54 protein-coding genes (2 of these 54 running past the window's edge) are annotated in these 56,749 nt (G+C 64.5%); 32 read left to right on the top strand and 22 right to left on the bottom strand.

The annotated features are described in order from the left end of the window. Window positions 1-1,387, top strand: the 3' portion of a protein-coding gene (locus E0473_RS09960; protein WP_137680692.1) for a GMC oxidoreductase. 50 nt of this gene lie to the left of the window's left edge; the window shows 1,387 of its 1,437 coding nt (coding positions 51-1,437); the start codon falls outside the window, past its left edge; its stop codon occupies window positions 1,385-1,387. On the opposite strand, the gene E0473_RS09955 is transcribed toward E0473_RS09960, so the two are convergent. Beyond that, a complete protein-coding gene (locus E0473_RS09955) occupies window positions 1,384-2,601 on the bottom strand; it encodes a glycosyltransferase family 2 protein (protein WP_161981566.1) in 1,218 nt (405 codons plus the stop codon). The two genes, E0473_RS09960 and E0473_RS09955, sit on opposite strands and share 4 nt — an antisense overlap. After that, on the bottom strand, window positions 2,598-3,353 hold the full coding sequence (locus E0473_RS15405) for a glycosyltransferase family A protein (RefSeq protein WP_161981565.1): 756 nt from the start codon (window positions 3,351-3,353) through the stop codon (window positions 2,598-2,600). Before E0473_RS15405 ends, E0473_RS09955 begins: the two co-directional genes overlap by 4 nt. Window positions 3,354-3,643: 290 nt before the next feature. Between E0473_RS15405 and E0473_RS09950 the strand changes: the two genes are divergently transcribed. From E0473_RS09950 to E0473_RS15465, 6 genes are all read left to right on the top strand, one after another. Beyond that, window positions 3,644-4,486, top strand: a complete 843-nt coding sequence (locus E0473_RS09950; RefSeq protein ID WP_137680690.1) for a glycosyltransferase family protein — start codon at window positions 3,644-3,646, stop codon at window positions 4,484-4,486. Window positions 4,487-4,926: 440 nt separating this feature from the next. After that, complete coding sequence (locus tag E0473_RS09945; protein WP_137680689.1) at window positions 4,927-7,083, top strand: GumC family protein; 2,157 nt, start codon at window positions 4,927-4,929, stop codon at window positions 7,081-7,083. Between the two features lie 29 nt (window positions 7,084-7,112). Beyond that, complete coding sequence (locus E0473_RS09940; protein WP_137680688.1) at window positions 7,113-8,423, top strand: outer membrane beta-barrel protein; 1,311 nt, start codon at window positions 7,113-7,115, stop codon at window positions 8,421-8,423. Between the two features lie 82 nt (window positions 8,424-8,505). Further along, a complete protein-coding gene (locus tag E0473_RS09935) occupies window positions 8,506-8,694 on the top strand; it encodes a hypothetical protein (RefSeq protein ID WP_137680687.1) in 189 nt (62 codons plus the stop codon). A gap of 139 nt (window positions 8,695-8,833) precedes the next feature. Beyond that, window positions 8,834-9,520 carry a sugar transferase gene (locus tag E0473_RS09930; protein ID WP_241657437.1) on the top strand — a complete coding sequence of 229 codons (687 nt, stop codon included), beginning with the start codon at window positions 8,834-8,836 and terminating at the stop codon, window positions 9,518-9,520. 84 nt (window positions 9,521-9,604) lie between these two features. Further along, window positions 9,605-10,312, top strand: coding sequence for a hypothetical protein (locus E0473_RS15465; protein WP_137680686.1), 708 nt, complete (start codon window positions 9,605-9,607; stop codon window positions 10,310-10,312). 47 nt (window positions 10,313-10,359) lie between these two features. Here E0473_RS15465 and E0473_RS09920 read toward each other — a convergent pair whose 3' ends face one another. The 3 genes from E0473_RS09920 to E0473_RS09910 all read right to left on the bottom strand — a co-directional run bounded on the left by E0473_RS09920 (window position 10,360) and on the right by E0473_RS09910 (window position 12,592). Continuing rightward, on the bottom strand, window positions 10,360-10,872 hold the full coding sequence (locus E0473_RS09920) for a retropepsin-like aspartic protease family protein (protein ID WP_137680685.1): 513 nt from the start codon (window positions 10,870-10,872) through the stop codon (window positions 10,360-10,362). 102 nt (window positions 10,873-10,974) lie between these two features. Then, window positions 10,975-11,778 (bottom strand): hypothetical protein, encoded by an 804-nt coding sequence (locus E0473_RS09915; protein WP_137680684.1) that lies wholly within the window; start codon window positions 11,776-11,778, stop codon window positions 10,975-10,977. A gap of 109 nt (window positions 11,779-11,887) precedes the next feature. After that, a complete protein-coding gene (locus tag E0473_RS09910; RefSeq protein ID WP_137680683.1) occupies window positions 11,888-12,592 on the bottom strand; it encodes a hypothetical protein in 705 nt (234 codons plus the stop codon). A 63-nt stretch (window positions 12,593-12,655) separates the two neighbouring features. Between E0473_RS09910 and E0473_RS09905 the strand changes: the two genes are divergently transcribed. Next, window positions 12,656-12,898: an XrtV sorting system accessory protein gene (locus E0473_RS09905; protein ID WP_137680682.1), complete on the top strand. Its 243-nt coding sequence runs from the start codon at window positions 12,656-12,658 to the stop codon at window positions 12,896-12,898. Here E0473_RS09905 and E0473_RS09900 read toward each other — a convergent pair. From E0473_RS09900 to cysD, 4 genes are read right to left on the bottom strand one after another with little or no spacing between them, the layout of a single operon-like run. After that, the gene (locus E0473_RS09900; RefSeq protein ID WP_137680681.1) at window positions 12,895-13,554 is read right to left on the bottom strand and encodes an exosortase C-terminal domain/associated protein EpsI; all 660 of its coding nucleotides are present in this window, start codon (window positions 13,552-13,554) and stop codon (window positions 12,895-12,897) included. The genes E0473_RS09905 and E0473_RS09900 overlap by 4 nt on opposite strands. After that, a complete protein-coding gene (locus tag E0473_RS09895) occupies window positions 13,547-14,413 on the bottom strand; it encodes an exosortase/archaeosortase family protein (RefSeq protein WP_137680680.1) in 867 nt (288 codons plus the stop codon). The genes E0473_RS09900 and E0473_RS09895 overlap by 8 nt, the downstream gene beginning before the upstream one ends. A gap of 3 nt (window positions 14,414-14,416) precedes the next feature. Beyond that, a complete protein-coding gene (cysN, locus tag E0473_RS09890) occupies window positions 14,417-16,327 on the bottom strand; it encodes a sulfate adenylyltransferase subunit CysN (protein WP_137680679.1) in 1,911 nt (636 codons plus the stop codon). Then, window positions 16,327-17,265 (bottom strand): sulfate adenylyltransferase subunit CysD, encoded by a 939-nt coding sequence (gene cysD / locus E0473_RS09885; RefSeq protein WP_421721784.1) that lies wholly within the window; start codon window positions 17,263-17,265, stop codon window positions 16,327-16,329. The genes cysN and cysD overlap by 1 nt, the downstream gene beginning before the upstream one ends. Window positions 17,266-17,500: 235 nt before the next feature. Here cysD and E0473_RS09880 point away from each other — a divergent pair, with 235 nt between their 5' ends. The 5 genes from E0473_RS09880 (at window position 17,501) to E0473_RS09860 (ending at window position 22,679) form a co-directional block, all read left to right on the top strand. Next, the gene (locus E0473_RS09880) at window positions 17,501-19,309 is read left to right on the top strand and encodes an aminopeptidase P family protein (protein WP_137680677.1); all 1,809 of its coding nucleotides are present in this window, start codon (window positions 17,501-17,503) and stop codon (window positions 19,307-19,309) included. After that, window positions 19,306-19,713 (top strand): cupin domain-containing protein, encoded by a 408-nt coding sequence (locus tag E0473_RS09875; RefSeq protein ID WP_137680676.1) that lies wholly within the window; start codon window positions 19,306-19,308, stop codon window positions 19,711-19,713. Before E0473_RS09880 ends, E0473_RS09875 begins: the two co-directional genes overlap by 4 nt. Window positions 19,714-19,924: 211 nt before the next feature. Then, a complete protein-coding gene (locus E0473_RS09870; RefSeq protein WP_137680675.1) occupies window positions 19,925-20,533 on the top strand; it encodes an EF-hand domain-containing protein in 609 nt (202 codons plus the stop codon). Next, a complete protein-coding gene (locus E0473_RS09865; RefSeq protein WP_137680674.1) occupies window positions 20,530-21,270 on the top strand; it encodes a response regulator in 741 nt (246 codons plus the stop codon). Before E0473_RS09870 ends, E0473_RS09865 begins: the two co-directional genes overlap by 4 nt. 17 nt (window positions 21,271-21,287) lie before the next feature. Beyond that, on the top strand, window positions 21,288-22,679 hold the full coding sequence (locus E0473_RS09860) for an ATP-binding protein (protein ID WP_137680673.1): 1,392 nt from the start codon (window positions 21,288-21,290) through the stop codon (window positions 22,677-22,679). Here the strand turns inward: E0473_RS09860 and E0473_RS09855 are convergent. Further along, window positions 22,676-24,250: a helicase HerA-like domain-containing protein gene (locus tag E0473_RS09855; RefSeq protein ID WP_137680672.1), complete on the bottom strand. Its 1,575-nt coding sequence runs from the start codon at window positions 24,248-24,250 to the stop codon at window positions 22,676-22,678. The two genes, E0473_RS09860 and E0473_RS09855, sit on opposite strands and share 4 nt — an antisense overlap. 103 nt (window positions 24,251-24,353) lie before the next feature. On the opposite strand from E0473_RS09855, the gene pabB reads away from it, so the two are divergent. The 9 genes from pabB (at window position 24,354) to E0473_RS09810 (ending at window position 32,143) form a co-directional block, all read left to right on the top strand. Beyond that, window positions 24,354-26,153, top strand: coding sequence for an aminodeoxychorismate synthase component I (pabB, locus tag E0473_RS09850; protein ID WP_137680671.1), 1,800 nt, complete (start codon window positions 24,354-24,356; stop codon window positions 26,151-26,153). Continuing rightward, window positions 26,150-27,328: a pyridoxal phosphate-dependent aminotransferase gene (locus tag E0473_RS09845; protein ID WP_241657436.1), complete on the top strand. Its 1,179-nt coding sequence runs from the start codon at window positions 26,150-26,152 to the stop codon at window positions 27,326-27,328. The genes pabB and E0473_RS09845 overlap by 4 nt, the downstream gene beginning before the upstream one ends. Window positions 27,329-27,400: 72 nt before the next feature. Further along, a complete protein-coding gene (locus E0473_RS09840) occupies window positions 27,401-28,051 on the top strand; it encodes an RluA family pseudouridine synthase (RefSeq protein ID WP_137680670.1) in 651 nt (216 codons plus the stop codon). Window positions 28,052-28,055: 4 nt separating this feature from the next. Next, a complete protein-coding gene (gene arfB, locus E0473_RS09835; protein ID WP_137680669.1) occupies window positions 28,056-28,460 on the top strand; it encodes an alternative ribosome rescue aminoacyl-tRNA hydrolase ArfB in 405 nt (134 codons plus the stop codon). Between the two features lie 124 nt (window positions 28,461-28,584). Beyond that, on the top strand, window positions 28,585-28,752 hold the full coding sequence (gene rpmG / locus E0473_RS09830; protein ID WP_119593273.1) for a 50S ribosomal protein L33: 168 nt from the start codon (window positions 28,585-28,587) through the stop codon (window positions 28,750-28,752). A 78-nt stretch (window positions 28,753-28,830) separates the two neighbouring features. Beyond that, the gene (locus E0473_RS09825) at window positions 28,831-29,499 is read left to right on the top strand and encodes a LolA family protein (protein ID WP_137680668.1); all 669 of its coding nucleotides are present in this window, start codon (window positions 28,831-28,833) and stop codon (window positions 29,497-29,499) included. A gap of 285 nt (window positions 29,500-29,784) precedes the next feature. Beyond that, on the top strand, window positions 29,785-30,588 hold the full coding sequence (locus tag E0473_RS09820) for an exodeoxyribonuclease III (protein ID WP_137680667.1): 804 nt from the start codon (window positions 29,785-29,787) through the stop codon (window positions 30,586-30,588). Then, entirely contained in the window at window positions 30,585-31,649 is a 1,065-nt protein-coding gene (ribA, locus tag E0473_RS09815; protein ID WP_137680924.1) for a GTP cyclohydrolase II, read from the top strand. The genes E0473_RS09820 and ribA overlap by 4 nt, the downstream gene beginning before the upstream one ends. Next, window positions 31,646-32,143 (top strand): GNAT family N-acetyltransferase, encoded by a 498-nt coding sequence (locus E0473_RS09810; protein WP_137680666.1) that lies wholly within the window; start codon window positions 31,646-31,648, stop codon window positions 32,141-32,143. Before ribA ends, E0473_RS09810 begins: the two co-directional genes overlap by 4 nt. Before the next feature lie 9 nt (window positions 32,144-32,152). Here E0473_RS09810 and E0473_RS09805 read toward each other — a convergent pair whose 3' ends face one another. The 6 genes from E0473_RS09805 to recQ all read right to left on the bottom strand — a co-directional run bounded on the left by E0473_RS09805 (window position 32,153) and on the right by recQ (window position 36,807). Continuing rightward, window positions 32,153-32,416, bottom strand: coding sequence for a DksA/TraR family C4-type zinc finger protein (locus E0473_RS09805; RefSeq protein WP_137680665.1), 264 nt, complete (start codon window positions 32,414-32,416; stop codon window positions 32,153-32,155). Window positions 32,417-32,481: 65 nt separating this feature from the next. Continuing rightward, on the bottom strand, window positions 32,482-33,429 hold the full coding sequence (locus tag E0473_RS09800; RefSeq protein ID WP_241657435.1) for a right-handed parallel beta-helix repeat-containing protein: 948 nt from the start codon (window positions 33,427-33,429) through the stop codon (window positions 32,482-32,484). An 89-nt stretch (window positions 33,430-33,518) separates the two neighbouring features. Then, window positions 33,519-33,833, bottom strand: coding sequence for a hypothetical protein (locus E0473_RS09795; protein ID WP_137680664.1), 315 nt, complete (start codon window positions 33,831-33,833; stop codon window positions 33,519-33,521). 3 nt (window positions 33,834-33,836) lie between these two features. After that, window positions 33,837-34,031: a type II toxin-antitoxin system antitoxin gene (locus E0473_RS09790; RefSeq protein WP_137680663.1), complete on the bottom strand. Its 195-nt coding sequence runs from the start codon at window positions 34,029-34,031 to the stop codon at window positions 33,837-33,839. A gap of 4 nt (window positions 34,032-34,035) precedes the next feature. Then, a complete protein-coding gene (locus E0473_RS09785) occupies window positions 34,036-34,941 on the bottom strand; it encodes an SPFH domain-containing protein (protein WP_137680662.1) in 906 nt (301 codons plus the stop codon). Between the two features lie 75 nt (window positions 34,942-35,016). Then, entirely contained in the window at window positions 35,017-36,807 is a 1,791-nt protein-coding gene (recQ, locus tag E0473_RS09780) for a DNA helicase RecQ (protein ID WP_137680661.1), read from the bottom strand. A gap of 119 nt (window positions 36,808-36,926) precedes the next feature. On the opposite strand from recQ, the gene E0473_RS09775 reads away from it, so the two are divergent. Both E0473_RS09775 and E0473_RS09770 read left to right on the top strand, forming a co-directional pair. Then, complete coding sequence (locus E0473_RS09775; RefSeq protein ID WP_137680660.1) at window positions 36,927-37,241, top strand: hypothetical protein; 315 nt, start codon at window positions 36,927-36,929, stop codon at window positions 37,239-37,241. Continuing rightward, a complete protein-coding gene (locus E0473_RS09770; protein WP_137680659.1) occupies window positions 37,241-37,480 on the top strand; it encodes a hypothetical protein in 240 nt (79 codons plus the stop codon). The genes E0473_RS09775 and E0473_RS09770 overlap by 1 nt, the downstream gene beginning before the upstream one ends. Here E0473_RS09770 and E0473_RS09765 read toward each other — a convergent pair. The 3 genes from E0473_RS09765 to E0473_RS09755 form a co-directional block, all read right to left on the bottom strand. Continuing rightward, window positions 37,438-38,283, bottom strand: a complete 846-nt coding sequence (locus E0473_RS09765) for an undecaprenyl-diphosphate phosphatase (RefSeq protein WP_137680658.1) — start codon at window positions 38,281-38,283, stop codon at window positions 37,438-37,440. The two genes, E0473_RS09770 and E0473_RS09765, sit on opposite strands and share 43 nt — an antisense overlap. Window positions 38,284-38,396: 113 nt before the next feature. Then, complete coding sequence (locus tag E0473_RS09760; protein WP_137680657.1) at window positions 38,397-40,511, bottom strand: M13 family metallopeptidase; 2,115 nt, start codon at window positions 40,509-40,511, stop codon at window positions 38,397-38,399. 123 nt (window positions 40,512-40,634) lie between these two features. Further along, window positions 40,635-42,437 carry an ABC transporter transmembrane domain-containing protein gene (locus E0473_RS09755; protein ID WP_137680656.1) on the bottom strand — a complete coding sequence of 601 codons (1,803 nt, stop codon included), beginning with the start codon at window positions 42,435-42,437 and terminating at the stop codon, window positions 40,635-40,637. A 179-nt stretch (window positions 42,438-42,616) separates the two neighbouring features. Here E0473_RS09755 and E0473_RS09750 point away from each other — a divergent pair, with 179 nt between their 5' ends. Then, window positions 42,617-43,846: a polyhydroxyalkanoate depolymerase gene (locus E0473_RS09750; protein WP_137680655.1), complete on the top strand. Its 1,230-nt coding sequence runs from the start codon at window positions 42,617-42,619 to the stop codon at window positions 43,844-43,846. Between the two features lie 34 nt (window positions 43,847-43,880). On the opposite strand, the gene E0473_RS09745 is transcribed toward E0473_RS09750, so the two are convergent. Both E0473_RS09745 and E0473_RS09740 read right to left on the bottom strand, forming a co-directional pair. Then, window positions 43,881-45,239: a putative O-glycosylation ligase, exosortase A system-associated gene (locus tag E0473_RS09745; protein WP_241657434.1), complete on the bottom strand. Its 1,359-nt coding sequence runs from the start codon at window positions 45,237-45,239 to the stop codon at window positions 43,881-43,883. Beyond that, window positions 45,232-45,435, bottom strand: a complete 204-nt coding sequence (locus E0473_RS09740; RefSeq protein WP_241657433.1) for a hypothetical protein — start codon at window positions 45,433-45,435, stop codon at window positions 45,232-45,234. The genes E0473_RS09745 and E0473_RS09740 overlap by 8 nt, the downstream gene beginning before the upstream one ends. A 47-nt stretch (window positions 45,436-45,482) precedes the next feature. Here E0473_RS09740 and E0473_RS09735 point away from each other — a divergent pair, with 47 nt between their 5' ends. The 5 genes from E0473_RS09735 (at window position 45,483) to E0473_RS15400 (ending at window position 55,122) form a co-directional block, all read left to right on the top strand. Next, window positions 45,483-46,751 carry a TIGR04063 family PEP-CTERM/XrtA system glycosyltransferase gene (locus E0473_RS09735; RefSeq protein ID WP_241657432.1) on the top strand — a complete coding sequence of 423 codons (1,269 nt, stop codon included), beginning with the start codon at window positions 45,483-45,485 and terminating at the stop codon, window positions 46,749-46,751. A gap of 48 nt (window positions 46,752-46,799) precedes the next feature. Then, window positions 46,800-48,455 (top strand): hypothetical protein, encoded by a 1,656-nt coding sequence (locus E0473_RS09730; protein WP_137680653.1) that lies wholly within the window; start codon window positions 46,800-46,802, stop codon window positions 48,453-48,455. Window positions 48,456-48,639: 184 nt separating this feature from the next. Then, window positions 48,640-53,301, top strand: coding sequence for a glutamate synthase large subunit (gene gltB / locus E0473_RS09725; protein WP_241657431.1), 4,662 nt, complete (start codon window positions 48,640-48,642; stop codon window positions 53,299-53,301). Window positions 53,302-53,314: 13 nt separating this feature from the next. Further along, on the top strand, window positions 53,315-54,751 hold the full coding sequence (locus E0473_RS09720; protein ID WP_137680652.1) for a glutamate synthase subunit beta: 1,437 nt from the start codon (window positions 53,315-53,317) through the stop codon (window positions 54,749-54,751). A gap of 203 nt (window positions 54,752-54,954) precedes the next feature. After that, window positions 54,955-55,122 carry a hypothetical protein gene (locus tag E0473_RS15400; protein ID WP_161981564.1) on the top strand — a complete coding sequence of 56 codons (168 nt, stop codon included), beginning with the start codon at window positions 54,955-54,957 and terminating at the stop codon, window positions 55,120-55,122. 93 nt (window positions 55,123-55,215) lie between these two features. On the opposite strand, the gene ung is transcribed toward E0473_RS15400, so the two are convergent. Further along, window positions 55,216-55,908 (bottom strand): uracil-DNA glycosylase, encoded by a 693-nt coding sequence (gene ung / locus E0473_RS09715; RefSeq protein ID WP_137680651.1) that lies wholly within the window; start codon window positions 55,906-55,908, stop codon window positions 55,216-55,218. A gap of 79 nt (window positions 55,909-55,987) precedes the next feature. On the opposite strand from ung, the gene E0473_RS09710 reads away from it, so the two are divergent. After that, the gene (locus tag E0473_RS09710) at window positions 55,988-56,617 is read left to right on the top strand and encodes a ribonuclease D (RefSeq protein ID WP_137680650.1); all 630 of its coding nucleotides are present in this window, start codon (window positions 55,988-55,990) and stop codon (window positions 56,615-56,617) included. A 20-nt stretch (window positions 56,618-56,637) separates the two neighbouring features. Continuing rightward, a protein-coding gene (locus E0473_RS09705) for an LPS export ABC transporter periplasmic protein LptC (RefSeq protein WP_137680649.1) crosses the window boundary here: on the top strand, window positions 56,638-56,749 show its start. Its footprint extends 545 nt past the window's final position; only the first 112 of its 657 coding nucleotides appear in the window; the start codon lies at window positions 56,638-56,640; its stop codon lies beyond the right edge, outside the window.

Raw genomic sequence — 56,749 nt, 5'->3', positions numbered from 1 at the left:
CAACAGCGATTGCGTGGTGATCGAAAGCGGGCATTGGGACCTGGATCTCAAAAACCATCGTGAATTTCATTCCATCAACTCCGGAGAACCGACAGATATCGATTCGGTCAGATTGCGCGGCGTTGGCGGCGCATCGCTGCGCTGGTCCGGCCGTTGTATCGCGCTCGACGACTACGACTTCGAGGATCGCGAATGGATCGCCGAGGCCGGCTGGCCGATCGCCCGGCATGATCTGGATGACCACTACGCAGAAGCGCTGCGGCTGCTTGGCATAGACGAGACCGAAAACCCGCGCTTTGCCAATCACATGCCCCTCGGCGAAGCCACGCGACACGATCGCGAACTGCGCCACTGCACCTGGCTGTTTGCCGACCGCAAGCCTGGCGGCATGGTTCGCTTCGGCAAAAAGTTCAGAGGCGAATTCACACGGCCCGGCAAGCACCTGATCTACGGCGCCCACTGTGTGGATGTCGTGCAGGAGGGAGAGGCAGTTCGCGCCCTCAAGGTCATCGACCGAGCGAACCGGATGCGCACGATCAAGGCCCGGCGCTTCGTCATTGCCAGCGGGTGTGTGGAAACCTGCCGGTTGCTGCTGGCGCACGATCGCGCCAACCCGGCGGCGCTTGGCAAGGTCCGCGCGTGGCTCGGTCGCGGCTTCATGCAGCACCTGCGCCTCGATGCGGGCAGCGTGCGCAGCGATCCCGGGCAGTTCCACCCGCTCCAGCGCATGCTCAATATTTTCCACAAACCGGGCCACAATTCGCAGGAGTTCGGCCTCTCGCTTGAACCCGCGTTCGCGCGTGAGAAGAAAGTGGGGAATGCCTCGATAATCCTGCGCTATGTTCCCGAACGCGGCCTTTCACCGCTCGACTGGACGCCCAGCATCATGGGCAGGCTGCTGGGCCGAACGCCGCACCTTCGCCGTGCCAAGGTAATGGTCGAAATCGATACCGAGCAGGCCGTATCGCCTTCAAGCTTTATCAGCCTCGCTGAGCAGAAAGACAAATACGGACAACCGCGCGCGCTCGTCCATTGGGTGATCGACGAGGTCGACCGGCGAACCGGATTCGAGGCCATGCGCGCTTTCGGGCGGTTCCTGCAGCGGCACGAGTTGGGGCTTCTGGATGAGTGTCAGGAAATAAGCCCGGATGCCATTTCGTCCCACTGCCGACGCGACACGCTGCACCAGCTCGGCGGCACGCGCATGAGTGACAGTGCCGCCACCGGCGTAGTCGATCGCGACCTGAAAGTGCATGGCACGGCCAACCTGTGGGTCGTGGGCGGCTCGGTGTTTTCAACCGGCGGACACGCCAACCCGACGCTGACAATCATGGCGCTGGCCAATCGGCTGGCACATCACCTCGGGAAGGTCAGCAGCGCGCGCTAGGTCTGCACCTGAGGCAGGTCGATATCACTCCGCTCTTCCACCTGCGGCGCCCCCGCCGGCGCGCTGCGAGAGGAAAGCGCCCGCCGCAACAACAGCCGGGGCAGACCGCTGACGCCGCCGACCTGCGACAGCAGCGCGAGCACCTGCCGACGCGGCTCGGCCTCCGGTGCGCGAAGGCGCCATACCAGCCCGTCAAGCACCGCGCGCGCAATGGCGCCGCCTGCACCGGCGCTGCGATAGAGCGCTGTGAACCGCGCCAGATGGGGCTGTTCGAGCACTCCGCCAAAGCCGTGCTTGCCGCTCACGCTGCGGCGACAGATAGCGCGCTCGCACGCAGATAGCGGCCGCGCGCTGGCCTGCGCCGCATGCTCGAAATCGTCGAGCGCCTCGTCCCACAGATCGTGCCGGGCCATAATGCAGGCGCGCTGCAGCAGGGCTGCACGGCGCAGAGCCTGCGAATCGTCGGCGCGGTACATCGCCTCGAACAGCGAAAGGCCGGCGGCCTCGCGAAGCTTCACGAAGATGCGCCGGTCGAACTCCTTCCACACACTGTCGGATTCGCCAGCCGCATGCAGCACCTTGCTCGGTCCGCGTGCACCTTCGTGCTTGCGCTGGCCGAAGATCATCGCGTCCTCAAAGGCGCACGGAACCTGCGCCGCCAAGCGCACGAACATTTCGTAGTCGAGCGAACGCAGCATGGTCTCGTCAAAGGGGCCGACCTGCTCGTAGGCGCTGCGCCGCACGAGCGAGGCGTTGTGCATGACGAACGAGTCTTCAAGGATATGGCGCGCCAGTGAGCCTTGCGAAAGATCGGGCCAGTAGCCGGTGCCGAACTCTTCGCGTTGCCCCTCGACCTCGCGAAAGCGGGTATAGCGGCCGAATACGAAGCCGGCCTGACTGCCCTCCAAGCGCGTGAACAGCCGCTCCACCGCGCCTGGATAAAGGATGTCATCGTCGTCGCAGATCCACACGTAGCGGCCCGAGGTGCGGGCCATGCCACGGTTAAGCGCGACAGACTTTCCCGCGTTCTCCTGCCGGATATGATCGAAAGGCTCGTCCAGCGACTGCAACACCTGCGGGGTATCGTCGGTCGATCCATCATCGACCACCAGCAATTCGTCGTCGATGTCCATCTGCGAGGTGATCGAGCGGATCGATTCTGCGATGAAATGGCCGCGGTTGAACGTCGGCATGATGAAGCTGATGCGGGTCACTTGGCAAAGGTCCTGCGCTTGCCGTCCAGATCGGGAACCGGCCCGAAGCGGCGCTCCATCGCTGCGATCTGGCGGTCGTTCCCATCGGACAGAAGATTGTCGTTGTACAAGGCGACCTCCTGCGTTTGCGGCCATTCCACCACGTCGAACCATTCTGGGATGCGGCGATGCCGGGTGCCCGCCCGCCGCGCCATCCAGAAGAACCAGATGTCGTCTCCGCGCGGGCACAGCTCCATGAACGTGGCCTCGTCGAACACCTTCGGATCGAAGCACCCGGGCGGATAGAGAACCCCTCCCACGCCGGTGGGGAACAGAAAGCCCAGCTCTTCACCGACACTTTCGCGCGCGGTTGCAAGCTCCCATTCGGCATAGGGAGCAAGCTTCCTGTCTTTGCGCATGAACGCCAGATGCGCCCGCGCGGCGATCACCTCATCCGGATGCCTTTGCGCCGCGGCGACCAGATGCCCCAACCATTCGGGAGGGTAATAGACGTCATCGTCAGCCGTGACGTAGAAATTGCCGGGCTCCTGCTCCAGCGCGGGTATCAGCTTTTTGTAAGAACGCAGATCGCGGCATGGCCTGATCGCCAGACCGTAACCTTCGAGATCGCGGATATCGCGCGAAAGCTGATCGAGGTCATGCTCGGCAATCCACAGCTCAACGCGGTCCGCGCGCACTTCCTGATCGAGCAGACTGCGAAGTGTATTGCCCAGCGCGGCGAAGCGGGGCGGATAAGAGGTGACCGTAACCACCAGGGGCGCGGGCAAACTATGCGCGCGCGCCGCCTTCACTCGCGGAAAGCGCGCGACCCTGCGCCGCGCGCGGCCACGCAGATACCGGGCGCGAAGGTGGCGATATATCTGCTTAAGCCTGTAGACGCCGCGCATGGCTCGTTTCTTTCGCCCTCGTCTTCATCGCAATTGTCGCTTATCCCAGCACTGTTTGTTATGCGCGCAGCCGTAAGCTGCACGTTCTGGTTCGGCACATTATGGGGAATGGCCAGTTGACAGCGCCAACGCAATCAAAAGTCGGCTTCATCACCATGGCTTACGGCCGGCAGAAATATATCGATCAGGCCGTGTCGCTCGCGCGGTCGGTCAAGCATCATATGCCCGACCAGCCGATCGTTCTGGTGACCGACCGCAAGGAGCCCTGCGCGCCATTCGATAGCCAGATCGTGATGGACGATTACAAACTCGCCGGGACCGTGCTCAAGACGTTGATCTACAAGTACTCTCCGTTCGAAGAGACCCTGTTCATCGACTCCGACTGCCTGCTCACGCGCGACTGCTCGCCGGAGATCGAGCAGATCAGGCAACATACGTTTTCGCCCGTGGTCAACACCTACCTGCGCGCCGGAGACAGCGATCTCTGGCTCGAAGACGTAGGCAAGGCCGTGCAATTGGTCGGCGGCGAGTGCTTCCCCAAATTCAATGGCGGCGTCTATTTCTTCCGCAAGAGCGCCGAGGCAGAGGCTGTGTTCACCACGGCCGAGGAAATGCGCGCGCGGCAAACCGAGCTGGGCATTCTCGACTTCGACTCTGCCGGCCCGGGGGAAGAAACCCTGTTCGGCCTCGCCATGGCGAAGCTTGGCGTCACGGACCTCTACAACGACCATGGACGCCTGATGCGGACCCCGCTCAACTCGACCGGGCCGATTCACCTCGACGTCCTCGGCGGCGAATGCCGGTTCGTAAAAGAGGGCGCGCTGGTAGAGCCGGCAATTGTACACTTCTGCGGCGAATGGATCGACCATCCGGCCTATCGCATAGCGGTGAAGGAACTGGCGCGCGGCAAGCGCTTGCCCGCATCACGCCGCGCCGCGATCCGCGCTAGGTATGCGGCCCGCAAGCTGGCGGCGAAGGTCGCGCGCAAACTCCGCTAGAATGAGCTGCGCTTGAGCCAGCTGCGAAAGCGACTGCAGAGATGATCGACTATGCGCCGTGCATTCCGCGGCCGGGGGCACCGTTTCCCGCGCTTGCTTGCATCAGGCGTTGTGGCTCGACAGCATCGTGGTGCCGTTAGCACCGGAGCGGTGGTTTCATTCGGCACCCGCGGACCGACTTGTGCTCCTGCTTCCTGCACAATTGGCATATGATGCGGGTATTTGTCGCATTTGCGAAAGACTGAATTGCGCGGGCGTTCAGACTTGCTAAACCCGTTTTCTGGTGGGCACTTCCTATCGACCAAGGCAACAAGGACGGCTAGATACGCGGAAAATTTACCGTGCCAACTCGGGAAGGCCGCGTGATCGAGGTTGCGAGGCTGTTCGAATGCGGCTCTGGGCGAGACGATTTCTGTAGGCATCCTCGGCAAACGAAAACCATGACAACACTCGACAATAGATCTTTCGATACCGCGGATGAACCGTTCCAGCCCACCTCGGAGGAAGCGCGGGCGCCGTTGCTGCCCGACCCCGGGTTTCTGTGGCAGGTTTTTCGGCGCAACATGCTGCTGGTCTTTGGCCTGTTTTTCCTCGTCCTGCTGCTGGCCGCGGCCTATCTTGCTACGGCGACGCCGGTATATTCCGCCAGTGCGAGCCTGATCGTCGAGCCGGCGAGCGACCCGGTCCGAACATCGGAACCCGACCGGGCGGGCACCGTCCCCAACACCGACGAGATCGACACCGAGATCAGGCTCATGTCCTCGCCGTTCGTCGCAGAAATTGCCGCGCACCTCTATTCCGAACGGTTTGCTTCGCCCGATGGCGACCCCTTCACCGAAGCGGAAATCGAATTGATCGCAAACCGGATGGGGGGCACCACACGGATCATGCGGTCGGGATCAAGCAAGATAATCGACATCACCGCAGTGGGGCCCGATCCGCAATTTGCCGCCGCCACCGCCAACCTGATCGGCGAAGCCTACCTGCAGTCGCAGGTCGATAACAAGTCACAACGCTCGGAAAGCATGCAGGCCTTCATCGAGGAGCGGCTCGCCGAGCTGGAGCGCAACGCCCTGTCCGCGCAAGCCGCGCTCGACAACTATCGGGCCTCTCGCGGGCTGGTGACCGCGAACGGCGGGACCAATGCCGAACAGGAGGTCTCCAACCTCAACACCCAACTCGCTTCGGCCCGGGCCGACCTGGCCGAGAAGCAGGGGCGCCTCAATGCAGCGAGGCAGCAACTCGCACGCGGCAGCGGCGGTGCCGACGTGGGGGCCGCGCTGGGTTCGAGCACGGTCGCCAGCCTCCGGCAGCAGGAAGCACGCGCCAGCGCTGAACTGGCCGTGCTCACCCAACGCTATGGCGAACTGTATCCCGAGCGGCGTCAGACCGAATCCGAACTGGCCGATATTCGCCGCCGTATTCAGGAAGAGATCAACCGGGTCCTGTCGAACCTGCAGGCCGATGTGCAGACCGCGCAATCGCGCGTCGCCTCGTTGACCGCGAGCCGGCAGACGGCGATCGGCGCCATGACGTCGAACAGCCGCGCTCAAGCGGGCATGAACGAACTTGCGCAAAAGGCGGAAGCGGCACGGTCGATTTACCAGTCGTTCCTCGCGCGAGCGCAGGAGGGCACGGCCTTGCGTGACAGCGCGATGCCCGATGCGCGCTTTGCCACACGCGCGGAAGTGCCCAGCTCTCCCTTCAGCCCAAATTATGCGCTGACGATTGCTCTGGCCATTGTCATGGGCCTTGTCGTGGGATTTGGGGGGCTGCTGGTCTCCGAATATCTGCGGCGCGGGGTGCAGACCAAGCGCGATGTGGAGCGGCGTTTGCGGCTTCGCTATGCTGGCGCCATTCCCAGCCTCAAGTCCACGATCAAGGGACGCCAGCCGCTCGAAGCGCCGCAGGATTATGTGCTGAGCCATCCGCATTCGCTGTTTGCCGAGGCATTCCGTTCGATTCGCACCTTCCTGATGCTGTCACCGGGCAAGCGGTCGCGCGCGATTGCGATCACCTCGGCCCTTCCCGGCGAAGGCAAGACGACCACGTCGGTCTGCTTGGGCCGCACTGCCGCGGCCGAAGGGCTCAAGACCATCCTAGTGGACGCCGACCTACGCCGCCGGGGCTCTAGCGCGCTGCTGGAATACGAAAGCGACCAGGACATTTACGACTACCTGCTGCACGACGCTCCGATCGAGCAGTGCATCTATCGCGATGTCATGTCCGGCCTCGATATTCTGGGTAGCAACGGCGTTCCGGAAGGCGGCCAGAATCCGCTACGCGATCACACGGTCGAGAAGATGCTCGCCGAATTGCGCGCAATCTACGACGTAGTCATCATCGATACGGCGCCGGTTCTCGGCGTGGCGGAAAGCCGTCTGCTGGCAAGCACCGCCGATCGCGTTCTGGTCATCACCCATTGGCGCAAGACTTCGATCCGCGCCATTGAGGCGGTGGTCGATATGCTGATCGATTCGGGCGCAAAGGTGACCGGGCTCGCGCTGAGCCAGGTCAACATCAAGAAGTATGCAAGCACCGGTGACGGCGACGTTTATGCCTATGCGAAGAAGTTCAGAGGCTATTACACCAACTAGGCCAGGTGCGGTCCGGGGGATTTTTGACGATGAGAGATGGCATCACGCGCAAGCTGGCGATTCGCCTTAACGACCACACGAGAATCGTGTGTCAGCTTATGGTTGTCGGTGCAGTAAGCATGTCCGCCCTGCCGGATGCGGCCCATGCGCAGGACGATGTTCAAGGGCGGTCCGTGTCCCAGCGGAGCGCCGATGAATATGCCTCCAGTCCCGTCCACATCGGCCCGTTCGATGCCTTCCCCTCGGTTGAACTCACCACCGAATATACCGACAATGCGCTGATCACCCAGGCAAACGGGCGCCAAGACGACGTGATCTTCACCCTGACCCCGCGCCTGCGCCTCAGAGATCAACGTTCCGACCGGGTCGTCGACATCGATCTGTCGGCTGGCATCCGCAAGTTCGCCAGCATCGACACGGAAGATTCGGAGCAACTGCGCTTCTCCGCGCGGGGCATGTGGGGCCTCGGAACCGCCACCCAGTATAGCGGCGCCGTGCGCGTGAATCGCAGCACCGAAGACCGCCGCGATGTGGGTAGCTTCAACAGCGTGCTGCAGCCGATCGCCTTCACCGACATGAGCGCCGAAGCCGGGGTCGACCAGGCGCTTGGCCCGGTCCGGGTCAGCCTCAACGGCGCCGCACGCGCTGTGCGATACGATGGTTTGACGACCATCGGTTCCGAACAGTTCGATCTGTCATTCCGCAATTTCGAAGTTTACCGGGCCACGAGCCGTATCCGATATGCCCGCTCACGCGATCGCGAGGTCTATCTGCAGCTTACGGTTGACGACCGCTCCTACGATCCAGCGCCGACCACCTCCGGCGGGCAGCCGCTCTATCAGTTCGACCGCTCTTCGCGCGGGGGGCGGCTGGAGCTTGGCTATCGCCAGCAGATTACCGAACTGCTGTACCTCGACCTGCGCGCAGGTTATCTTCTGCGCGAATACGACGATCCTGCACTCGACGATACCGACGGCCTCGCCTTTCAGGCCGACTTGCTGTGGAACGTAACGCCGCTAACCTCGATCGAATTCAGCGGGCAACGCCGGGTAGACGAGACGATTAACCCGCTCGTTTCAGGTCTGGTCCGGACCGAGGGCAGAGTGCAGATCGAACACGAGCTGCTGCGAAACCTCATTCTGACCGGTCGCGGCGCCTATGCAAGGCTCGATCGTCTCGATTCGGACAACGATGGTGACCAGTGGAGCGTGGGCGCCGAAGCCAACTATCGGCTGGACCGGCACTGGGAGATCAATCTTCGGGCCGAACACTATGAACGCACCGGATTTTACGACTTTGCCCAGAATGAAGTGGGAATTGGCTTGCGTTTCAACTTCTGAAGTGGCCATTATCCAATAACAGAGAGCTAAAACTAGCCTCTGGGGCCTTGCGAGGCCCGATCTTGGGTAAAGAGGTGCTTTCATGCTTGTCGTAATGGGCTCGACGTCATCCCTGTTCTCATCATCGCGTTCGGCAATGATCGCGCTCCCTTTTGTCGGGCGCCGTCGGGATGACAAAGGCTGGACTCACCGCGGCAAGCTGACGCTTGTGCTCGCGGGAGCGGCTTTCAGCTGGGCGCTGGTCATTGCGGGCATTTGCCTGATTTTATGACTAATTGCAGTGGTTAATGGCGCACTAACGCCACGTCCCGCGATGAAACACCCCCTAGGTGCGGTGTAACGCGAGCTTAAGTCCTTGGCTTTTTTAGGGTACGTCTCTACCCATGATGCACCGCACCATGGAGCGACCCTTGATCATTGAGCGCAAGACCATTCTGGCGCCCTACGAGCCGCCTCGGCTGCTCGGCCGCAGCGCCATGATCGTTGACGATCCTCTCGCGGCGCAGCTTCTCGACCGCGTTGGGTCGTTCTTTCTGCTGATCGCAATTCTGCCGCTGCTGATGCTTATCGCGCTGGTGATATTCATATCCTCGCCCGGCCCCGTGCTGTTCCGACAGAAGCGAATCGGGCGCCGCGGGGAAAAGTTCACCTGCTTCAAGTTTCGCACGATGGCGACCGACGCCGATGAACGGCTGAAAAATTTGCTCGCCACCGATACCGAGGCGCGGCTCGAATGGGACCGCGACCAGAAGCTGCGCAACGATCCGCGAATCTATCCGTTCGGTCGATTCCTGCGCAAAAGCAGCCTCGACGAGCTACCACAGCTTTTCAATGTGCTGCGCGGCGAGATGAGCCTGGTGGGCCCGCGCCCGATCGTGGAAGCGGAGATCGTACGCTACGGTCGCTATTTCGGGCATTATTGCGCGGTCCGCCCTGGTATAACAGGCCTGTGGCAGATCAGCGGGCGTAACGACGTCCATTATCGCCGCCGCATCGCTTTCGACGTGATCTATGTCCGCAAAGGTCGGGTTGGCGACAACCTACGCATTCTGGCCCTGACAGTTCCCATTGTGCTTAATTCCAGAGGCTCGTATTGAGGAACGACCTGGGGTAACCGACGTTATTCCAACGGTCTTTATAGTTAAAAAGCCGGTAACCAAGCCGGCGAATTGGGGGCAACAATGGCGACATCCACCACGCAGTCACTCTCCGCGTTCGTCGCGCGGCAGCCGAAGTTCCACTTCTGGCTGCTTTCCTCGCTTGGCGTGGTGGTTTTCGCCTCCTCTTTTCTGTCGCACGACAAGCGCGGCCTGCTCTATTACGACGAGCCGAGCGCACTTCTTGCAGACGATCTGGCATTGATGCCCGAATATGTAACTGGCGGATTTGGTAGCCGACTCGCCAATGGCCCTTATGGCGGCGGTGAACGGCCGGCCGGTTTCCGCCGTGCAATCGGTCCGCGCGATCCCGGCTTTGCAGGAGCGCCGTCGGCGGCTCCGGGTGGCGCAATCGCTCCTGCGGGCACACCAGTGCCTGCATCCCTCGCAGAGGGGCCTGGCCCCGCGCTGGCGTCCGGCCCGGCAACCGGCGGCAGCCCGTTAGGCCTTCCCGCTTTCGGCGATGGAGGCTTTGCCCCCACTCCGATCGGCTTTGTGCCCGCAGGTGATGGCGGCAGCAGTGGCGGCAGCAGCAGTGGCGGCGGGGGCAGCACGAGTGGCGGTACCAGCAGCACTAGCGGTGGTAGCAGCAGCGGTGGCGGTACGCCTGATCCGGTGGTTCCTGCCGTGCCGGAGCCTGCAAGCTGGCTGATGATGATCATCGCTGTGTTCACGCTGGGATCGGCGATCCGGCGCGGCCATGAGGATCGCGCGCCCGTGGCGGCCTTTTGAGCACCGTCTAGAGTGATTTAATTACCAAAAGAACGAACTTCCGGCGGTTAAAACACCTTTATTGACGAGCCATCGATGACGATCCGGCCCATCCGTTCGAGAACATCCAGACCGATGAGCGAATGCGGCACACGATCATCGGCAACCACCGCCTGCACATCTGACAAGACTATGCCCGAAATTGTCAGGCGATCGATCGAGGCCTGACCGACTGCAACTTTACCGTTGGCCGTGTGCAGCCGGGTCACAGCACCAGCGACAACAGCTGCGGCCCCGGCATCCGAGCTGCGCAGCACCGTCGTTGTCGCGCCCGTATCGACCAGGAACCGGGTCTCCACACCATTTACCTCGGCAGCGAGGAAGAAGAAGCGAGCTCCCGGAGGCTTGGATGCGATGGTGATCGGATGGCCTAGCGCGGGCGAATCGCGGCTGTCATGCGTGCCCGCAAACCCCGCGTTAACCTTATTTCCGAATAAAACGCCGCTCGATGGGTCGTCAAACGCCACAAGGCCCATGGCGAACGACAAGAGGATTGACAGCGGGGCGAGCGCATTTGTCATGGCTACGACCTAAGCCAAAATCGTTAACAAAACGTATCTTCGCCCTCCCGTCGCAGATCATCACGACCGACGGCGAGACGCCACTTCATCAGCCAGAACGGCCTAACTCTCGCTCGCTTGCTCGGCATCGTGCCGCTTTTGCAACGCTATCGTGCGGCGGTGCTGCAAGCCGCAGAAAATCAGGAAGATAAGTGCGGCGACCAACAGGTCGATGCCAGCCCTTAAGTAAGGTGAGCGTGCCGAGGCGAGATCGGCGAACAGCACATAGGTCGGCTGGTGAACACGATAGCCAGCGTTGCGATAGAGCGTACGCAGCTCTCCGCGCGCGGCATCATGCCGCAGCACACCTTCGAAACGCCGCCTTTCGGGTGGACCAGCCTTTCGCTCGCCTATCTCGACAAACAGCGTAATCGCATCGTCGCTGACCGGATCGAGCACCGGCGCAACCCACAGCGTCTTGCCGGAAAACAGCAGACGGTCCTCGAAAAAGCCGATCCTGCCGTATTGGAGCGTGCCGTCCATCACCACGCGCCCTTCGATTTTTTCGTCCGTTCTGAGGTCAGCAAGGGTGATCGGGAGCGGCTTTTCGCGGATCCCGACGATGGTCAACGACAGTGAGGCGACTCCCGCCGCGCACAGCGCCAGACCACCCGCGATCCACGCGAGAAAACCCCTCATCATCCGGCTGCGGTGCAGCGCGGCTTCGTAAGTCTTGAGCTTCGGGTTGGAACGCGCCTTGCGCAGCCTGTAAAGCAGCGTCAGCGTGATCGGCGAAGTTAGCAGCAATGTGATGACGGTGAGCGTGACAATCGGCCAGCTCGCATCGAAGCGCGCGAATTGCCATTCGATCAGCCGGGCGACGAGGCCCCGGTATTCGACCAGCTGCCAAGACAGAAAAGTCAGCACGATTGCCGCCCAGATGACGCCAATCAGCCCAATGACCCCCGTGCGAACATAGGTGTTCGCCTGTGTTGTATCACCCTGTGAGATAGAATCGCCTCCGGAAGCTCGCGCTCTATGGTGTCTGGTTGGAAATGGATAGGCTGCCGCGTGCGCTCGGCCCCCAGCCCTGCTGGTACCGGATGGCGCCATCTTGCCGCATTTCCCTCAGGCTCCGTTCGAGTTCTGCCTCAACCTTTTCTTTTACGAGCAACTGTCTAGCAAAGTTCCGCTGAGTCTGACGAGAAGAATTGATCCTGTCCACGGCAAGGACAGTCCATTTTCGACCTTCAAGCATCAGGTCTCGTCCCGGCGCGACGGTCTCGAGCCAATCGGGCTTGTGTTCGAGCCGTGCGGTGTCGACCACGAGTGTACGATCGTTGTCGGGCGAGCGCAGCGTGAGCAGACGGCGCTGGCCGAGCAGATGGCCGTTGTTCGCCATGAACTGCTCGATCTCCGCGTCAGATACCGTGCCCAACTTTTCAGAGAGGCTGCGCCGCAGGGTATCCACCAGCAGCTCCTCGCGCGCGCGCCGCTCGGCGAAGTGGAAATCGGGATCCCGATCGAGCCCGCGCTCCAGCGCCATTTGCGCCAGCAGCTTGCGGTCGACCAGCTGTTCTAGCGCATCGTTCGCCGCCGCCCGGCCCTCGGCAGCATCGGTGCGATTGCCGAGATCGAACTCGTGGTTCAATTCGGCCTGCGTGATCGCCTCACCATCGACGTTCGCGAGCACTTGCCCGTCGACCTCGGGTGGACCGCAAGCGACCACCAGCACCAGCAACGGCGCCGCCAGCCCATATTTCGTCAGCTTGCAAATGGTTCGATCCGGCCGCATTCTGCCCCCATGAAGACGATTTACGATTTCGTGTCCGTCGGCATCTTCGTTTTTGTCGCCTTCGTCTACCTCCAGCGGTCGGTGAAGCGGCCGCCATGGAAAGACAATACCTTCGACTATGTCCTGTGCGCGGTCGGCTGCGCGGGTGGCAACTGGCTTGGCAACGAAGGCTATCAGGCTGTCGCCATCGCCTTGCTGATGCTGACCGTAATCTATTTCGTCGTCCGCCTGCGCCCGTTCAGGCGCGCCTAGGGCTGCCCGAAAAAGACTTGCCGCCCGCGCGCACCGGAAAGCTCAACCATACGCCGCGCAAAAGCCGCGAGCGTGGGGACCGAGCTTGCAAGATCCTCAGCAGGCATCGAGAGGCGCAGCAGCACGCCCTCGTCCACCCGCCAGTGCCCGATACCCCGCGCAACGGCGAGCCGCTGCCCCCACAAAGACTGCGCGAAGACATCGCTTATCCGCGCCCAGTAGAGCACCGCTTCTCTGCGGCTACCCCGTTCGGCGAGCATGATATTGCCCGGCAGCGGATGCGCGGCAATCGGCAGGTCGCGCTCCTGCACCTCGAGGATATCGAAGCCCGAGGCGGTGTAGCAGATCTCCGGCCGGTGAAGCTGGAAGGTGTAGTCCTGCCGCGCGCCATAGGCCATCACCAGCGTGATCGGCGGCTGCTCGGGGTGAACGAAGGCCTTGATCGCCAATTCGTCATAGACCCGGTCGCTGAGCAGATCGGGCGAAGGGAGGATGACTTCCTGCGGGGCGACCGCCCGCCAGCCATCCACCTGTTGCGGCAGTACGCTGGTGGGATCGAACCCGATGTCGGTGCCGGGCCTGAGCCTCACGGCCCCCGCCGCCGCGCCGAACAGGCCAAGGCATCCGCCCAATATCACGGTACGCCGGTCAGGCATGGCGCGCTCTGTCGATCAGGCGCAGGCCCTCGCGCAAGGCCCGGTCGGCAGCAAGGAACAGCCCGAGCGCAATCGAGAAGCTGAGCAGCCCCGCAACCGGGTGAACCACGGTGTCGAGCACCGGCGCACCGAACCTGTCGACCGCAAGGATCAGCACGACCACGCGCAGGATGTTCGCGCCCCAGGCAATCGGCACCGCGAGCGCCACGCACAGCACGGTGCGCCGCCAGTCGCGCCCGCGATACCAGTAGGTGAACAGCAGCACGAAGGCGACCAGCGTGATGGTGGAACTGGTCCCCGCGCAGGCCGCTTCCAGCGCGAGCCTGAACTGGTTTACGAAGATGCTGGTCCGGTCATAGGCAACGTCGAGCCCCAGCACGTCCGCCAGCCACACCGCTGAGGCAGCCATTTCCGCGCGCAGCCGCTCGGTCATGATGGTCGACAGCGAATAGGGCAGCGGCACCGCCAGGCCGAGAAAGATCAGCGGGAAGCGGCAGGCCCAAACGATGGCCCCGCCGCGCCAGACCCAAAGCGCCAGCACGCAGCCCGCCCAGGCGCAGACAGCCATCAGCAGCACAAAGCCGATGGCGCTCGCGAACACATATCCGAGCGAAACCACGACCAACGCGGCCAGCGCCGGGAGAAGAGGCCCCGTCGCGATGAGCGCCTCGTGCTGCTCGAGCGTCTGCGCGGTGGTCCACAGCCCAAGCAGCAGGATCAGCGGGGTGAGCGATCCCGCCTCGGTGTTCCAGTCTCGCTGCGACAGCGCCACCAGCGCCGGAAGGCAATAGGCCGCCATGCCCAGAGGCACGAACCAAGCGGCATTGTTCCAGCGAGGCAGGGCGCGGATCGCCTCCATCGCCTATTTGAGCGGCATGATCCGGTCGATAATGTAGGCCGCCGCTTCCTGCGGGCTCATCTCCACCGTATTCACGCGGATCTCGGCGTTCTCGGGCGCTTCATAGGGGCTGTCGATACCGGTGAAGTTCTTCAGCTTGCCTTCCCGCGCCTTCTTATAGAGACCCTTCACGTCGCGCTGTTCCGCCACTTCGAGCGGGGTATCGACGAACACCTCGAGGAACTCGCCTTCGGGCAACAGGTCGCGCACCATCTGCCGCTCGGCACGGAACGGCGAGATAAAGGCGGTGAGCACGATCAAACCAGCATCGGTCATCAACTTGGCGACCTCGCCCACGCGGCGAATATTTTCCACCCGGTCGGCATCGGTGAAGCCCAGATCCTTGTTCAGGCCGTGGCGAATGTTGTCGCCGTCGAGCAGGAACGTGTGTCGGTTCATCAGGTTGAGGCGTTTCTCCACCTCGTTGGCAATGGTCGACTTGCCCGAGCCGGAAAGACCGGTGAACCACAGCACCTTGGGCGCCTGGTTCTTGAGCTTGGCGTGCTCCTCGCGGGTGATGTCGACCGCCTGCCAGTGAACGTTCTGGCTGCGGCGCAGCGAGAAGTGCAGCATCCCGGCGGCGACGGTGGCGTTGGTTACCTTGTCGATGAGGATGAAGCCGCCGAGCTGCCGGCTGTCGGCATAGGATTCGAACACCAGCGGCTTGTCGGTGGTGACCTCGGCCACGCCAATCGAATTGAGCGCCAGCGTCTTGGCCGCGAGGTGCTCCATCGTATTGACGTTGACCTCGTACTTCGGCTCGGCAACCGCGGCCGAGACCGTCTGCGAGCCGAGCTTCAGCCAATAACCACGGCCCGGCAGCAGTGCCTCGTCGTCCATCCACACCACGGTGGCCTCGAACTGGTCGGCCACTTCAGGCGGGTTGTCGGCGACAGCGATCACATTGCCGCGCGAACAGTCGATCTCGTCAGTCAGCGTCAGCGTGACCGACTGGCCCGCCACCGCTTCGTCGACGTCGCCGTTGTAAGTCACGATCGAGCGGACATGGCTGGTCTTGCCCGAGGGCAGCACGCGCACCGCATCGCCCGGCTTCACCGCGCCGGTGGCGATCTGGCCCGAGAAACCGCGGAAGTCGAGATTGGGGCGGTTGACCCATTGCACCGGCATACGGAACGGCTTTTCCGCATCCTGCGCGCTCAGCACTTCGACCGTTTCGAGATGCTCGATCAGGCTCGGGCCTTCGTACCAGGGCGTGTTCTCGCTGGGGGCGACGGTGATGTTGTCGCCCTTGAAGCCCGAGATCGGCATCGCGGTGAAGCTTTCGATGCCGATTTCCTCGGCGAACTTCGCATAGTCCGCCACGATCTTGTCGAACACTTCCTGCGAATAATCGACCAGGTCCATCTTGTTCACCGCGAGGACGATGTTCTTGATGCCGATCAGGTTGCAGATGTACGAATGACGCCGTGTCTGCACGAGCACGCCCTTGCGCGCGTCGATCATCACCACGGCCAGGTCGGCGGTGGATGCGCCGGTGACCATGTTGCGGGTGTACTGTTCGTGGCCGGGGCAATCGGCGACGATGAACTTGCGCTTCTCGGTGTTGAAGAAGCGATAGGCGACGTCGATGGTGATGCCCTGCTCGCGCTCGGCAGCGAGGCCATCGACCAGCAGCGCGAAGTCGATCTCGCCGCCTTGCGTGCCCACTTTCTTTGAATCGTTGGTCAGCGCGTCGAGCTGATCCTCGAAGATCATCTTCGAATCGTAAAGCAGCCGGCCAATCAGCGTCGACTTGCCATCATCCACGCTGCCGCAGGTGATGAAGCGCAGCATGGTCTTGTGCTGATGCTGTTCGAGATAGGCGTCGATGTCCTCGGCAATGAGGGCGTCGGTCTTGTAAATGGCGTCCGACATCAGAAATAGCCCTCCTGCTTCTTCTTCTCCATCGAGGCGTCACCGCCGTCCTTGTCGATCACGCGGCCCTGCCGTTCGCTGGTAGTGGTTAGCAGCGTTTCCTGTACCACGTCGGCCAGCGTATTGGCCGTGCTCTCCACCGCGCCGGTCAGCGGGAAACAGCCGAGCGTGCGGAACCGAATCGAGCGCATCGTGATCTCGGGCAATGTGCCCATCGCCTCTTCGAGGCGTTCGAGATCGTCGGCCATGAACAGGCCACCTTCGTATTCGTAAGTGGGCCGCTCTTCCGCAAAGTAGAGCGGAACGATCTCGATCTGCTCCTTCATGATGTACTGCCAGATATCCAGCTCGGTCCAGTTCGAGATCGGGAAGCAGCGGATACCCTCGCCCTTCTTCTTGCGGGCATTGTAGAGGTTCCACAGTTCGGGCCGCTGGTTCTTCGGGTCCCAGCCATGGGTGGAGGTGCGGAAGCTCATCACACGCTCTTTCGCGCGGCTCTTCTCCTCGTCGCGGCGCGCACCGCCGAAAGCAACATCGAAGCCATATTTGTCGAGCGCCTGCTTGAGCCCTTCTGTCTTCCACATGTCGGTGTGGAGCGGGCCGTGCTGAAACGGGTTGATCCCGCGCTGCTGCGCTTCAGGGTTTTGATAGACCAGCAGTTCCATCCCGGCCTCTTGCGCCGCTTTCTCGCGCAGCTCGTACATGGCCTTGAACTTCCAGGTCGTATCGACATGGAGCAAGGGGAACGGCGGAGGCGAGGGATAGAAGGCCTTCTTGGCAAGATGCAGCATCACCGCTGAATCCTTGCCGATGGAATAGAGCATCACAGGTTTGTCCGCCTCGGCGGCAACCTCGCGCATGATATGGATGCTCTCCGCTTCGAGCCGTTCGAGATGGGTCAGACTGGTCATGCGAGGCCTTGTATTGTTGCACTGCACAATCGCAAGGGAATTTCCTTGGCAGTCGCGCGAATAGAACGTCTCTGCCGGGTTTGCCGCATCGCTGGCAATGCATGCGTCACCCTTGCGCCGTTTCGGGCCACTCTGCCGGAAGGCGAACTTGCCCTCGCCGCAGACAAGGCCCAGATGGGTGCCTAGAGAAAAGCCGCCGGGAGGCAAACCTAGTTTGCTTTTGCCCCGGCAAACCCTGACTTTGCCCAACGAGAGACACGCCATGCTGATGCCCCTGCACGAAAACCGCCTTGCCGCCTTGCGCCGCGAACTGGCTAACCGCGGGCTCGACGGCTTTGTCCTGCCGATCAGCGACGAATACCTGTCCGAATATGTCGGCGCCTATGCCCAGCGCTTGCAGTGGCTCACGGGTTTCGGCGGCTCGGTCGGCAGCGTCGCGGTTTTGGCCGACAAGGCCGCGATCTTCGTCGATGGGCGCTACACCATTCAGGTGCGCGATCAGGTCGAGGCGAAGCTTTACGAATACAAGTCGGTGCCCGCCGATTCGCTCGCAAAATGGGTAGCCGACAATAGCGAGGCTGGCGCGAAGGTCGGCTACGATGGCTGGCTGCACACGCGCAGCTTCGTTCGCGCGCTGGAGGCAGCGCTGGCGAAAAAGGGTGCGACCGCCGTGCCGGTGGAAAGCAACCCGATCGACGCCGTGTGGGACGACCAGCCCGAGCCCTCACCGGCGCCGGTGTTCGTGCAGGATGAAGAGCTGGCGGGCCGGTCAAGCGCCAGCAAGCGCGCGGAGATCGCCGAGTGGCTGAAAAGCGAAGGCCACGACGCGGTTGTTATCAGCGCGCTCGATTCCATCGCCTGGGTGCTCAACGTGCGTGGGCGCGATGTCGAGCATACGCCGGTCGCCCTGTCGTACCTGACGCTGTTCGCCGATGGCACTGCCGACTGGTTCATCGCCCCCGACAAGGTCCCGCCAGAAGTGGGCGCGGCGCTCGGCAATGCAGTGCGCCTGCGCCCACGCGAGGAGTTTGCCGAGGCGCTAGGTGAGCTGGCGGGCAAAAAGGTCGCCACCGATCCGCAGCGCTCGGTCGCGGCGATCTTCGATGCGCTCGACAGCGCCGGGGCCGAGGTCGTGGCGGCGCAGGATCCTGCCGTTTTGCCCAAGGCGATCAAGAACGAAGCCGAGCAGGCCGGACACCGCGCCGCCCAAGCGCGTGACGGGGTGGCCGTGGCCCGCTTCCTTCACTGGCTCACTGTCGAGGGGCCGCGGGGTACGATCGACGAGCTTTCGGCCGCCGCCCGCCTGCTGGCCTTCCGCAAGGAATGCGGCGACCTGCGCGATCTCTCGTTCGACACCATCTCGGCCTCCGGGCCAAACGCAGCGCTCGCCCACTACCGGGTCAGCGAGGAAACCAACCGCCGCCTCGAACCGGGCAGCGTCTATCTGGTCGATTCGGGCGGCCAATATCCCGATGGCACCACCGATATTACCCGCACCGTGTGGATCGGCCCCGGCGAACCGCCGCAGGAGGTGCGCGAGCGCTTTACCCGAGTGCTCAAGGGTCACATCGCGCTCGATACCCAGACCTTCCCCGCTGGCACCACCGGCGGCCAGCTCGACAGCCTCGCGCGGCAGTTCCTGTGGTCGGCCGGGCTCGACTACGCCCACGGCACGGGCCACGGCGTCGGCGCGTTCCTGGCGGTCCACGAAGGGCCGCAGCGAATTTCCAAGGCCAAGGGCGGGCAGGCCGGTAGCGAGCAGGAGCTGGTCGCGGGGATGATCCTCTCGAACGAGCCGGGATATTACAAGGCCGGCGAATACGGCATCCGGATCGAGAATCTGGTGCTGGTCGGCCCGCGCACAATCGCAGACGCCGACGAAGGCGAATGGCTCGGCTTCGAAACGCTGACCTTCGCTCCACTTGACCGGTCCATGGTGGAACCCGCTTTGCTGAGCGAGCGCGAGATCGGCTGGTGGAACGATTATCACGCCCGCGTGCAGGAAGTGATCGCCCCGCAACTCGAAGGCGAAGCGCGCGATTGGCTGATCGACGCCTGCCGGCCGCTATGACCGCCCACCGTCTCGAAGCGCATCCGGTCCATCTCGATGCACACAGCAGCGCGCTGGTGCAGCCGGAATTCCCGCAAGGCGCCGAAGCCATGCAGTGGTACGAGGACTACGCCCGCCGCAGCAAGGCCGACGGTGCGAAGGGGCGGCTGGTTGCGGCCCATGCCTTCACCGAGGACTGGACCGCGTGGGAAATGCACCCGGCCGGCGACGAACTGGTGCTGTGCCTCGAAGGCCGGATGCTGTTGGTGCAGGAACTGGCCGAGGGCACCGTGGCGCGTACCGAGCTGAACGCGGGCGACTATGCGATCAATCCCGCGGGCGTCTGGCACACAGCCGACGTGCGTGAGCCGGTGCGCGCGCTGTTCATCACCGCTGGCATCGGCACCGAGCACCGCCCGCGCTGAGGGACCGCACCAGCGGGCGAAAATGCTGGCCGCTGCATGAACCGGCAGCTCGCACCGCGACAAATGACGACAAAATTGGCCTTCGCAGGCATAAACCTGCGACATACAAGGCCTAGGTCAAGGACAAGGACAACAAGCCGCAGCCTCCATCCTCCCATCCCATCTCGGCTGTGGCTTGTTGTCCGATCAAACCTTCGGGAGTTCTTGTATAATGAAGACTTTTCCCATCTCGCTGGCGATTGTCGCAACCGCCGCCGCTCTGGCCGGAACCGCAGCCATGGCGCAGGATCGTGGGGCACAACGCACCCCGCAAACCCGCGCCCAGGCCGAAGCGCGCGCCACTGCCATGTTCGACCGGCTCGACGTCAACGCCGATGACCAGCTCTCGCCAGCCGACCGCGAGGCTGCCGAGCGCAAGCGCTTCGATGAAGCCGATACCGACGGCAACGGCCAGCTCAGCTTTGCCGAAGTGACGGCTCAGCGCGAGAAGCGCCAGCAAGCCCGCACAGAACGCCGCGAGCAGCGCTCCGAACGCATGGCCGCGCGCGGCGGAGAGGCACGCGGCGCACGCCAGCGTGCAGGGATGCGTATGATGCGCGGCGAAGGCGGGTTCGGCGGGCGGATGCTTCAACGCGCCGATACCGATGGCAGTGGCGCAGTCAGCCGCGCCGAGTTCACCGCCGCAGCGCTGGCCCGCTTCGATGCCGCCGACAGCAACGGCGACGGCACGATCTCGGCAGAGGAACGCCGCGCAGCCCGGGCCGACCGGCGCGGAATGGGCCGTTCGCCGATGCCGACAGAGCGCCCCGCCTCGCGATGAACGACCAGCCGACCCGGCTTTTGCTGGTGGATGACGAAGCCAGCCTGAGAGAGCCTCTGGCCGACTATCTGTCGCGCCAGGGGTTCCTGGTGGAGCAGGCGAGCGACGCGGCCAAGGCACGCGCAGCTCTGCTGGTCACCACCCCCGACCTTGTCCTGCTCGACATCATGATGCCGGGCGAGGATGGCATTTCGCTGTGCCGCCACCTCACTGAAAGCAAGGATCTGCCGGTGATCTTCCTCACCGCGCGCGGCGAGGCGACCGACCGCATCGTCGGCCTAGAAATCGGGGCGGACGACTATGTGGTAAAGCCGTTCGAGCCGCGCGAGCTGGTTGCCCGAATCCGCTCGGTGCTGCGCCGGGCCGCCCGCTCCGGCGAGGCAGCGCCAGCCAGCGAGGCGCTGTATGCCTTCGATGGATGGCTGCTCGATCCGCTAAAGCGCCGCCTGACCGACCCCGAAGGCAGCGTGGTGCCGATTTCCTCGGCCGAGTTCCGGCTGCTTTCTGCCTTCCTCGACCATCCGCGCCAGGTGCTCGATCGCGACCGGCTGCTCGACATGGTGCAGGGCCGCGAGGCGCACCTGTTCGACCGCGCTGTAGACAATCAAGTCTCGCGCCTCAGGCGCAAGATGGAAGCCGACAGCCGCGATCCCAAGCTCATCCAGACTGTCTGGGGCGGCGGCTACCGGCTCGCCTGCGATGTCGAGCGCGTGGCCCCAGCCAAGGTCGAGGGCTGATCGCTTCCATGCCCGCCATGCACCGCTTCCTCCCGCGCAGCCTGCTCGGGCAGATGCTCCTCGCGGTGGCGCTGGCGCTGCTGGCGGCGCAGACGCTGTCCGCCGTGCTGATCTACCGCGCCGACCACCAGCGCCGCGAGGCTGCGCTGATCAGCTCGCTCGCGTTCCAGCTGGTGTCCGACCCCCGCTTCGAATTCCGCGAGGGCAACAATGGCCGCGACGGGCGCCGGGGCCGCCGCAAGATCCGCATCGAACGCACGCTGGAAACGCCGCTGCGCAAGGGCGAACTGCACGACATGGAGCGTGAAGCCGCGCTGCGCGATGTACTGGTCGCCCAGGACATCGCGATTGAAAGGCTGGTTGTCCTCTCGCGCGACGTCGCGGATGACGACTACGTGATGCGCGGGCGCGCCGGTCCGGTATCCGGCCGTGACGGGCGATGGTCGCTCGACGGTGACATGCTGATCGCTGGCCTCAAACGCACGGGCGAGAATGAGTGGCTGATCGCGCGCGTACCCCGGCCCGAGCACAATATGCGTGCGCTCGGCGGACTGATCGTTCAGACGCTGCTGCTCTATATCGTGCTGGTTGGCGGGCTCGCGTTCCTGCTGCGCCGCATCACCCGCCCGCTCGCCGCTTTGACCGAGCGGATGAGCCGCTTTGCCGGACGCGCCGAAGGTCTGGAACCTCTGGAGCCGTCCGGCCCCGAGGACACCCGCGCGCTGATCGCCGCCCACAACGAGATGGAAGCGCGCATCGCCGCCCTGCTTGACGAGAAGGACGTGATGCTGGGCGCCATCGGACATGACCTCAAAACGCCGCTGGCTGCGCTGCGCGTGCGGATAGAAAGCGTCGACGACGAGGCCGAGCGCGCGAAGATGGCCGGCACCATCGAGGATATCACCCATTCGCTCGACGATATCCTGTCGCTAGCGCGCGTCGGCCACGCGAAGGACCCGCTTGAGAAGACCGACCTTGCCGCGCTCGTCTCTTCCGTGGTGGAGGAATACGAGGATCTGGCCGAACCGGTAGAACTGGGCGAGACGATGCGCATCGCCCTGCCGTTGCGCGCCACCTGGCTGCGGCGCGCGCTGCGCAACCTGATTGACAATGCCCTGCGCTATGGCGGCGCGGCTGAAGTCTCGCTGGCCCGCGAGGATGGCTACGCCGCGATCCGCGTGGCCGATAACGGCCCCGGCATTCCCGAAGGCGAGATCGCCGCCATGTTCGAGCCCTTCGCGCGCGGTGAGGCCTCGCGCAACCGCACTACCGGCGGTGCAGGCCTGGGCCTGACGCTGGCCCGCGCCATTGCCGAACAGCATGGCGGCTCGCTGTCGCTGGCGAACCGGGTGGAGAATGGCGAAGTCGTGGGCCTGGTTGCTGAGCTGCGCCTGCCCCACGGCAGCTAACGCATCAGCCCGCCGATCAGGTTGCGCACGAAGCGGCCTGCAATCGGCCCCGCAAGGTCGGTGGCGAGCGAACCCAATCCCGAGCTTGCGGCCGTTGCAGCGGGCTTGGCCCGGCTTTTCTTGCCGACAATCGCTGCCGCCGCCACCGAGGCGGCAGAGCCTGCTGCGGCACTGGCGGCACTTTTCATCGCCTTGCCCCAGATGCTGGTGCTCTTGCGGCTCCGCTTGCTTACCTCCTCACGGCCCTTTTCCTCGACCTCTTCCGCCGTCTCGGCAGCATCGGCAGCCTTGGCGGCGAGCAGTTCCTCGGCGCTCTCACGGTCGATCCGTTCGTCATAGACGCCCTGATGCGGGCTGACCGACTGGATACTCGCTCGCTCCTTTGAACTCACCGGCCCCAGCCGCGAGCGCGGCGGCTTGATCAGCGTGCGCTGGACGATGGTGGGGGCGCCGTCCTCATCCAGCGTCGAGACCAGCGCCTCGCCGGTGCGCAGTTCGGTGATCGCGATCTCGACATCGAGATCGGGGTTGATGCGGAAGGTCTCCGCCGCCGCCTTGATCGCGCGCTTGTCCTTCGGGGTGAAGGCGCGCAGCGCGTGCTGCACCCGGTTGCCGAGCTGCCCGGCGATTTCCTCAGGAATATCGATCGGGTTCTGCGTCACGAAATAGACGCCCACGCCCTTTGAGCGGATCAGGCGAACCACCCGTTCGATGGTATCCTGCAAAGCCTTGGGGGCATCGTTGAATAAGAGGTGCGCCTCGTCGAAAAAGAACACCAGCTTGGGCTTTTCCGGATCGCCCACTTCGGGCAGCGTCTCGAACAGCTCGGCCAGCAGCCACAGCAGGAAGGTGGCATAGAGCTTGGGGCTGCTCATCAGCTTGTCGGCGGCGAGCACGTTGATCATGCCGCGCCCCTGCTCGTCCAGCGTCAGAAAATCGTCGATTTCGAGCGCGGGTTCGCCGAAGAAGTGGTCGGCCCCCTGCGCCTCGAAGCTCAAGAGCTGGCGCTGGATCGCCCCGACCGACTGCTTCGACACATTGCCATATAGCCCCGAAAGCTCGCTGGCATTATCGTAGGCCCACGCCAGGATTGCGCGCAGGTCCGCGAAGTCGAGCAACAACAGCCTGTTCTCGTCGGCATAGCGGAACACGATCTGGAGCACGCCTTCCTGCGTCTCGTTCAGGTCAAGCAGGCGGGCGAGCAGCAGCGGGCCCATCTCGGTGATCGTCGTGCGGATCGGGTGGCCCTGCTCGCCGTAAAGATCCCAGAACACCACCGGATTATCCGAATAGGCATAGTCATCCATGCCCAGTTCCTTCGCGCGGCTTTCCAGCTTGTCGGCATGTTTGAAAGTCGGAGATCCAGGCATGGCGATGCCCGAAAGGTCGCCCTTCACATCGGCGAGAAACACCGGCACGCCCACGGCGGAGAAGCTTTCGGCAAGGCCCTGCAAGGTCACGGTCTTGCCGGTACCGGTCGCGCCCGCGATCAGCCCGTGGCGGTTGGCCCGCGCAAGGTTAAGCGCCTGCCTGCCGCCCGCCAGATCCTTGCCGATAAAGATGTCATCCATGTCGCTTCCGATCGTTAACCGCGCGCTGGAGCGGGAAACTGGCGGGGGTGCCCCTTGCGGTCAAGCGATAGACTTACACCGCGAACACGTTAGATGAGGCGCGATGGACCGCAGCCAACCCTTTGTCCTGCTTGACGATGCCCGCAACTCGGGCGCGAGCGATGCCCAGCTGTTTTCCGCCCCGCGCGAGGTGTTCGTGGCGCGGCGGCCGCAGCAGGTGATGGAAACGCTCGCAGCGGCGGAGAAGGCGCGCAGCGAACACGGCGGGCATCTGGTCGGCTACCTCGCTTACGAGGCCGGTCTGGCTCTGGAAAGCAAGCTTGCCGCGCGGGCACCTTCGCGCGCAGGCGCCGCCGGGCCGCTGGTGTGGTTCGGCCTGTTTGACGAGCCCGAGGTGATTCCGGCGGGCGAGGTCGAAGTTTGGCTTGCGGCGCAGGCCGAGGGCAGCGCCTCGATCGGGCCGCTCGAACCGCAGGTTTCGACCGGGGCCTATTGCCAGGCGTTCGAGCGCCTGCAGGAGGCGATCCGCGCGGGCGATATCTATCAGGCTAATCTCACCATGCCGCTGGCAGGCCCGGCACAGGGCGATCCGCTGGCACTCTATGCCGCGATCCGCCCCACGGCGGCGGCGGGCTATGGCGGGCTGGTGTTCGACGGGTCGGACTGGCTGCTCTCGTTCAGCCCCGAGCTGTTCTTCACGCTGAAAAGCGGCGCGGTAAAGCTGAAGCCGATGAAGGGCACCCGCCCGCGCGGCGCGGCGCCCGAGGAAGATGCCGCACTCGCCGCGGAACTCGCCGCCTCGGTGAAGGACAAGGCCGAGAACCTGATGATCCTCGACCTGATGCGCAACGACATCAGCAGGGTATCGGAAGCGGGCAGCGTCGAGGTCGAGCAGCCCTTTGCGATCGAGACCTATCCCACTGTTCACACCATGGTTTCGACCGTGCGCGCGCAGCTCTTGCCGGGCAAGAGCGCGGTTGACCTGCTGCGGGCGGTCTATCCCTGCGGCTCGATCACCGGCGCGCCGAAAATCCGCGCGATGGAGCTGATCGACGAAGTGGAGCGCGACGCGCGCGGGCCGTACTGCGGCGCGATCGGACGGATCGGGCCGGGCGGGGACGCCGCCTTCAACGTAGCCATCCGCACCGTGCGGCTCACCCCCGGCGAGAACCAGCGCCACAAGGCCGTGCTCGGCGTAGGCGGAGCCATCGTTGCCGATAGCGAAGCCATGGCCGAATGGCGCGAATGCCTCGTGAAAGGTGCTTTCGTGCGCGGCCCGGCGGGCGGGCACGACCTGATCGAATCGATGCGCTTCGATCCCGAAAGCGGCATCGAATATCTGGACCTGCACATCGAGCGAATCGGGGCCAGCGCCAAGGCACTAGGCTTCGCCTTCGACCGGCACGAGGCGCGCAACCGCATTCAGGCGCTGTGCTTCGAATTGGAGACCCCGGCCAAGCTGCGGATGTTGCTCTCGCGCGGCGGGGCGCTGGCCTTCGAGGCGCAGGAACTCGGCACCACTGCGCCCGCCGACCCGCAACTGTGCGTGGCGCTGCCGCTGCCCGTGGTCACCGGCGACTGGCGTCTGCGCCACAAAACAACTGACCGCGGCTTTTACGACGATGCGCGCAAGGTTGCCGCCGCTACCGGGGCGCACGAGGCTCTGTTCGTGCGTGACGACGGGTTGATCACCGAAGGCTGCTTCTCCAACATCTTCGTCGAACGCGGTGGTAAGCTGCTCACCCCGCCGCTGCATCTCGGCCTGTTGCCCGGCGTGCTGCGCCGCGCGCTGATCGAGCAGGGCCGCGCCAAAGAGGCCGAGCTGACGCTAGACGACCTTGCGGACGGATTCCTGCTTGGCAATTCGGTGCGCGGGCTGATGAAGGCACAGCTCCACTCATGACCACGCCCCCGCTCAGCGCCGCGCTTTCGCGGATCGAAGCCTCGCCCACCACCGTAATGACCGACCGCGCGATGGAACTGCGCGCCGAGGGCCGCGACATCATCTCGCTTTCGGTGGGCGAGCCCGACTTCAACACTCCCGCCCATGTGATCGAGGCGGCCAAGGCCTCGCTCGATGCGGGCGACACGCGCTACACCGCCGTGATGGGCACCGCCCGCCTGCGCCAGGCCGCGACGCTTCACTTCGAACGCGATCTCGGCATTGCAACCGATCCGGCGCAGGTGATCGTCAGTGCCGGGGGCAAGCAAGCGCTGTTCGAAGCGATCTGCGCCACCGTTTCGGCAGGCGACGAGGTGATCGTGCCCGCGCCCTGGTGGGTCAGCTATCCGCAGATGGTGCGCTTTGCCGGGGGCACGGTGGTGCCGCTAATGACCTGCGCCAAGGACAATTTCTGTTTCCGCCCCGCCCAGCTCGAAGCGCTGATTACCCCGCGCACCAACTGGGTCATCCTCGGCAGTCCGGGCAACCCTACCGGCGCGGTCTATCCCGCCGCGATGCTGCTCGGTATCGCCGAGGTACTGCGCCGCCACCCGCAGGTGATGGTGCTGAGCGACGATATCTACGCCCCGCTCAACTACACCGGCGAACCGCACGCCACGCTCGCCAACCTATGCCCCGATCTGGCCGACCGCATCTGCACGATCTCGGGTGTTTCTAAGAGCCACGCGATGACGGGCTTTCGCATCGGCCTTGCGACCGGCCCGAAGTGGCTGATCGACGCCATGGGCAAGCTGCAAAGCAATTCCTCGGGCAACCCCGCCGCGACCAGTCAGGCTGCCGCCGTCGCCGCGCTCGAAGGGCCGCAGGACTTCCTCACCGAATGGCGCGAGACCTTCCGTCAGCGGCGCGATCTGGTGGTCTCGGCGATCAACGCCATCCCCGGCCTCTCGGCCCCCGTTCCCGATGGCGCGTTCTACTGCTTCATCGACGCGACACCGCTGATGGAGCGCTTCGACGGCGACGATACCAAGCTGGCGCTGCACCTGCTGGAGCATGGCGTGGCGGTGGTCTCGGCCAGCGCTTTTGGCGGTGGCAACGGTTTCCGCATCAGCTTTGCCGCGAGCGAAGAGGTGCTGAGCGAAGCCCTGCGGCGGATCGAATCGGCGCTGAGCTAAGGCTCCCTTTCTGCGCGAACACGGACAATCCTTCGACAAGTTCGCGCCGAGAGGTGTAAGGGGCCTTCCGATATGAACATCCCCATTCTCTACGAAGACGGCGAAGCGCTTGTGATCGACAAGCCCGCCGGCCTACCCATCGACATTCCGCGCAAGGGCGGCCACGCGCTGGTGAAAGAGCTGTCGACCCTGCGCCTAGGCTTCCAGCGCGAGCCGAGCCCGGTCCACCGGCTCGACACCGACACCTCTGGCTGCCTGCTCCTGGCTCGCAATGCCAAGGCCCACGTCCGCTTCGCCGCCGCTTTCGAGCAGCGGCTGGTCGGCAAGGTCTATCTCGGCATCGTCGCGCGCTCGCTGGACGAGGAAGAGGGCACCATTGCGCTGTCGCTTTCCAAGATCAGCAGCGCCGAGAAGGGCTGGCGCATGATCGCGGCCAAGAAAGGCAAGCCCGCCGTCACCCATTGGCGCAAGCTCAAGGAGCTGGACGGCGGCCTCACACTGGTCGAATTCCGCCCCGAGACCGGACGCACGCACCAGATCCGCGTTCACGCGCAGCTGGGGCTTGGCGCGGCGCTGCTGGGCGATCCGGTTTATGGCCATAAGGATGCGCGCGCCGGGCGCACCATGCTCCACGCCAGCGCCCTGACGGTACAGCGCGAAGGCAAGACCCCGATTACCGCCGAAGCCCCGCTGCCCGCCGACTTTGCGAAGCTGGGGGCCTGACACCATGGGCGCGATCATCGATCGGGCCATGGCGCAGGCGCAGGAAAGCTTCATCGCCGCCTCCGGTCCCGGTGGGCAGAACGTCAACAAGGTGGCGACCGCCGTGCAGCTGCGCGTGAATATCTACGCGCTCGGCCTCACCCCGGCGGTGTTCCACCGGCTGAAAGCGCTGGCAGGCAGCCGGATGAGCGCGAGCGGCGACATCATTCTCGACGTGCGCAGCCACCGCACGCAGGAAGCCAACCGCCGTGAGGCGCGCGAACGACTCGCGGCGATGATCGAGCAAGCGCTGAAGGAACCGAAGAAGCGCGCCAAGACACGGGTCAACCGCGTCGGCAAAACTCAGCGGCTGAAGTCGAAAAAAGCGCATGGCGCGAAGAAGGAAATGCGCGGCAAGATCGACTGGTGAAGCACGCCAATGCTTGACTCAGATGCGATTCTCCACCATGGGCCGCGATCAACGGGCGGCGCTCTGGCGTCGCCCCTTTGTTTTCGGGCCGCCCTGGCCCCATCAAACCTTTGAGAGCAAGACCATGGCGAAGCCTGCAACCATCAAGATCCGCCTGAACTCGACCGCCGGGACCGGCCACTTCTACGTGACCAAGAAGAACCCGCGCAACCACACCGAGAAGTTCACCTTCCGCAAGTACGATCCCGTGGCGAAGAAGCACGTCGAGTACAAGGAAGGCAAGATCAAGTAAGCTGACGGCTGAACCTTAACGCTGGGGAACCTCAGCAGTTCAGTGACAGTTCAATGCGGAACCACTAGGAAACACCGCATGAACAGCTTGATCCAATTCCGTCGCAAGCCACTGGCCGCCGCTTTCGCGGCGGCTTTTGCCTGTGCGCTTCCCGCCGCCGCCGTGCTCGCTGCGGCCCCCGCCAGCGCCCAGTCGCGGCAGGACGATCTCGACCGCGCCGTGGCCGCCCTGCGCGGCATCACCACGATGAAGGCCGATTTCACTCAGACCGGTCGCAATGGCCAAACTCTGCGCGGAAAACTTACCCTCAAGAATCCGGGTCGCATCCGGTTCGAATATTCCGACGATGTGAACATGCTGGTGGTTTCCGACGGCAGCGCACTGACGCTGGTGGACTATGACGTACAGCAGCTCGAACGCTGGCCGATCACCAATTCGCCGCTCGGCGCATTGCTTGATCCGAATCGCGACGTGCGCCGCTTCGGCAAGCTGCTGCCCACCACCAATCGCAACGTGATCAGCATAGAGGTGAGCGATCCATCTCGCCCCGAATATGGCACCATGACGCTGGTGTTCGTCCGCAACGCCTCGGCACCGGGCGGGTTGCAACTCACAAGCTGGGTCGCGCTCGATGCGCAGAACACGCGCACTACGGTGCGCCTCAGCAACCAACGCTTTGGCATGGCGGTGAGCAACTCCACCTTCACCTATCGCGATCCGCGCCGCCGCACTCGTCGCCCGGGCTGAACACCTCAGGGTCCAGCAGTTGTATAGAAGCGACAAAATGCGCGTTCCGTTCATTGGCGCGACAGACAGCTAGACCTATATCTATTTCTGCAAGCACGGCTGATCGGCGGGTTTCTCCCCCCTGTTGACCCTCCGTCTGAATTACGGCCTGCTTGCCTGCGTGACGAACGCAAGAACGAACCCCCGTCTCACCGCCCCCGGGACGGGGGTTTTTCTTGCCCGTCGTCCAGCCAGACCTGGCACCCGGCTTGTCGCCCGGCCAATGCCGACCTAAAGCCCTTGGCCATGTCTGCCCCCACCCTTTCCGTCGCCAGCTGGAACATCAACTCGGTGCGCCTGCGTATGCCGCAGGTGGCCCGCTTCCTAGCCGAGAACGCGCCCGACGTGCTGTGCCTGCAGGAGATCAAGTGCATGGAGCACCTGTTCCCGCGGCAGGCCTTCGTCGACCTCGGCTACGAGCACATCGCGCTGACCGGCCAGAAGGGCTACCACGGCGTGGCGACAGTCAGCCGCATTCCTTTGCGCGACTATGCCCGGCACGACTGGCAGGATAACGGCGAGGCGCGCCATGTAGGTGTGGAGCTGCTCGGGCCTGCCGAGGGGCTGGTTCTCGAAAACGTCTATATTCCCGCCGGCGGCGATCTGCCCGACCGCGAGAAGAACCCGAAATTCGGCCAGAAGCTGGACTTTATTGGGCGGATGACGCGCTGGTCGGAAGGCATCGAGCGCCCCACGCTGCTGGTGGGCGATTTCAATATCGCCCCGCTCGATTGCGACGTTTACGACCACAAGGCGCTGCGGAAGGTGGTCAGCCACACGCCGATTGAGGTGGAGACGCTCGGCAAGTTGCAAGCGGCGCACGAGTGGGTGGACCTTGGCCGCAAACATATCCCGGCACCCGAGCGCAACTACACCTGGTGGTCTTACCGCACCTACTGGCAGGGCAAGGATCGTGGGCGCCGCCTAGATCACATGTGGGCCTCGCCCGATCTTGCGGCGAAGAGCACAGGGCACACCATCGCCGAACACACCCGCGAGTGGGAAAAGCCGAGCGACCACGTGCCGATCATAACGGAGTTCGCGCTCTGAGCAGCCCATCGCCTTCCCGCCGCGCGGCGCAGGCGGTCGATGCCCTGCGCCACGGCTGGCCGATAGCGATCGATGGCGCGCCGATACTGCTGCCGATCGAGACCGGGCTCGCTCCGGCGGCAAGCGCGTCGCGCCTGCTGATCTCGACCGCGCGGGCGGAGACTCTGCGGCTCACCAACCAGCGCGAGGCCGCGCGGGGCAGCGACCCGGTGCTCATACGCGCCGGCGAACCACTTGATCTGGAATCCGCGCTGCCCGTAGTCGACCCCTCGCTTGATCTCGACAGGCCGATGAAGGGGCCTTTCCTTGCCGAAGAGCTGCCCTGGCGGCGCGAGGCCGAGGTGGCGCTCGAACTTGCGCGGATCGCGGGGATTCTTCCGGCATTCATGGTTGCTCCCGAGCATGGCGGCGAGCCGGTTTCGCTTGAAGCGGGCGACCTTGCCGCCTTCGCCGACCCCGCCTCGCTCACCATCGCCACCCGCGCTCGCCTGCCGATCCACGCCAGCGAGCACGCGCGCATCATCGCCTTCCGCAGCGCCGATGACCTGCGCGAACATGTCGCGCTGGTGCTCGGCGAGCAGGATGGGGGCAAGGTGCCACTGGTGCGCCTGCACTCCGAATGCCTGACCGGCGACGTGTTCTCCAGCCTCAAGTGCGACTGCGGCCCGCAGCTTGATGCGGCGCTGGCAGCCATGGCCGATGAGGCCGCGCGAGGCGGCTGGGGCGCGGTGCTCTATCTGAGGCAAGAGGGGCGCGGGATCGGCATCATCAACAAGCTGCGCGCCTATCACCTGCAAGATGACGGCCATGACACGCTGGAGGCCAACCGCCGCCTCGGCCTGCCCGAGGAAGCCCGTGACTTTCCGGTCGCGGCGAGGATGCTCGAACTGATGGGCGTGAACGCGGTGCGGCTGATGACCAACAACCCGGAGAAAGTTGCCGCGCTCGAAGCCGCCGGGGTGACGGTGAAAGAACGCGTGCCGCACCAGTTGCCCGCGAATCCGCACAACGCTTACTATCTCGACACCAAGCGCGATAAGGCCGGGCACCTGTTGCGGTGAGTTGGACCATCCGCCCGGAACGCGCTGGCGACGAAGCGGCAATCGCCGCCCTCACGCAGCGCGCTTTCGCCGGGCATCCTCATTCCGATGGCAGCGAGGCCGAGATGATCGCGCGCCTGCGACGCGATGAGGATTTGCTGCTTTCGCTGGTGGCGGAAGATGGCGGCGAGATTATCGGCCAGGTCACCTATTCGCGCGCGCACCTGTCCACTGGCGATGATGGCTGGATGCTCCTCGGCCCTATCAGCGTCGCGCCGACGCGACAGAAGGAAGGCATTGGTCGCGCGCTGACCGAAGCGGGCGAGGCCGCGATAAGGAAAATGGGAGCGAAGGGGATCACCGTTCTGGGCGATCCACAGCTTTACAGCCGCTTCGGCTTTGCCCAACACACGCCGCTGCGGCTGAAAGGCGAATTGGCCGATTACCTTCAGGTCAAAAGCTTTGGCGCGGCTGTTCCCGAGGCGACTGTCAGCTTCGCGCCCGCCTTCGGCTGACCGGGCACATCAACGCAGCTGGCTGTCTTTCGAACCGCGCCGATTAAACGCGCTGTGCCGCACGGCGCTGTCACGGCCCGACTGGCAGCCGACGCAAGTGCGCACACCAGGCACGGCCTCGCGGCGTTTCTGCGGGATCGGTTCGCCGCATTCGTCGCAATATTCGGCGCTCTCGCCGCGTGGCATTCGTGCGCGTGCGGCGCTGACCGCGTCGCTCACCGTATCGTCGATCTGATCCTGCACCGCGCCATCGCGCGACCATCCACCGGCCATTGCCGCCTCCTTTTCACCAGCTTAATGTCGGAAGGCGGCGGCAAAATTGCAAGGTTTGCGCGGCCTTAGCGCTCCTCGAACGGCGTCAGACCCCGTCCCAGAGCATTCTCGCCGATACCCGAAAGTTCCCCTGACCAGTCAGCCACGAACACCGTGTTGCGGTCCACCCCCGTCGCCAGGCGGGCGTCGTTGCCAACCACGGTCAGCCCTGCCGAACTATGCTCGCGCGCTTCGGCGCCAACCGCGATGAAGGCGGAGTAGTTCTCCTTCGACTGACCTTGCACGAACCAATTGTTCAAGATCTGCCCGCTCGCGCCAGCGGGCAGGTCGATCATGTAGTTGGTGTTATTCCCATGCGAATCGTCGAAGCTGGAGGAGGCGATGTCCACCTGTGCCGCGCGCGATTTCACATAGTGTCCGCCCGCACCCTCCTCGAAACGGCTGCGGGTTATGCGCAGATGGCCGTAAGAGCCGGTGTAGACCGAATGGGCGCAGCCGCCCCCGCCTTCGCAGGTGCCGAGGCGGGTGAAGGTCGAACGGTCGATCACGATGCGCGAGGCCATGTCGCCCGCCGTCAGGATGCCTTGCTGGCTGTCGCGGAACCAGCTGTCGACCACCGTAAGGTTGCCCTGTTCGAGCCGGATGCCCGCTCCGTTGAAATCGGGCACTTTCATGTTCTGGAAGATCAGGCCCGAAACTTCGGCCCCCCGCCCGCGCAACACCAGCGCGGCCTTGCCCTCGCAAGTGACGGTGTCGAACACCGCCGAGCCCGGCTCGCTGGCGAGATAGGAAATTTGCCCGCGTTCCTGCACCGCGCACTGGCCATAGCGGCCCGGCGCAATGGCAATCGCCCCCTCACCGTCGCCGATGGCGTTGACCGCGTCCTGCAACCGCTCGAAGCCCTGCCCGGTCGCGACCACAGTGAATGCGGATTCGCTATCCTGCGCGGTGAGCGTTGCGGCGGGCAGCGCAACCAAGGCAGCAACACCAAGAATTGCGAAAGGCGCGATCATGGCGCGCGGCGAAGGGAGGCGGCGAGTCTGGGTCATCACCCGACAAGCTTAGAACACAATAGTTAATCTGCTGGAAACGATGATGCGGCTCAGCGACGGCCGGACTTTTTCCGTGCGCGCTTGAAGGCCTCCAGATCCTTCATGTCCACGATCTCGCTACGAGCCATCATCCAGCGGATCATGGCCACAGCCCAGCCGGCCACCAGCACGAGGAAAGCGCCAGTCACCGCGAGCATGATATCCGGCGCGAGGCTAGCCGCGCTGAGGGCAACAAAGCCCGCAGTCGGCAGCGCAAGGAGCAGCATCCATAAGGCCAGCCCGCGCCAGCCCGCGCCGTTGCGCGGGGTGATCTGCACGATCCAGCCGTGGCGGATGCACACATAAGGTTTGTCTTCGTCACGCATGTCTCACTCCTCCTTGGCAGGCCGCCCCCGCCGGGGCCGTTCACTGATCGCAGGCCTGATTCCGCGCCGTTCGAGCGCTTCGCGCAGCAGCACCTCGATCTCGGCGTTCACGCTGCGCAGCTCCTGCGCCGCCAATCGCTCAAGGCAATCGTGCAGCGCAGGGTCCAGCCGCAGGGCAAAGGCTTTGCGGGCTGCCATCGCCTTACTGGTACAGCGATCCGGCGTTGACGACCGGGTTCACCTCACGCTCACCGCAGAGCACCACCATCAGGTTCGAAACCATGGCCGCGCGGCGCTCGTCATCGAGTTCGACGATCTCGTCGGCCGAGAGTTTGTCGAGCGCCATTTGCACCATGGTCACCGCACCCATCACCAGCTTGGCGCGGGCGGCGATCACTGCCTCGGCCTGCTGGCGGCGCAGCATGGCCCCTGCAATTTCGCTGGCGTAGGCCAAGTGCGTAAGCCCCGCCTCGTCGACCACGATTCCTGCCGCCGACAGCCGCTCGTTGAGCTCGGTCTGCAACTCGGCGTTGATAACATCGGCGCTGCCGCGCAGCGTAGTCTGGTCCTCGTCGCTCATATCGTCATAAGGGTGGCGTGCGCCGACGGTGCGCAGCGCCGCCTCGATCTGGATTTCGACGAACTCGTCGTAGTCGTCCACGTCGAACACCGCCTGCGCCGTGTCGCGCACGCGCCAGACGACGTTGCAGGCGATGTCGATCGGATTGCCGCGCAGATCGTTGATCTTGATCCGCTCCGAATGGATGTTGTGCGCGCGCACGCTGACCTTCTTGCGCATCATCCACGGCAGCACCCAGCGCAGGCCCTCCTTGCGGTCAGTCCCGCGATAGTCACCGAACAGCGTGATTACCGCGCCCTGGTTGGGCTGCACCATGTAAAAACCAAGCCCGATGAACACCATGGCCAGGACCGGCACCAGGATGCAGGCAACGAACAACCCCGCACTGCCAAGACCAAACCCGCGCGTCAGCACGTTCACCCCTACGAACACGATCAAGGCAAGCAGCGCCAGCAGCAAGGTATAGCCGCTGCTCGTCGCTGCAGGCACTTCACGGCTGCGCGTCATGGCCGTCACAGGCTCCGACATCGTTCGATCCTCCGATTAATTGTGATATCATATTTATATCACTTTGCGGAGGAGCGCAATCGGGTGACGGCGATGTCAGTTTTCGGCCACAACCTTGAGGAAAGCCGCGCCATAGGCCTCAAGCTTCTTCGCCCCGACGCCGCCGATCTCGCCCATCGCAGAGCGGCTCGACGGGCGGCGTGCGGCCATTTCGCGCAGCACCGAATCGTGGAAGATCACATAGGGCGGCACTCCCGCCTCGGCGGCAAGATCGCGGCGCAACGTGCGCAAGGCATCGAACAGCGGATCGCCGACCGGGTTCGCGGCCTCGTTGCGGGCGCGGCGCTGGCGGCGTTCCGAGCGCGCAGGCGGCTTGGTGATCGACAGCGCCATCTCGCCCGTGAGCAGCGCGCGAGCCTCGCCGCCCAGTTGCAGCCCGCCGTGCTCATTGGGCACGAGGCACCCACGCGCTTGCAAGGCACGGCTGACCGGCTGCAACAAGGCCGCTTCCTCGCCCTCCACGACGCCATAAACGGACAACCGATCATGCCCGCGCTCCATGATGCGCGCGTCGGAAGCCCCGGTCAGCACCTTCTGCAAGTGCCCGAAGCCGAAGCTCTGCCCGGTGCGATAACAGGCCGAGAGCAGTTTTTGCGCCAGCTCCGTCACCTCCAGAACCTGCGGCGGGTTCAGGCAATTGTCGCAATTGCCGCAGGCCTCGGGCGGGTCTTCGCCGAAGTGACGCAGCAGGATCGCACGGCGGCAGGTTGGCGCCTCGACCAACGCGGCCAGCGCATCGAGCCGCTGCCGCTCGCCCGGCTGGCGGCCTTCGTCGAGCTCCCCGATACGCATCCGCGCGGTGGCGAAGTCGCCCGCGCTCCACAGCATCACCGCCTGCGCCGGATCGCCGTCACGCCCGGCGCGGCCCGTTTCCTGGTAATAGGCTTCGATCGACTTGGGCACGCCTGCATGGGCAACGAACCGCACATCCGGCTTGTCGATGCCCATCCCGAAGGCGATCGTAGCAACCATCACCATATCCTCGCTAGCGACGAACCTGGCCTGATTCTCGGCACGCTGCTCGGCGGGGAGGCCGGCGTGGTAAGGCAGCACGGGTCGCCCGGTGGCGCGGGCAAGACTGGCGGCGAGATCCTCCACCTTCTTGCGCGTCCCGGCATAGACGATGCCCGGCCCCGGCTGCTCGTCCACCAGACGCTCGAGCTGGCGCGAAAGGTTGTCGCGCGGGCGGATCGCATAGCGGATATTGGGCCGGTCGAAACCGGAGATGACGAGGCCGTCGTCGGGAATCCCGAGCTGGCCGAGAATGTCCCCGCGCGTGCGCCCGTCGGCCGTGGCGGTTAGCGCCAGCCGGGGGACATCGCCAAAGGCGTCCATCAGCGGGCGCAGCTGGCGATAGTCGGGCCGGAAATCGTGGCCCCATTCGCTGACGCAATGCGCCTCGTCGACCGCGAACAACGCCAGCGGGGCGGCGCAGAGAAAGTCGCGGAACTGCGGCTGGCTCGCCCGCTCTGGCGCGACATAGAGCAGGTCGAGCTCGCCTGCGCGAAACGCGTCCTGCGTCTCGCGCCAGTCGGCATCGGCGCTGGTGAGCGTGGCGGCGCGAATGCCGTTCGCCCGCGCGCTGCGCAGTTGATCGTGCATCAGCGCGATCAGCGGCGAGATCACCACGCAGGTGCCCTCCAGCATCACGGCGGGAAGCTGGTAGGTGAGCGACTTGCCCGCCCCGGTCGGCATCACCGCGAGCGTCGACTGGCCGGAAAGCACGCGGCCCACCACCTCTTCCTGCACCATGCGGAACGATTCGAAACCGAACACTTCGCGCAAGGTGGCGCGGGCACGCTCAACGTTTGCCGGGCTTTGAAGCATGGCGCCTCACCTGCCAGATGCGGGCGCGCACGCCTAGAGGCGCAATTCCCGTTTTGCCCCGGCCCTGTGAACGGCTACAGACGCTGGCATTCGCTTAGCAACCCATAGGAGGAAACCTCATGAAACGGATCGCTCTGATCGCTCCGGCTGCGCTGCTCGCCCTTTCGGCCTGTGGCGAATCCACCGACGCTTCGGAAGAGGCGATGGCAGACACGGTAGAAGTGCCCGCCGACGACGCGATGGCCGGCGCGCCGGACCCGGTGGTCGACAGCTCGCTCAACGCGGCTGACACCGCTTCGGTCGAAGATGCGGTCGATGCGGCCACGCAGGAAGCCGAAGACGCGGCCGATGACGCCCAGGCCGCAGCCGACGACGCGCTGAGCGCCGCCGATGCAGCAGCCGCCGCCAGCGCCGAACTCGAAGGCGCCGAATAATGATGGGAGCAGCGCATCTGCGGCTGGCGCTAGCCGCCACAGGTGCGCTGCTAGCCTGGGGCTGCGATGCGCCCGACCCGATGAGCGGCCCGGCGCCGGCCAGCAGCAACGAAGCTGCCGCGCTGGAAGATGCCGCCGAAATTCTCGATCAGCGCGATCCGCCCGGCGAAAGCCCGTCGGCGGAGTCAGCGCCAGCTCAGAACAGCACCAACAGCGCCAAGCCCATCGCCACGCGATAGACCACGAAGACCATCATCGAGGCCTTCTTCAGGAAGTTCATCAGGAAGGCCATCGTCACAAAGGCGGCGATGAAGGTGAGCACGCCCGCGATCAGCGCCTCGTGCAACAACTCTGCCCCGGCATTGAACAGCTCGGGCACGATCAGCACGCCAGCCCCGGCCACCGCCGGGATCGACAGCAGGAACGAGAACCGCGCCGCCTCGAACCGGCCATAGCCGAGCGTGCGCGCCATGGTCATGGTCACGCCCGAGCGGCTGGTGCCGGGAATGATCGCAAAGGCCTGCGCAATGCCCACAAGCAGCCCGTCACGCCAGGTCATGTCCTCGAAGGTCTTGGTCTCGCGGCCGAACCGGTCAGCCAGCCCGAGCAGAATGCCATAGACGATCAGGTTCACCGCGATCAGATGGGTGAAGCGGATCGAGGCCATCAGGTCGCCATCGACGATGGTGATCCCGAACAGGCTGGAAGCGATCCCGTTGAACACACCAAGCTTGATCGCCAGGCCGAACAGCACCGCAGGGATTGTGCCGAGCAGGATCCACCAGAACAGCTGCCGCTCATGCGGGGCTTTGCCGATGCCCACGGTGGCAAAGCCGCCACGCGCCAGCATCACCACGTCCCTGAAGAAATAGACGATGATGGCGAGCAGCGAGCCGACATGAACGGCCACGTCGATCTGCGGGCCCTGATCGGGGAAATCTGTGAGAAAGGGGATCAGGATCAGATGGCCTGACGAAGAAATCGGCAGGAATTCCGTCGTCCCCTGAACAACGGCGATCAGCAGCAGCTGGATGAAGGTCATGAACGGCAGGGCCTCAAATTCGCCCGGTGGCTGGCACCGCGCATAATTGAGCGCGGTGCCTCCACCAGCACATGCGCGAAGTCAAGCATTCGCGCATGCAGCAAGCCAGCCTGTTACCAGATCGAGACGCGATCCTCGGGCGCGAGGTACAGCGCATCGTCTGGCTGTACATTAAATGCCTTGTACCAGGCATCCATCTGCCGCACCGCGTTGTTGAGGCGGAACTGCTCGGGCGGGTGCGGGTCGGCCACCATCATGTTGCGCAGCCGCGCCTCGCGGGTCTTGCCGCGCCACACCTGCGCAAAGCCGAGGAAGAAGCGCTGGTCGCCAGTTAGCCCGTCGATCACCGGGGCCTCCTCGCCATCGAGCGAAATCTGGTAGGCGCGATAGGCGATTTGCAGGCCGACCACGTCGCCGATAGTCTCGCCCATGGCAAGGTCGCCGCGCAGGCACAAGCTGCCGTCATCGAGCGGGCAATACTGCTCGATCAGCTTGCGCAGCATGGCGGTCCGCTCCTCGAAGGCGGTGCGGTCGGCATCCTGCCACCAGTTGCGCAGCGCGCCGGTGGCATCGAAGCGCGAGCCCTGATCGTCGAACCCGTGGCCGATCTCATGGCCGATCACCGCGCCGATGGCGCCATAGTTCACCGCCGGATCGGCCTCGAGGCCGAAGAACGGCTGCTGCAGGATCGCCGCCGGGAACACGATCTGGTTGAAGTTCGGCGAATAGTAGGCGTTCACCGTTTGCGGCAGCATGCCCCATTCGCTCTTGTCGACCGGCCCGCCCAGTTTCGAGAGGTCGTCCTGCTGATCCCAGGCGATGGTACGAATGCGGTTACCGAGCGGATCGTCGGCCTCGATTTCCAGCCCATCGTACGTCTCGAATTCATCGGGATAGCCAACCATCGGGGTGAAGCCAGCAAGCTTGGTCAGCGCCTCTTCTGTGGTCTCGGGCGTCATCCAGTGGTTTTCGGAGATGCTCTCGCGGTAGGCGGCGATGAGATTGGTCACCAGTTGCTCCATCCCGGCCTTGGCTTCGGGCGGGAATTCGCGCTGGACATAGAGCGCGCCGAGCTGTTCGCCCAGCTGCCCTTCGACCGCGGCGATGGCGCGTTTCCAGCGCGGGCGCTGCTCCTGCTGGCCCGAAAGCGTGGTGCCATAGAAGTCGAAATTGGCATCGTCGATTGCCTGCGGCAGCACCGGGGCATTCGACGACAGGAAGCGCACCGCCATATAGGCCTTGAGCGTGGCCAGCGGGGTCTCGCGCAGCAGCTTCATCATCGCGGGCAGACCGCCGCCCATCATCGCCTGCTGGTCGCTCGACAGGTCGAGCGCGGCGATCTCTTCCGGGGTGGGCGGGAGCTGCGAGGCATCGAACAGGTTCTGGTCGTCGAACTGGCCCGCCGCCAGCAACGAGGCCATGGGGAATTCAGGATCGAGCGCGAGCAGCGCTTCACGGTCGAGCGGGTTGTAAGTCAGCTCGGGGATGCGCAGCATACGGCGGTCCCACTCCAGCTCGGCCACCTTGTGCTCGAAGGCATAGACTGCCTCTGCCGCAGTGGCCGGATCCTCATAGCCCGCCTGGCCGAGCATGAAGCGCAGGAAGTCCTTGTACTTGGCGCGGATCGCCAGGTTCTCTTCCGAATCGACGAGGTAGTAGTCGCGATCGGGCAGGCCCATGCCGTTGAAGTCGACCGACACGAGGTAACGGTCGGGGTTCTCGCTATCGACATCCACGCCCGCGCTGACCAGCGCCGGGATGCCCGGCTCCTCGAACAGCGCGACCAGCGCCGAAAGATCCGGCGCGTCGGCGATCTTCGCGAGGTATGGCTGCGCCGGAGCCAGCCCGGCAGCATCGATCGCGGCGGTGTCGGCATAGGCGTTGTAGGCATCGACGATGCGCCGTTCAGGCGTGCCCGGCGCAGGCTCGGCGGCGACGAGATCGCGCATCAGCGTCTGTACGTCGTAGGTCGATTTCTCGGCCAGCATGGCAAACAGACCATAGCGGCTCTGATCGGAAGGGATCTCGGTCTCGCGCACCCATTTGCCGTTGGCGTAGTCGAAGAAGTTGTCGCCGGGCTTGGCCGCCGTGTCGATCTCGCTCGTGTCGACGCCCCAAGTGCCAAAATCCATCTCGGGCGGCGCTTCGGGCGCATCCTGCGCGAGAGCGGGCATGGCAAGGGCCAGACCAAGGGCGGAAACGGAAGATGCAAGCAGGCGACGGATCATGGGCGGCTCCGGTTGGAAAGCTGTGCGGCGAATATGGTGCCGCGCGCGGCGAATGCCACGTTTCGTTTCGAATGATACGAGCGCGGATTAACCCAGCCTTGCCCCTACCTCAAGAGTGTAGCCTCAAGCGGGAGCTTTGTCGTCGAACTGGAGCGAGGCGAGCCGCGCGTAAAGCCCGCCCGAGGCGGTGAGGCTGGCATGGTCGCCCTGTTCGACGATTGCGCCATCGTCCATCACCACGATCCGGTCGGCCGCGCGCACGGTGGCGAGGCGGTGGGCGATCACGAGCGTGGTGCGATCCTGCATCAGCCGTTCAAGCGCCTGCTGCACCAGCAGCTCGCTTTCGGCATCGAGCGCGGAGGTCGCCTCGTCGAGCAGCAGGATCGGCGCATCGCGCAGCACCGCCCGGGCAATGGCCACGCGCTGGCGCTGGCCGCCCGAAAGCCGCGCGCCGCCGTCGCCGAGGAAGGTGTCGAGCCCCTCGGGCAGGTCGCGCAGGAAGTCTTCGGCATTGGCGGTGCGCGCCGCGTCCCAGATCGCCTCTTCGCTCGCGTCCCAGTTGCCGTAGCGCAGGTTGTCACGCGCGCTGGCGGCGAACAGGATGCCTTCCTGCGGCACCAGCGCCATGCGGCGGCGCACCTCGGCAGGGTCGGCCTGGGTGAGCGGCACGCCGTCCATCTTCACGCTGCCCGTCTGCGGATCGTAGAACCGCTCGGCCAGCTGGAAGATCGTCGACTTGCCCGCGCCCGAAGGGCCGACGATGGCCACGGTCTCGCCCGGCTCAACGGTCAGCGTGAAATCGCGGATCGCGGTGTCGGTTGGGCGCGTGGGGTAAGAGAAGGTGACGTTCTGGAACGCAAGGCTGCCCCGCGGCGGCTGGGGCATGGCCTGCGGGCGGGCGGGGGCCTCGATCGCGGGCTGTTCTTCGAGCAGTTCCTTGAGGCGGCTGGCCGCGCCCGCACCGCGCAGCAGGTCGCCGTAGACTTCGGTAAGCGAGCCAAAAGCGCCCGCCACCAGCACGCCGGTCAGCACGAAAGCGGCGATGGTGCCGCCCGAGAGCACGCCCTCGGCCACCTGCACCGCGCCGCGCCACATCAGCAACACGATCGAGCCGAACACGAAGCCGATGCCGCACAGGGTCATCAGCGAACGCGTCATGATCCGGCGCTTGGCGGTGGCGAAGGTCTCCTCCACAAAGCTGCCAAAGCGCGCCAGCTCGCGGCTCTCCTGATTGAAGCCCTGCACGATCTTCATCGCGCTTAGCACTTCCGAGGTTGTCGCGGCCACATCGGCCACGCGGTCCTGGCTCGTGCGGCTGATCTTGCGCAACCGCCTGCCGAACACCACCAGCGGCACGATCACCGCCGGCACCACCAGCAGCAACATTACCGTGAGACTGGGCGCGAGCCAGACGAGGTAGATCAGCCCGCCCACCGCCATGATCAGATTGCGCAGGGCGACCGAGATGGTGGTGCCCACCACCGATTCGATTTGCGCCGTATCCGCCGTCATCCGGCTGGAAATTTCCTTGGGGCTGTTCTCCTCGAAGAAGCCGGGCGACAGACGCAGCAGGTTCTGTTGCACCGCCAGCCGGATATCGGCGACCACCCGCTCGCCCAGGATCGACACAAAGTAGAACCGGCAGGCGGTGCCGATGGCAAGGATCACCACCATACCGAGCAGATAGCGGAACCACCGGTTGATCTCTGCCGGATCGCTGCCCTCGGCAAAGCCGCGATCGATGATCTCGCGAAACCCTGCCGGTATCGCCAGCGTGGCCGAAGCCGTAACCACCAGCGCCACGCCAGCCGCCACGATCAGCCCCGGATAGGCGCGCGCGGCGCGGAAGATCATGCCGAGCGGGCCGAGATCGCGCGCCGGTTTGGGCTCTGCGGATTGCGGTTCGGAAGCGGTAGACGTGGCCATAGGCGTGCGCCCTAGACCACATTTTACGACCTTTGAAGCACGCCGGTTGATAACAGCCAGGTTTCAATCACGAACTATTTTTTGCCGCACTGCACAATCTTCACTATATGCAGCTAACGAACAATTGCGCCGGACCGTGTTCCGGCTGCCCGCCGTTTGCGCAGGAAGGGTCAAGTAACGTGCTTTATTCCGCTTACGAAATGCAGAAAGCCTGGTTTTCCAGCGCCAGCCACTGGGCCGAGGTCGGCGCCAACATCCTGTCAAATCCGGCGCTGCCAATGGGCTATCTGGGCATGGGGCCGGCCATTGCCAGCGCGCTCAAGGTCTTCGCCCATGTGTATGAGGAGCGCGGCAAGCCCGCCTTCGGGATCGACAGCGCCGAGGTCGATGGCAAGAGCTACCCCGTCGCGCAGACCACCGTGCTCGAAAAGCCGTTCGGCAATCTCATCCGCTTCCGCCGCGAGGGCCTGCCCGAAGATGCGCCAACGATGCTGGTGGTGGCGCCAATGAGCGGGCACTTCGCCACTCTGCTGCGCGGAACGGTGGCGCGGCTGGTCGAGAATCAGGAGGTCTATGTCACCGACTGGGCCGATGCCAAGACCGTTCCAATGAGCGAAGGCCTGTTCGATCTTGACGACTATATCGACTACCTGATCGAGTTTCTGCGCTTCATCGGGCCTAACACCCACGTGCTGGCGGTGTGCCAGCCCTCTGTCCCGGCGTTCGCGGCCACGGCCGTTATGGGCGCGGACAACGACAAGTGCCGTCCGGCCAGCCTCACCATGATGGGCGGCCCGATCGACACCCGCGCCAGCCCGACCGGGGTCAACGACCTCGCGATGGACAAGCCGCTGAGCTGGTTTCAGAACAACGTGATCGCCACCGTTCCGTTCAGCTATCCGGGTGCGGGGCGGCGGGTCTATCCCGGCTTCCTGCAGGTGGCGGGCTTCATCTCGATGAACCTCATGAGCCACATGATGAGCCACTACGAGATGTTCAAACACCTCACTGTGGGCGACCAGGAAAGCGCCGACAAGACCAAGGAGTTCTACGACGAATATCTGTCGCACTGCGACATGACCGCCGAGTTCTACCTCCAGACCATCAAGCACGTGTTCCAGGAGCACACACTGCCCAAGGGCGAATTCGTCCACCGCGGCAAGGCGATCGACCCCGATGCCATTCGCGACACCGCGATGCTGGCGATCGAGGGCGAGAAGGACGATATCTCGGGCATCGGCCAGACCCGCGCCGCGCTCGACCTCGCCCCGCACCTGCCGCTTGCGATGAAGAAGTATCACCTCGCGCGCGATGTGGGGCACTATGGCATCTTCAACGGCAGCAAATGGCGAGCGCGCATTGCGCCTGTGCTTGAGGAATGGATGCGCGCCAATCCGGGCGTGAACTGAGCATCGAGCCCGACGGGCTGCCTTGTCCGTCGGTTCAAGCCTGCGCCAGCGGCTCCGCGCGCGGGGTGAAGCGCGCCTTGCGCCCCGTTCCTTCCTGTCGCTTGAGGTAGGTGCCGAAGGCGATCTCCATACCCACGATCAGGAAGCCAAACGGCTGGAAGGCGATGCCTACGAACAGCGCGCCGATCATGAACACCACGTGCGCCTGTTGCAGGGCTTCGGCCAGCCCGCCCTGCCAGCCCAGCTTTTCGCCGTTTTTCGGGCGGAACCGGCGGCGCACCAGCTCCATCTGCAGCAGGCCGATCGCGTGCAGCAGCAGCCACAGCCCGAGGCCCAGCCAGCCCTGCTCGCCCAGCATCTCGAAATAAGATGAGTGGTAGGCGCGGCCCTCATCGGTCACCTCGATATAGGTGACCGAGCGCGAGTTGCCCGAACCGATCACCTGCGGCATCTGATAGGTAAAGCTGTTGGCGCGATAAGCGTCGAACCCGCCGCCGAGCGGATGGTCCTTCACGTAGTCGAGCGTCCAGCTCCACACGGCGATACGCGTCGAGGCCGATTCGTCCTCCTGATGGTCAAAAATGGTGCCCATGCGCTCGGTGAAGGACTGCGGCAGGAACGGCACCGCCATCACCAGCACCGCGCCCGCCAGCCCGGCATAGACGAACCGATTGCGCACCGTGCGCAGCATCATCACGGCCAGCACCGCCGCGCAAACCAGCCCGGTGCGGGCATTGGTACCGACTGGCATCAGCAGACAGGCAAACGACAGCGCAGCCACGAACATGGTCACTGTCCAGTGCGGGCGGAACACGGTGCCGAACCGCGCCAGCCACACCGCGATGGGGATGATCGCGATGGCCGCAATCGAGATGATCGAGCTCTCGTAAATGCCCGAATTCTCGATCACCAGAAGTTTGAGCGTGCCATAGCCTCCGCCGCCGAACACCGTCTTCATCCCGCCCGAGATGCAGATCGCCCCGATGCACAGCACCATGAACAGCGCCACGGCCTCGATCCTCAACCGCGTGCGCATGGTGAGCGGCAGGAAGGCCGCAAACAGCAGGCTCTTCCACACCCAGTCCCACTTCTCCCAGGCGCTGTCCTGAAACTCGGCGCGGAAGGTGGTGAAGGCGCATAGGCCGAGAAGGGCCAGAATCAGCCCTTGGCGGAAGGTAAAGCGGCTGCCCTTCTTGCTATCGAGCACGAGCCAGCCGCCGAACGCGAGCACGAACATCATCAGCGAGAGTGGCAAGGCCTGAATGATGCCCCAGCCGACCTTTTGCGGGATCACCAGATCGACATAGATATAGAGCAGAATCCAGATGAACGGGCGCTTCAGCCCCATCGCCGCGATCAGCCCGATGAAAGCGAGCAGGACGAGATCAACCACGGCCGCCCCCACGCTCGTCTCCGGCATCCTCGTCGCGCGCTGCCAGCCACGGCTTCGGCCTGGCTTCTTCCTCGCTGGCGAGGCTGTCGTCGTCGAGATCGGGCCGCGCCAGCAGGCGCCAGACGGCCAGCACCATCAGGCCGTGCGTCAGGGCTATAGCGAAGTAGTCGATCACGAGCGGGCTGGCCTTTCGCACAGCGCCATAGCGCGAAGCCCTTGACGCGGCGTTAAGCTTGCCGTGGCATGGCAGACACCATGATCCACGCTTCGCTCACCCGGCCTGCGGCCCGCATCCTGCATGTGCTCGATCACTCGCTGCCGATCCATTCGGGCTACACCTTCCGCACCCGCGCGATCCTGAAGGCGCAGGAACGCCACGGGCTTGAGGTACGCGGGATCACCGGCCTGCGCCATACCGAGGACGGGCCCGATGTCGAAACCGAGGATGGGCTGACCTTCCACCGCACCCGCGGCACGGCAGGCGGCCCGGCGGGCCTTCGCGAATGGCGCGAGGTCGGCCTGCTTACCGATGCCATCGTCGCGCTGGCCAAGGACTGGCGACCCGACGTGCTTCACGCCCACTCGCCATCGCTATGCGGGCAGGCCGCGATCCGCGCCGGGCAGCGGCTCGGCATTCCGGTGGTCTACGAGATCCGTGCCTTCTGGGAGGATGCGGCGGTGGGCAACCTGATGACAACCGAGGGCTCGCTACGTTATCGCCTTACCCGCGCTTTCGAGAATCGCGTGGTCGCCCGCGCCGACGCGGTGATGACCATTTGCCATGGTCTGCGCGACGACCTGATCGCGCGCGGCCATGCTGGCGGCAAAATTGGCGTGATGCCCAACGGGGTCGACCTCGCCCTGTTCGGCACGCCCCCGCCACGCGACAAGGCTCTGGCGGCCCAGCTCGGCCTTGGCGAGGGGCCGGTAATCGGCTTCATCGGCAGCTTCTACGACTACGAGGGCCTCGACGATCTTATCGCCGCCATGCCCATGCTGCTTGACCGCGTGCCCGATGCCAAGCTGCTGCTGGTCGGCGGCGGCAACATGGAGGAGGCTTTGCGCCAACAGGCTGAAACCTCGCGTGCGGCCAGGGCGATCCGCTTCATCGGCCGCGTGCCGCACAGCGAGGTCGAACGCTACTATGCGCTGTGCGATGTCATGGTCTATCCCCGCAAGCGCAGCCGGTTGACTGATCTCGTCACGCCTCTGAAGCCACTCGAAGCGATGGCCCAGCGCACGCTGGTGGCAGCAAGCGACATCGGCGGCCACCGCGAACTGATCGAGGATGGCACCACCGGCGTGCTGTTCGCGCCCGACGAGCCGCAGGCTTGCGCCGATGCCCTCGCCCGCCTGCTGAACGAGCGCAACCGGTGGGAAACGATCCGCGATGCAGGCCGCGAGCATGTCGCGCGCAAGCACGACTGGTTTACCAATGCAGGCCGTTATCTTTCCGTTTACCAAGCCTTGCTAGGCAAACCCTTGGATTGCCGTATACCTGCTGCTGCCTGATTCTGTCGGGTCGCAGTTCACGTCGGCGCAAGTAAGGACGCAAGGCTGGTGGCAAAGGTCGAGCAGGGTCGCACAGGCGGCACGCGCAACAAGCGGACAGGTGCCCGGGCGCCCGTTTCCGCTCATCCCGCCTTCGCCGCGATCGTGGCGCTGTGGTTCGCCGCACTGCTGGGCATCGGCAGCCTTATTGTCCCCATCACCGTGATCGAGAAACTGGTGGTCGCCAGCGGCCTGCCCGCCATCGTTTCCGCAGCCCAGCCACCGCTCGGCTTCACCGCACGGGCCGGAATCGCCCTCGCCGCCACAGTTGCGGGGGCCGTGATCGGCCTGATCGTTGCCCGGCAGGTCACCCGGTCGAACCGGACCGCCATCGCCAACCGGTCGACCAATCCCTCCGATCTGATTCGCCGCCCGCCGGTCAATGCCCATGCCGAGCTTGGCAGCGAAGGCTTCGATGGCGACCGAAGCGCGCGCCGCCGCGCCATGACGCTGGCCGTGATCGCGGAAGATGAGGAAGAGCGGGCTAATGATTACCGCGCGGCTGCCTATGCGCCGTCGCAGCCAGTGGACCTCGATCTGCCCGAAGACCTGGAACTCGGCGACGCGTCGGCGCTGGCAGAGGCCGCGCCTGCCTGGCACGCCGATAACACCATGTTCGCAGGTGAGGCGAAGGACCCTTTCGTCAACAGCGAAGAGCCCGCGCCGGCGCCTTTCGCCAACCCTGCTCCTTTTGCGCGACCCGTCGAGGCCGCTGCCAGCGAGCCGCAGCCCGAATCAAACGCGCCGCGTGCGCAAGACAAGCCGCAGGCGTTCTCGCCACCCGCAGCGGACCGGCCTGCCGCAGCGCCTGCCCCCGCCGGTGTTCGCGAAGACCTTGCCGAACTCGGCCTGGTGCAGCTGGTGCAGAAGCTCGAAGCGACCATCGAAAAACATCGCGCCTGGCTGATCGAGAAGAACCAACGCGCCGCAGAAGTGGCTGCGATGAACACGGATGAGGTTCCCGAGCCTGCAAGGCTCGATACCGAAGAAGCCTTCGGCACCATCGCTCCCAACGAAGCGGCCCAGGCGCGCGAGGCCTATTTCGACGCCCCCTCTCCAGCGAAGGCCCCCTCTTATTCCGACGAAGACGAGAGCGAGGACGATCAGGAACAGCCGCAAGGCACGCACGCTCAGCCCGAGGCTGGCGATGCCAAGCCGGCCCCCATCGCCTCACTCGCGGGTTTTACCCCCGAGCACGACAATGAGGACGAAGACGATCAGGCCGCTGCCGCGCTCTCGGCGAGCTTTACCCTGCCCTTCTCTGCCAAGGCGGCAAACCGCGCCCCTCTGCGGCAGGTGTTTGAGACTGATCCGGCCCCGGTGGCAGACACATCGCCGGACAGCACCCTAACGCCAGCCGAACCGGCGACGGGCAACGCCGACGATGGTGAGGAGAGCTATGCCAGCCTGACCCGTGGCTTCGCGCAAAGGCCCCTGCGTGCGGTTCGCATCGAAGAGCCTGAAAGCGACGACGGCGAGGAAGCCGCCGTGGTCTTTCCGGGCCAGGCGGCCCGCGCGGCAGAGCGCTCATTCGATCCGCCCAAGGCAGTATCATCCTCGCCAGCGCAGCCGCAGGATAGCCAGGCCCCTGCCTCCAGCGAAGAGACCGACCAGGCGCTGCGCGAAGTTCTGCGCAACCTGCAACGCATGGGCCGGGCCAGCTAGTCTCGCCCACCCTGACGGACGCCACCGAGCGTTCCGCCCACTTGCAAAATTCGCTTCCTGTCGCCATGGGAACCCTTCGCGACATTTTCGTGCGGCCCGGTGCCCCTGAGATTCGCGTTTCGTTGCCGATGTAACCGGCGGCGGGGCGCGGGACCTAGGGTCGGGTCCAGACAGGAAGACTGACTTGACCAAGCTGACGCAGCGTCCCGATTTTCCCGAGAACCAGGGCCTTTATGATTCACGCAACGAGCATGACAACTGCGGTCTGGGCTTCGTAGCCCATATCAAGGGCGTCAAATCGCATGCGATTGTGTCGCAGGCCTTGCAGATTCTCGAGAACATCGACCACCGCGGCGCGGTGGGTGCGGACCCGCTGCTGGGTGACGGCGCAGGCATCCTGATTCAGATTCCCGACAAGCTCTATCGCAAGTGGGCCGATTCCGAAGGCCTGACCCTGCCGCCTGCGGGCGACTATGCGGTGGCCATGTGCTTCCTGCCTTCGGACACCGAGGCGCGCGATTTCATCACGGGACAGTTCGAAAAGTTCGTGGCCAAGGAAGGCCAGCACCTTATCGGCTGGCGCGACGTGCCGACCACCACCACGGGCCTTGGCAGGGCCGTGCTCGATTCGATGCCGGTGATCCGCCAGTGCTTCATCGCGCGCGGCGAAAACTGCCCCGATCAGGATGCGTTCGAGCGCAAGCTGATCGTGATCCGCAAGCAGACCCAGAACCCATTGAAGGATCTGGCCGAGAAGCACGACATGCCGGGCCTGCTCAAGCTCTACATGCCGAGCTTTTCGAGCCGCACCGTGGTCTACAAGGGCCTGCTGCTCGCGAACCAGGTCGAATCGTTCTACGACGACCTGCGCGATCCCGATTGCCTTTCGGCGCTCGGCCTCGTTCACCAGCGGTTCTCGACCAACACTTTCCCCAGCTGGCGTCTGGCCCAGCCGTTCCGCCTGATGGCGCACAATGGCGAGATCAACACCGTGCGCGGCAACGTAAACTGGATGAACGCGCGCCGCCGCACGATGGAATCGGACCTGCTGGGCGCCGACCTCGACAAGCTGTGGCCGATCGTGCCGCATGGCCAGTCGGACACCGCCTGCCTCGATAACGCGCTCGAGCTGCTGTTGCTGGGCGGCTATTCGCTCGCCCACGCGATGATGATGCTGGTGCCTGAAGCCTGGTCGCGCGATCCGAACATGGACCCCGAGCGCCGCGCTTTCTACGAATACCACGCCGCGCTGATGGAACCGTGGGACGGCCCCGCCGCGCTCGCCTTCACCGATGGCCGCCAGATCGCCGGTATGCTCGATCGCAACGGCCTGCGTCCGGCGCGCTATTGCCTGACCAAGGACGATATCGTCTGCCTCGCTTCGGAGAGCGGCGTGCTGCCGTTTGCCGAGGAGGACATCGTGCGCAAGTGGCGCCTGCAACCGGGCCGTATGCTGCTGATCGACCTCGAAGAAGGCCGCATCGTCGAGGATGAAGAGCTCAAGGCGCAGCTGGCCGGGGAAGAACCCTATGCCGAGTGGCTGCACAAGGCGCAGTACAAGCTGAAGGATCTCGAAGCGATCGAGACCGACGTCGATGCCGTGCGCGCAGCCGACGAAACGCTGCTCAACCGGCAGCAGGCCTTTGGCTACACGCAGGAAGACATCAGCCGCTTCCTCGAACCGATGGCCGTCAACGGTGATGACCCGATCGGCTCGATGGGTACCGACACCCCGATTGCCGTGCTCTCGAAGAAGAGCCGCCTGCTTTACGACTACTTCAAGCAGAACTTCGCGCAGGTGACGAACCCGCCGATCGACCCGATCCGCGAAGAGCTGGTGATGAGCCTGCTCTCGATGATCGGCCCGCGCCCGAACCTGCTCGGCCACGAGGCGGGCACGCACAAGCGTCTGGAAATCGATCAGCCGATCCTGACCAACGCCGACATGGAGAAGATCCGCTCGGTCGAATCGAGCCTCGATGGCGCGTTCCGCACCGAAACGATCGACATCACCTGGCCCGCCAAGAAGGGCGCCAAGGGCCTGCGCATGGCGATCAAGGAAATGTGCTGGGCCGCCACCGAAGCGGTGCTGCAGGACAGGAACATTCTGATCCTGTCGGACCGGGCGGCCAGCTCCGACCGCATTCCCATGCCCGCGCTGCTGGCAACGGCGGCTGTCCATCACCACCTCGTGCGGCAAGGTTTGCGGATGCAGACCGGCCTCGTGGTCGAAACCGGCGAGGCGCGCGAAGTGCATCACTTCTGCGTGCTGGCAGGCTATGGCGCGGAAGCGATCAACCCCTACCTCGCCTTTGAGACGATGGAGAACCTGCGCGCCGATAAGTTCCCGCACCTGTCCGAAAAGGACGTGCAGAAGAACTACGTCAAGGCCATCGGCAAGGGCATTCAGAAGGTCATGTCCAAGATGGGCATCTCGACCTACCAGTCCTATTGCGGGGCGCAGATTTTCGATGCAGTCGGCCTGAACACCGCCTTCATCGACAAGTACTTCACCGGCACCGCCACCACCATTGAGGGCATCGGCCTCGCGCAGGTGGCGGAAGAGACCGTGCTGCGCCACGCGGCGGCCTTCGGTGACAACCCGATCTATCGCAACATGCTCGATGTGGGCGGCATCTACCAGTATCGCCTGCGCGGCGAGGATCACGCCTGGACGCCCGCCAACGTTGCCAACCTGCAACACGCGGTGCGCGGCAACCAGCCGTCCGAATACAAGCGCTTCGCCGACTCGATCAATGAGCAGTCCGAACGCCTGCTGACGATCCGCGGGCTGATGGAGCTGAAGAAGGCAGAGCAGCCGCTCGACATCTCCGAAGTCGAACCGGCCGAGGATATCGTCAAGCGGTTCGCCACCGGCGCGATGAGCTACGGCTCGATCAGCTGGGAAGCGCACACCACGCTGGCTGCGGCGATGAACAAGATCGGCGGCAAGTCCAACACCGGCGAAGGCGGCGAAGATCCGCGCCGCTTCAAGCCGATGGAAGACGGCACCAACCTGCGCTCGGCGATCAAGCAGGTCGCTTCGGGCCGCTTCGGGGTGACCACCGAATATCTGGTCAATGCCGACGACATCCAGATCAAGATGGCGCAAGGCGCAAAGCCCGGCGAAGGCGGCCAGTTGCCGGGCCACAAGGTGGATAAGACCATCGGCGCGACCCGGCACTCGACCCCGGGCGTGGGCCTGATCTCACCTCCGCCGCACCACGACATCTATTCGATCGAGGATCTGGCTCAGCTGATCCACGATCTGAAGAACACCAACCCGCTGGCGCGCATCTCGGTAAAGCTCGTCTCAGAAGTGGGCGTGGGCACCGTGGCTGCGGGCGTTTCGAAGGCGCGCGCGGACCACATCACCATCTCGGGCTACGAGGGCGGCACCGGCGCTTCGCCGCTGACCAGCCTCACCCATGCGGGCAGCCCGTGGGAAATTGGTCTTGCCGAAACGCAGCAGACCTTGCTGCTCAACGATCTGCGCTCGCGCGTTGCGGTGCAGGTCGATGGCGGCCTGCGCACCGGGCGCGATGTCGCCATCGGCGCGCTGCTGGGGGCCGACGAGTTCGGCTTTGCCACGGCTCCGCTGATCGCGGCGGGCTGCATCATGATGCGCAAGTGCCACCTCAACACCTGCCCGGTGGGCGTGGCCACGCAGAACCCCGAGCTGCGCAAGCGCTTCGTCGGCCAGCCCGAGCACGTCATCAACTACTTCTTCTTCGTCGCCGAAGAGCTGCGCCAGATCATGGCCGAGATGGGCTTCCGCACGCTCGACGAGATGATCGGCCGGGTCGACCGGCTCGATATGAACCGCGCCATCCGCCACTGGAAGGCAAGCGGCGTGGACCTTTCCAAGCTGCTGCACACGGTGGAACTGCCCGAAGGCAAGAGCCTGTTCCACACCGAAGGGCAGGATCATGGCATCGAAAGGGCGCTCGACGTGAAGCTGATCGAGGCAGCGCGTCCGGCAATCGACGAGGGCAAGGTGCTCTCGCTCGAATCGAAGATCTGCAACGTCAACCGCACCGTTGGCGCGATGCTTTCAGGCGAGATTGCCCGTGCGCACGGCCACAAGGGCCTCGACGCCGAGCAGCTGCGCATCACCTTCACCGGCACCGCCGGACAGAGCTTCGCCGCTTGGCTTGCGCACGGCGTCACGCTTGATCTGGTAGGCGACAGCAACGACTATGTCGGCAAGGGCCTCTCCGGCGGGCGCGTGATCGTGCGCCAGCCGGAAGGCACTGGCCGCGTGGCTGCGGAAAACATCATCGTCGGCAACACCGTTCTGTTCGGCGCAGTCGCGGGCGAGGCCTATTTCAACGGTGTCGGCGGCGAACGCTTCGCGGTGCGCAACTCGGGCGCCGTGGCGGTGGTCGAGGGCACCGGCGATCATGGCTGCGAATATATGACCGGCGGCGTGGTCTGCGTGCTCGGAAAGACCGGGCGCAACTTTGCCGCCGGCATGAGCGGCGGCATCGCCTACGTCTACGACGAGGACGGCACCTTCGCCGAGCGTTGCAACATGGCGCAGGTCGAGCTTGAGCCGATCAGCGCCGCGCCGAGCGAGGAGGACGGCACCGGGCGCCCCGCCCAGCGGCCGACCAGCGTTACCGACTACGGCATGGGCGATCCGCTCTACCACGATGCCGAGCGGCTGCGCATTCTGCTCGAACGCCACAAGCTCCACACCGGCTCGACGCGTGCGACCGAGCTGCTTGAGGATTGGGACAATGCGCTTGGCAAGTTCAAGAAGGTGATGCCGGTGGACTACCGCCGCGCCCTCAAGCAACTGGAAGCCGAGCGCGCCGAAGCCGCCAGCGTCGCGGCCGAATAAGGGTATTACGAAGATGGGTAAGGAAACCGGCTTTCTCGAAGTCGACCGTCAGGATCGCACCTATGCCGATCCCAAGGAACGGCTGACGCACTACCGCGAATTCGTCATCCCGCATGACGAGGACAAGCTTCAGTTGCAGGCCTCGCGCTGCATGAACTGCGGCATTCCCTACTGTCACAACGGCTGCCCGGTGAACAACATCATCCCGGACTGGAACCACCTTGTGTACGAGGGCGACTGGCAGAACGCGCTCGAGATCCTGCACTCGACCAACAACTTCCCCGAGTTCACCGGCCGCGTGTGCCCCGCCCCGTGCGAGGCGAGCTGCACGCTCAACATCACCGACCAGCCGGTCACGATCAAGTCGATCGAATGCGCGATCATCGATCGCGGGTGGAAGGAAGGCTGGGTCCAGCCGCAGCCGCCGAAGGAGAAGACCGGCAAGAGCGTCGCCGTGGTCGGCTCCGGCCCCGCCGGCATGGCCTGCGCGCAGCAGCTGGCGCGCGCCGGGCACTCGGTCACGCTGTTCGAGAAGTCCGACCGGATCGGCGGCCTGATGCGCTACGGCATCCCCGACTTCAAGATGGAGAAGTCGCTGATCAACCGCCGCGCGGTCCAGATGGAAGCCGAAGGGGTGACCCTGCGTACCTCCACCGAGGTTGGCGTGGACGTGTCGATGAAGTCGCTGAAGGAAAACTTCGACGCCATCGTGCTCTCGGGTGGGGCGGAAGATGCGCGTCCGTTGCAGATCCCCGGCGCCGAGCTGCCCGGTGTGCGCCTCGCGATGGAGTTTCTCACCCAGCAGAACAAGCGCGTGGCAGGCGACAGCGAAGAGCGCGCCGCACCGCGCGGCTCGCTCACCGCCACGGGCAAGCACGTGATCGTGATCGGCGGCGGCGACACCGGTTCGGACTGTGTCGGCACCTCGAACCGGCAGGGCGCGGCTTCGGTCACCCAGATCGAGATCATGCCCAAGCCGCCAGAGATGGAGGATAAGCTCCTGACTTGGCCCGACTGGCCGATGAAGCTGCGCACCTCGACCAGCCACGAAGAAGGCGTCGACCGCGACTGGGCTGTGCTGACCAAGGAAGTGGTCGGCGAAGACGGCAAGGTCACGGGCCTGAAGTGCGTGCGCGCCGACTGGTCGAACGGCAAGCTCGAAGAGGTGCCCGATAGCGAGTTCGTGCTGAAGGCGGACCTGATCCTGCTGGCGATGGGCTTTGTCGGTCCGCGCAAGGCGGGCGTGGTCGAGCAGTCGGGCGTGAAGCTCACCGATCGCGGCAATGTCGATGCCGATACGGTGGCCTATCGCACCAGCGACGAGCAGATCTGGGCCTGCGGCGATATGCGGCGCGGTCAGAGCCTCGTCGTCTGGGCGATTCGCGAGGGCCGCCAGTGCGCCGCCAGCGTGGACGAAGCGCTGATGGGCGCGACCCAGCTGCCGCGTTAACGGATGCCCCATATGTTCCGGCGCGGAGAGAGTGCTCACCCGCCGGAACCGCTCTGTTTCCTCCACGTTTGAAATCGTGGCACCGCAAGGGTGCCGTGCTCTCGCGTGAAGGTATCGCCGTGCCAGCTTCGCCGCCCTCTGCATACTCGCGCCAGACTTACCGGCTAAAGTTTCACAACCTCGGCAAGGACATTGCGCGTGACATGGAGTTCGAGGCCTCCGGTATATTTGCCGCGCTGCAGTTTGCCGCTCGCGAAACGGCGGGACGAACCGCCGAACTGTGGCTTGATGGCAAGTTGCTCTGTCTGGTGAAGTCTCTCGGCGGAGAGGCGTGGCAATTGAGCCCCTTCGCGGGTCCGACCGGCAATTGAGGCACCTGTCCTACACGGCCCCGACCTGCCACTGTCGGTAAGTGTCAATCGGCTGGTGGTTTTCTGAAGTGTTTTCGCCCGGTGTCAACTTCGTCAACCGGCAGGCAATCGCCAGTCCACCGCCCCGCGCCCGTTGGCTTCAAGAAATTCGTTCGCCCGGCTGAACGGCTTCGATCCGAAAAACCCGCGATAGGCGGAGAGCGGGCTCGGATGCGGGCTCTTGATCAGTAGGTGCGGCCCGCCCTCATGCAAAGCCGCGATCCGCGCAGCCTTGCCCTGTGCATGGCTGCCCCACAGAATAAAAACGCAAGGCTCGTCTCGCTCGGCCACGGCCGCAACGCAGGCGTCGGTGATCGCTTCCCAGCCTTTGCCCGCATGGCTGCCCGCCTTGCCATTCTCCACGGTCAGCGTGTTGTTGAGCAACAGCACCCCCTGCCGCGCCCAGCTTTCGAGGTTGCCCCCCGCAGCCGGAGCAATGCCCAGATCGTCTGCCAGTTCGGCATAGATGTTCTTCAGCGAGGGCGGCAGAGCCACCCCGTCCTGCACCGAAAAGCACAGGCCATGTGCCTGCCCCGGCCCATGGTAGGGGTCCTGCCCGAGGATCACCACTTTCACCTCGTCGAGCGGCGTCAGCTCAAGCGCGCGCAGGCGGGTGCCACGTGGCGGGTAAATCGCCTTGCCTGCCTCCTCCTCGGCGCGCAGCCAGCCGCCCAGCTTGCGCGACGCGGGCTGCGAAAGGACCGGATCGAGCACCTTGGCCCAGCTTGCGGGAACTGTATCGGACATACAACGCAACCTAGGCAAGCCGCCGCACCGCCGCCAGCGGCTCTTTCCCTCTATCCCCGATGCGCCTAAGGCCCGAGCCATGACCATTCATTTCCACGAGGAAGACCTGCCGGACGGCACCTTTGCCGATCTCGCACCCGACCACCCGCTCGCCGTCGACACCGAGACGATGGGCCTCGTAACCGCGCGTGACCGCCTCTGTGTGGTCCAGATCAGCGATGGCCGGGGCGACGAGCACCTCGTGCGCTTCAAGAACGGCAGCAGCTACGATGCGCCTAACCTTAAACGCGTGCTGGCCGATCAGAGCCGGGTGAAGATCTACCACTTCGCCCGCTTCGACCTTGCCGCCATTGAATATTATCTGGGCGTGGAAGCAGGCCCGGTGTTCTGCACCAAGATCGCCTCAAAGCTGACCCGCACTTACACCGACCGCCATGGCCTAAAGAACCTCGTCAACGAGCTGCTCGGCGAGGATATGTCGAAGCAGCAGCAGAGTTCGGACTGGGGCGCCGACACGATCACCGACGCCCAGCGCGAGTATGCGGCATCGGACGTGCGCTTCCTCCACCGCATGCGCGAGATCCTGATTACGCGGCTCGAACGCGAGGGCAGGCTTGAAATGGCGCAGGCGGCATACGACTTTCTCCCTACGCGCGCCCGGCTTGATCTGGCCGGCTGGGCGGAGAAGGACATCTTCAGCCACGAGTAAGGCATTCCAAGCGAACCGCCATGACCACCAGAGCCGACCGCAACCGCACCCGCCGCCAGGCCTTCGCTACGCCCGGCTCGCCGCTCGACAAAATCGTGCGTGTGCTGGCGCTCGGCCTGCCGGCGCTGGTCG

It is taken from the genome of Aurantiacibacter suaedae, assembly GCF_005434915.1.
GTDB classification, from domain to species: domain Bacteria; phylum Pseudomonadota; class Alphaproteobacteria; order Sphingomonadales; family Sphingomonadaceae; genus Alteraurantiacibacter; species Alteraurantiacibacter suaedae.
This window is presented reverse-complemented; position numbering and strand designations above follow the sequence as displayed.

Bases quoted from the DNA above. Each gene is read 5' to 3' on its own strand.
- E0473_RS09875 (WP_137680676.1), top strand. From the start codon at position 19,306: ATGACCGCCCACCGTCTCGAAGCGCATCCGGTCCATCTCGATGCACAC.
- recQ (WP_137680661.1), bottom strand. From the start codon at position 36,807: ATGCTTCAAAGCCCGGCAAACGTTGAGCGTGCCCGCGCCACCTTGCGC.
- pabB (WP_137680671.1), top strand. From the start codon at position 24,354: ATGGACCGCAGCCAACCCTTTGTCCTGCTTGACGATGCCCGCAACTCG.
- E0473_RS09710 (WP_137680650.1), top strand. From the start codon at position 55,988: ATGACCATTCATTTCCACGAGGAAGACCTGCCGGACGGCACCTTTGCC.
- E0473_RS09870 (WP_137680675.1), top strand. From the start codon at position 19,925: ATGAAGACTTTTCCCATCTCGCTGGCGATTGTCGCAACCGCCGCCGCT.
- E0473_RS09820 (WP_137680667.1), top strand. From the start codon at position 29,785: ATGTCTGCCCCCACCCTTTCCGTCGCCAGCTGGAACATCAACTCGGTG.
- E0473_RS09860 (WP_137680673.1), top strand. From the start codon at position 21,288: ATGCACCGCTTCCTCCCGCGCAGCCTGCTCGGGCAGATGCTCCTCGCG.
- E0473_RS09825 (WP_137680668.1), top strand. From the start codon at position 28,831: ATGAACAGCTTGATCCAATTCCGTCGCAAGCCACTGGCCGCCGCTTTC.
- E0473_RS15465 (WP_137680686.1), top strand. From the start codon at position 9,605: ATGGCGACATCCACCACGCAGTCACTCTCCGCGTTCGTCGCGCGGCAG.
- E0473_RS09940 (WP_137680688.1), top strand. From the start codon at position 7,113: ATGAGAGATGGCATCACGCGCAAGCTGGCGATTCGCCTTAACGACCAC.
- E0473_RS09880 (WP_137680677.1), top strand. From the start codon at position 17,501: ATGCTGATGCCCCTGCACGAAAACCGCCTTGCCGCCTTGCGCCGCGAA.
- E0473_RS09950 (WP_137680690.1), top strand. From the start codon at position 3,644: ATGGCTTACGGCCGGCAGAAATATATCGATCAGGCCGTGTCGCTCGCG.
- E0473_RS09805 (WP_137680665.1), bottom strand. From the start codon at position 32,416: ATGGCCGGTGGATGGTCGCGCGATGGCGCGGTGCAGGATCAGATCGAC.
- E0473_RS09865 (WP_137680674.1), top strand. From the start codon at position 20,530: ATGAACGACCAGCCGACCCGGCTTTTGCTGGTGGATGACGAAGCCAGC.
- E0473_RS09795 (WP_137680664.1), bottom strand. From the start codon at position 33,833: ATGCGTGACGAAGACAAACCTTATGTGTGCATCCGCCACGGCTGGATC.
- E0473_RS09735 (WP_241657432.1), top strand. From the start codon at position 45,483: ATGGCAGACACCATGATCCACGCTTCGCTCACCCGGCCTGCGGCCCGC.
- E0473_RS09840 (WP_137680670.1), top strand. From the start codon at position 27,401: ATGAACATCCCCATTCTCTACGAAGACGGCGAAGCGCTTGTGATCGAC.
- E0473_RS09790 (WP_137680663.1), bottom strand. From the start codon at position 34,031: ATGGCAGCCCGCAAAGCCTTTGCCCTGCGGCTGGACCCTGCGCTGCAC.
- E0473_RS09845 (WP_241657436.1), top strand. From the start codon at position 26,150: ATGACCACGCCCCCGCTCAGCGCCGCGCTTTCGCGGATCGAAGCCTCG.
- arfB (WP_137680669.1), top strand. From the start codon at position 28,056: ATGGGCGCGATCATCGATCGGGCCATGGCGCAGGCGCAGGAAAGCTTC.
- E0473_RS09920 (WP_137680685.1), bottom strand. From the start codon at position 10,872: ATGACAAATGCGCTCGCCCCGCTGTCAATCCTCTTGTCGTTCGCCATG.
- E0473_RS09760 (WP_137680657.1), bottom strand. From the start codon at position 40,511: ATGATCCGTCGCCTGCTTGCATCTTCCGTTTCCGCCCTTGGTCTGGCC.
- E0473_RS09720 (WP_137680652.1), top strand. From the start codon at position 53,315: ATGGGTAAGGAAACCGGCTTTCTCGAAGTCGACCGTCAGGATCGCACC.
- E0473_RS09905 (WP_137680682.1), top strand. From the start codon at position 12,656: ATGAAGACGATTTACGATTTCGTGTCCGTCGGCATCTTCGTTTTTGTC.
- E0473_RS15400 (WP_161981564.1), top strand. From the start codon at position 54,955: ATGGAGTTCGAGGCCTCCGGTATATTTGCCGCGCTGCAGTTTGCCGCT.
- E0473_RS09765 (WP_137680658.1), bottom strand. From the start codon at position 38,283: ATGACCTTCATCCAGCTGCTGCTGATCGCCGTTGTTCAGGGGACGACG.
- E0473_RS09855 (WP_137680672.1), bottom strand. From the start codon at position 24,250: ATGGATGACATCTTTATCGGCAAGGATCTGGCGGGCGGCAGGCAGGCG.
- E0473_RS09945 (WP_137680689.1), top strand. From the start codon at position 4,927: ATGACAACACTCGACAATAGATCTTTCGATACCGCGGATGAACCGTTC.
- cysN (WP_137680679.1), bottom strand. From the start codon at position 16,327: ATGTCGGACGCCATTTACAAGACCGACGCCCTCATTGCCGAGGACATC.
- E0473_RS09755 (WP_137680656.1), bottom strand. From the start codon at position 42,437: ATGGCCACGTCTACCGCTTCCGAACCGCAATCCGCAGAGCCCAAACCG.
- E0473_RS09800 (WP_241657435.1), bottom strand. From the start codon at position 33,429: ATGATCGCGCCTTTCGCAATTCTTGGTGTTGCTGCCTTGGTTGCGCTG.
- E0473_RS09935 (WP_137680687.1), top strand. From the start codon at position 8,506: ATGCTTGTCGTAATGGGCTCGACGTCATCCCTGTTCTCATCATCGCGT.
- E0473_RS09770 (WP_137680659.1), top strand. From the start codon at position 37,241: ATGATGGGAGCAGCGCATCTGCGGCTGGCGCTAGCCGCCACAGGTGCG.
- ung (WP_137680651.1), bottom strand. From the start codon at position 55,908: ATGTCCGATACAGTTCCCGCAAGCTGGGCCAAGGTGCTCGATCCGGTC.
- rpmG (WP_119593273.1), top strand. From the start codon at position 28,585: ATGGCGAAGCCTGCAACCATCAAGATCCGCCTGAACTCGACCGCCGGG.
- E0473_RS09900 (WP_137680681.1), bottom strand. From the start codon at position 13,554: ATGCCTGACCGGCGTACCGTGATATTGGGCGGATGCCTTGGCCTGTTC.
- E0473_RS09895 (WP_137680680.1), bottom strand. From the start codon at position 14,413: ATGGAGGCGATCCGCGCCCTGCCTCGCTGGAACAATGCCGCTTGGTTC.
- E0473_RS09775 (WP_137680660.1), top strand. From the start codon at position 36,927: ATGAAACGGATCGCTCTGATCGCTCCGGCTGCGCTGCTCGCCCTTTCG.
- E0473_RS09785 (WP_137680662.1), bottom strand. From the start codon at position 34,941: ATGTCGGAGCCTGTGACGGCCATGACGCGCAGCCGTGAAGTGCCTGCA.